The sequence below is a fragment of the Paraburkholderia xenovorans genome, from assembly GCF_046030735.1.
GTDB classification, from domain to species: domain Bacteria; phylum Pseudomonadota; class Gammaproteobacteria; order Burkholderiales; family Burkholderiaceae; genus Paraburkholderia; species Paraburkholderia xenovorans_A.
Window position 1 is genome coordinate 1 of record NZ_JAQQBV010000031.1, and the last position, 57,671, is coordinate 57,671.

The 57,671-nt window shown below is 63.8% G+C and carries 46 protein-coding genes (1 of these 46 running past the window's edge); 33 read left to right on the forward strand and 13 right to left on the reverse strand.

All coding sequences use genetic code 11. From position 1 onward, the window contains the following. The first annotated feature begins 509 nt into the window (after positions 1-509). The 18 genes from PQQ51_RS25810 to PQQ51_RS25895 all read left to right on the forward strand — a co-directional run bounded on the left by PQQ51_RS25810 (position 510) and on the right by PQQ51_RS25895 (position 22,904). On the forward strand, positions 510-4,619 hold the full coding sequence (locus PQQ51_RS25810; protein ID WP_408499747.1) for a DUF3683 domain-containing protein: 4,110 nt from the start codon (positions 510-512) through the stop codon (positions 4,617-4,619). A 34-nt stretch (positions 4,620-4,653) separates the two neighbouring features. Then, the gene (locus PQQ51_RS25815; RefSeq protein ID WP_408499748.1) at positions 4,654-5,082 is read left to right on the forward strand and encodes an HIT family protein; all 429 of its coding nucleotides are present in this window, start codon (positions 4,654-4,656) and stop codon (positions 5,080-5,082) included. Positions 5,083-5,089: 7 nt separating this feature from the next. Continuing rightward, entirely contained in the window at positions 5,090-5,503 is a 414-nt protein-coding gene (locus tag PQQ51_RS25820; RefSeq protein WP_408499749.1) for a gamma-butyrobetaine hydroxylase family protein, read from the forward strand. A gap of 67 nt (positions 5,504-5,570) precedes the next feature. Further along, positions 5,571-6,302, forward strand: a complete 732-nt coding sequence (gene ubiE, locus PQQ51_RS25825; RefSeq protein WP_341313258.1) for a bifunctional demethylmenaquinone methyltransferase/2-methoxy-6-polyprenyl-1,4-benzoquinol methylase UbiE — start codon at positions 5,571-5,573, stop codon at positions 6,300-6,302. Positions 6,303-6,340: 38 nt separating this feature from the next. Further along, positions 6,341-7,333, forward strand: coding sequence for a Tim44 domain-containing protein (locus tag PQQ51_RS25830; protein ID WP_408499750.1), 993 nt, complete (start codon positions 6,341-6,343; stop codon positions 7,331-7,333). A 153-nt stretch (positions 7,334-7,486) separates the two neighbouring features. Continuing rightward, entirely contained in the window at positions 7,487-8,131 is a 645-nt protein-coding gene (locus tag PQQ51_RS25835) for a ubiquinone biosynthesis accessory factor UbiJ (protein ID WP_408499752.1), read from the forward strand. Positions 8,132-8,146: 15 nt separating this feature from the next. After that, complete coding sequence (ubiB, locus tag PQQ51_RS25840; protein ID WP_408499753.1) at positions 8,147-9,724, forward strand: ubiquinone biosynthesis regulatory protein kinase UbiB; 1,578 nt, start codon at positions 8,147-8,149, stop codon at positions 9,722-9,724. Positions 9,725-9,743: 19 nt separating this feature from the next. Beyond that, positions 9,744-10,379 (forward strand): methyltransferase, encoded by a 636-nt coding sequence (locus tag PQQ51_RS25845; protein WP_408499754.1) that lies wholly within the window; start codon positions 9,744-9,746, stop codon positions 10,377-10,379. Positions 10,380-10,557: 178 nt separating this feature from the next. Continuing rightward, the gene (locus tag PQQ51_RS25850) at positions 10,558-10,965 is read left to right on the forward strand and encodes an FmdB family zinc ribbon protein (RefSeq protein WP_408499755.1); all 408 of its coding nucleotides are present in this window, start codon (positions 10,558-10,560) and stop codon (positions 10,963-10,965) included. Between the two features lie 75 nt (positions 10,966-11,040). Continuing rightward, positions 11,041-11,694 (forward strand): DUF502 domain-containing protein, encoded by a 654-nt coding sequence (locus PQQ51_RS25855; protein ID WP_408499756.1) that lies wholly within the window; start codon positions 11,041-11,043, stop codon positions 11,692-11,694. 75 nt (positions 11,695-11,769) lie between these two features. Next, a complete protein-coding gene (aspS, locus tag PQQ51_RS25860) occupies positions 11,770-13,569 on the forward strand; it encodes an aspartate--tRNA ligase (RefSeq protein WP_408499757.1) in 1,800 nt (599 codons plus the stop codon). A 184-nt stretch (positions 13,570-13,753) separates the two neighbouring features. Next, positions 13,754-14,260: a dihydroneopterin triphosphate diphosphatase gene (nudB, locus tag PQQ51_RS25865; RefSeq protein WP_408499758.1), complete on the forward strand. Its 507-nt coding sequence runs from the start codon at positions 13,754-13,756 to the stop codon at positions 14,258-14,260. Continuing rightward, positions 14,257-15,516 carry a cardiolipin synthase ClsB gene (clsB, locus tag PQQ51_RS25870; RefSeq protein WP_408499759.1) on the forward strand — a complete coding sequence of 420 codons (1,260 nt, stop codon included), beginning with the start codon at positions 14,257-14,259 and terminating at the stop codon, positions 15,514-15,516. The genes nudB and clsB overlap by 4 nt, the downstream gene beginning before the upstream one ends. 227 nt (positions 15,517-15,743) lie before the next feature. Continuing rightward, positions 15,744-16,343, forward strand: coding sequence for a TetR/AcrR family transcriptional regulator (locus PQQ51_RS25875; protein WP_408499760.1), 600 nt, complete (start codon positions 15,744-15,746; stop codon positions 16,341-16,343). Positions 16,344-16,443: 100 nt separating this feature from the next. Then, positions 16,444-18,231: an acyl-CoA dehydrogenase C-terminal domain-containing protein gene (locus PQQ51_RS25880; protein ID WP_408499761.1), complete on the forward strand. Its 1,788-nt coding sequence runs from the start codon at positions 16,444-16,446 to the stop codon at positions 18,229-18,231. Positions 18,232-18,347: 116 nt separating this feature from the next. Then, positions 18,348-20,783 (forward strand): 3-hydroxyacyl-CoA dehydrogenase/enoyl-CoA hydratase family protein, encoded by a 2,436-nt coding sequence (locus tag PQQ51_RS25885; protein WP_408499763.1) that lies wholly within the window; start codon positions 18,348-18,350, stop codon positions 20,781-20,783. 20 nt (positions 20,784-20,803) lie between these two features. Next, positions 20,804-22,003, forward strand: a complete 1,200-nt coding sequence (locus PQQ51_RS25890; protein ID WP_408499765.1) for an acetyl-CoA C-acyltransferase — start codon at positions 20,804-20,806, stop codon at positions 22,001-22,003. A 130-nt stretch (positions 22,004-22,133) separates the two neighbouring features. Then, positions 22,134-22,904, forward strand: coding sequence for an enoyl-CoA hydratase (locus PQQ51_RS25895; RefSeq protein WP_408499767.1), 771 nt, complete (start codon positions 22,134-22,136; stop codon positions 22,902-22,904). A gap of 75 nt (positions 22,905-22,979) precedes the next feature. Here the strand turns inward: PQQ51_RS25895 and fdhD are convergent, their stop codons facing one another. Next, positions 22,980-23,822, reverse strand: coding sequence for a formate dehydrogenase accessory sulfurtransferase FdhD (gene fdhD, locus PQQ51_RS25900; protein ID WP_408499769.1), 843 nt, complete (start codon positions 23,820-23,822; stop codon positions 22,980-22,982). Between the two features lie 157 nt (positions 23,823-23,979). Between fdhD and PQQ51_RS25905 the strand changes: the two genes are divergently transcribed. Together PQQ51_RS25905 and PQQ51_RS25910 are read left to right on the forward strand one after the other, a co-directional pair. Beyond that, complete coding sequence (locus PQQ51_RS25905) at positions 23,980-24,456, forward strand: nitrate reductase associated protein (protein WP_408499771.1); 477 nt, start codon at positions 23,980-23,982, stop codon at positions 24,454-24,456. A gap of 168 nt (positions 24,457-24,624) precedes the next feature. Continuing rightward, the gene (locus PQQ51_RS25910) at positions 24,625-27,735 is read left to right on the forward strand and encodes a sensor domain-containing protein (RefSeq protein WP_408499773.1); all 3,111 of its coding nucleotides are present in this window, start codon (positions 24,625-24,627) and stop codon (positions 27,733-27,735) included. Between the two features lie 67 nt (positions 27,736-27,802). Here the strand turns inward: PQQ51_RS25910 and PQQ51_RS25915 are convergent, their stop codons facing one another. After that, complete coding sequence (locus PQQ51_RS25915) at positions 27,803-28,726, reverse strand: LysR family transcriptional regulator (protein WP_408499775.1); 924 nt, start codon at positions 28,724-28,726, stop codon at positions 27,803-27,805. A gap of 117 nt (positions 28,727-28,843) precedes the next feature. On the opposite strand from PQQ51_RS25915, the gene PQQ51_RS25920 reads away from it, so the two are divergent. Both PQQ51_RS25920 and PQQ51_RS25925 read left to right on the forward strand, forming a co-directional pair. Beyond that, the gene (locus PQQ51_RS25920; protein WP_408499777.1) at positions 28,844-30,058 is read left to right on the forward strand and encodes a serine hydrolase domain-containing protein; all 1,215 of its coding nucleotides are present in this window, start codon (positions 28,844-28,846) and stop codon (positions 30,056-30,058) included. Beyond that, on the forward strand, positions 30,055-31,329 hold the full coding sequence (locus tag PQQ51_RS25925; RefSeq protein WP_408499779.1) for an MFS transporter: 1,275 nt from the start codon (positions 30,055-30,057) through the stop codon (positions 31,327-31,329). Before PQQ51_RS25920 ends, PQQ51_RS25925 begins: the two co-directional genes overlap by 4 nt. A 151-nt stretch (positions 31,330-31,480) precedes the next feature. Here PQQ51_RS25925 and PQQ51_RS25930 read toward each other — a convergent pair whose 3' ends face one another. Continuing rightward, complete coding sequence (locus tag PQQ51_RS25930; protein WP_408499781.1) at positions 31,481-31,876, reverse strand: acyl-CoA thioesterase; 396 nt, start codon at positions 31,874-31,876, stop codon at positions 31,481-31,483. Between the two features lie 314 nt (positions 31,877-32,190). Between PQQ51_RS25930 and PQQ51_RS25935 the strand changes: the two genes are divergently transcribed. Then, entirely contained in the window at positions 32,191-34,071 is a 1,881-nt protein-coding gene (locus tag PQQ51_RS25935) for an ABCB family ABC transporter ATP-binding protein/permease (protein ID WP_408499783.1), read from the forward strand. A 43-nt stretch (positions 34,072-34,114) separates the two neighbouring features. Here PQQ51_RS25935 and murU read toward each other — a convergent pair whose 3' ends face one another. Then, on the reverse strand, positions 34,115-34,828 hold the full coding sequence (gene murU, locus PQQ51_RS25940; RefSeq protein WP_408499785.1) for an N-acetylmuramate alpha-1-phosphate uridylyltransferase MurU: 714 nt from the start codon (positions 34,826-34,828) through the stop codon (positions 34,115-34,117). Between the two features lie 3 nt (positions 34,829-34,831). After that, a complete protein-coding gene (locus tag PQQ51_RS25945) occupies positions 34,832-35,899 on the reverse strand; it encodes an aminoglycoside phosphotransferase family protein (protein WP_408499787.1) in 1,068 nt (355 codons plus the stop codon). 222 nt (positions 35,900-36,121) lie between these two features. On the opposite strand from PQQ51_RS25945, the gene lptD reads away from it, so the two are divergent. The 4 genes from lptD (at position 36,122) to rsmA (ending at position 41,974) form a co-directional block, all read left to right on the forward strand. Then, complete coding sequence (gene lptD, locus PQQ51_RS25950; RefSeq protein ID WP_408499789.1) at positions 36,122-38,488, forward strand: LPS-assembly protein LptD; 2,367 nt, start codon at positions 36,122-36,124, stop codon at positions 38,486-38,488. Positions 38,489-38,571: 83 nt separating this feature from the next. Continuing rightward, positions 38,572-39,933, forward strand: coding sequence for a peptidylprolyl isomerase (locus tag PQQ51_RS25955; RefSeq protein ID WP_408499791.1), 1,362 nt, complete (start codon positions 38,572-38,574; stop codon positions 39,931-39,933). 4 nt (positions 39,934-39,937) lie between these two features. Then, positions 39,938-40,948: a 4-hydroxythreonine-4-phosphate dehydrogenase PdxA gene (gene pdxA, locus PQQ51_RS25960; protein ID WP_408499793.1), complete on the forward strand. Its 1,011-nt coding sequence runs from the start codon at positions 39,938-39,940 to the stop codon at positions 40,946-40,948. 150 nt (positions 40,949-41,098) lie between these two features. After that, the gene (gene rsmA / locus PQQ51_RS25965) at positions 41,099-41,974 is read left to right on the forward strand and encodes a 16S rRNA (adenine(1518)-N(6)/adenine(1519)-N(6))-dimethyltransferase RsmA (RefSeq protein ID WP_408499794.1); all 876 of its coding nucleotides are present in this window, start codon (positions 41,099-41,101) and stop codon (positions 41,972-41,974) included. A gap of 78 nt (positions 41,975-42,052) precedes the next feature. Here rsmA and PQQ51_RS25970 read toward each other — a convergent pair whose 3' ends face one another. Then, positions 42,053-42,988, reverse strand: coding sequence for a DMT family transporter (locus tag PQQ51_RS25970; protein WP_408499795.1), 936 nt, complete (start codon positions 42,986-42,988; stop codon positions 42,053-42,055). Positions 42,989-43,184: 196 nt separating this feature from the next. Continuing rightward, the gene (locus PQQ51_RS25975) at positions 43,185-44,534 is read right to left on the reverse strand and encodes an MFS transporter (RefSeq protein WP_408499796.1); all 1,350 of its coding nucleotides are present in this window, start codon (positions 44,532-44,534) and stop codon (positions 43,185-43,187) included. 104 nt (positions 44,535-44,638) lie between these two features. Between PQQ51_RS25975 and PQQ51_RS25980 the strand changes: the two genes are divergently transcribed. The 5 genes from PQQ51_RS25980 (at position 44,639) to gloA (ending at position 50,511) form a co-directional block, all read left to right on the forward strand. Further along, positions 44,639-45,595 (forward strand): LysR family transcriptional regulator, encoded by a 957-nt coding sequence (locus PQQ51_RS25980; RefSeq protein ID WP_408499797.1) that lies wholly within the window; start codon positions 44,639-44,641, stop codon positions 45,593-45,595. 122 nt (positions 45,596-45,717) lie between these two features. Then, positions 45,718-46,407 carry a TetR/AcrR family transcriptional regulator gene (locus PQQ51_RS25985; RefSeq protein ID WP_408499798.1) on the forward strand — a complete coding sequence of 230 codons (690 nt, stop codon included), beginning with the start codon at positions 45,718-45,720 and terminating at the stop codon, positions 46,405-46,407. Positions 46,408-46,544: 137 nt separating this feature from the next. After that, positions 46,545-48,365, forward strand: coding sequence for an alkyl sulfatase dimerization domain-containing protein (locus PQQ51_RS25990; RefSeq protein ID WP_408499799.1), 1,821 nt, complete (start codon positions 46,545-46,547; stop codon positions 48,363-48,365). Between the two features lie 24 nt (positions 48,366-48,389). Further along, complete coding sequence (locus PQQ51_RS25995; protein ID WP_408499800.1) at positions 48,390-50,024, forward strand: long-chain-fatty-acid--CoA ligase; 1,635 nt, start codon at positions 48,390-48,392, stop codon at positions 50,022-50,024. Between the two features lie 100 nt (positions 50,025-50,124). After that, the gene (gloA, locus tag PQQ51_RS26000) at positions 50,125-50,511 is read left to right on the forward strand and encodes a lactoylglutathione lyase (protein ID WP_408499801.1); all 387 of its coding nucleotides are present in this window, start codon (positions 50,125-50,127) and stop codon (positions 50,509-50,511) included. A 273-nt stretch (positions 50,512-50,784) separates the two neighbouring features. Here gloA and PQQ51_RS26005 read toward each other — a convergent pair whose 3' ends face one another. From PQQ51_RS26005 to glyQ, 5 genes are read right to left on the reverse strand one after another with little or no spacing between them, the layout of a single operon-like run. Next, the gene (locus PQQ51_RS26005; protein ID WP_408499802.1) at positions 50,785-51,675 is read right to left on the reverse strand and encodes a M48 family metallopeptidase; all 891 of its coding nucleotides are present in this window, start codon (positions 51,673-51,675) and stop codon (positions 50,785-50,787) included. Between the two features lie 44 nt (positions 51,676-51,719). Next, positions 51,720-52,478, reverse strand: coding sequence for a lysophospholipid acyltransferase family protein (locus PQQ51_RS26010; protein WP_408499803.1), 759 nt, complete (start codon positions 52,476-52,478; stop codon positions 51,720-51,722). Positions 52,479-52,518: 40 nt separating this feature from the next. Next, the gene (gene gmhB, locus PQQ51_RS26015; RefSeq protein ID WP_408499804.1) at positions 52,519-53,073 is read right to left on the reverse strand and encodes a D-glycero-beta-D-manno-heptose 1,7-bisphosphate 7-phosphatase; all 555 of its coding nucleotides are present in this window, start codon (positions 53,071-53,073) and stop codon (positions 52,519-52,521) included. 10 nt (positions 53,074-53,083) lie between these two features. Next, positions 53,084-55,183, reverse strand: coding sequence for a glycine--tRNA ligase subunit beta (glyS, locus tag PQQ51_RS26020; protein ID WP_408499805.1), 2,100 nt, complete (start codon positions 55,181-55,183; stop codon positions 53,084-53,086). 15 nt (positions 55,184-55,198) lie between these two features. Next, entirely contained in the window at positions 55,199-56,206 is a 1,008-nt protein-coding gene (gene glyQ, locus PQQ51_RS26025; RefSeq protein WP_408499841.1) for a glycine--tRNA ligase subunit alpha, read from the reverse strand. Positions 56,207-56,660: 454 nt separating this feature from the next. On the opposite strand from glyQ, the gene PQQ51_RS26030 reads away from it, so the two are divergent. Continuing rightward, positions 56,661-57,131, forward strand: coding sequence for a hypothetical protein (locus PQQ51_RS26030; RefSeq protein ID WP_408499806.1), 471 nt, complete (start codon positions 56,661-56,663; stop codon positions 57,129-57,131). A gap of 103 nt (positions 57,132-57,234) precedes the next feature. On the opposite strand, the gene PQQ51_RS26035 is transcribed toward PQQ51_RS26030, so the two are convergent. After that, positions 57,235-57,671, reverse strand: partial view of an FMN-binding glutamate synthase family protein gene (locus tag PQQ51_RS26035; protein WP_408499807.1) — the final stretch only. 1,174 nt of this gene lie beyond the right edge of the window; only the last 437 of its 1,611 coding nucleotides appear in the window; its start codon lies beyond the right edge, outside the window; its stop codon occupies positions 57,235-57,237.

Genomic DNA, 57,671 nt, shown 5'->3' on the forward strand with positions numbered 1-57,671 from the left:
GGAAGCCATGCGGGTGGCGCGGTGCGCTTTGTAAGACGGGAAAGGGTCAATGATAGCGCCAACGGTGCGCACCCAGACCTTCGGCGTACTTCCGCGACACGTCGAAAAGTCCCGCCCGACCGTCCGGTCGACCCACTTTCCGCCTGCGTCGCCCATCGCATTGGCTCGCGAAAACGCTCAAAGCCCCGCTGGAGAACGCAATACCCCTACGAACGCGCGTCGGGATCATGCGGTAGAATTCCGGTTTGGAATAAGGACCGGAAGATGCACTGGCAGCCCCGGATTGCCCATTTGATGCCCGCCCCGCGTGAGTGTTGCCCCGCGGCGGAGCGTCTCGTCCGTCACGCACGATCGTGTAGCTGTCTCTGAGCGCCGCGAAGCGACTGACGTGAGTCCGGCCGTCGATCATGCTTCGCTCCCAAGAAGGTTTCCAGCATTGCGCCCCCCGCGCACCGTCGCCGACGCCTCACCGATGAGCGCGCCCGGTTGACCCACCGAGTCGTCCAAACATGAACGCACCTCAAGTATTCGATCCTCACGGGGCCGCCGCCGCGGTCGCCGCCGATCCCGAAGCGCGTCTGCGCGAAATTCCCTATAACTACACGTCGTTTTCCGACCGCGAAATCGTTATCCGTCTGCTCGGCGACGAAGCCTGGGCGGCGCTTGCCGAATTGCGCGCGGAACGCCGCACCGGCCGTTCGGCGAGGATGCTGTACGAAGTGCTCGGCGACATCTGGGTCGTCCGCCGCAATCCGTATCTGCAGGACGACCTGCTCGACAACCCGAAACGCCGCGCGCTCCTGATCGAAGCGCTGCATCACCGTTTGAGCGAGATTGAAAAGCGCCGTCGCGCCGATCTGGTCGAACACGGCGACGAAGCCGGCGTGGGCCGCGCGGCGCGCGTCGAAACGCTGGTGGCGGCCGCCCGCCGCGCGGTGGACGACTTCGAAAGCGAATTCCAGAAAACCTACGATCTGCGCCGCCGCGCGACCAAAGTGCTCGGCCGCGTCACGGAAAAGGACAACATCAAGTTCGACGGTTTGTCCCGCGTATCGCACGTGACCGACGCGACCGACTGGCGCGTCGAATACCCGTTCGTCGTGTTGACGCCGGATACCGAAGCCGAGATCGCCGGCATGATCAAGGCGTGTTTCGAACTCGGTCTGACCGTGATTCCGCGTGGCGGCGGCACCGGCTACACGGGCGGCGCAGTGCCGCTCACACCGTTCTCGGCCGTCATCAACACGGAAAAGCTCGAACAGCTCGGCGCGGTCGAGATGACCGAATTGCCGGGCGTCGAGCGCAAGGTCGCGACGATTTTCTCCGGCGCGGGCGTCGTCACCCGGCGCGTCACTGAAGCGGCCGAACAGGCCGGCTTCGTGTTCGCCGTCGATCCGACCTCGCTGGATGCGTCCTGCGTCGGCGGCAATGTTGCGATGAACGCGGGCGGCAAGAAGGCGGTGTTGTGGGGCACGGCGCTCGACAACCTCGCGTGGTGGCGCATGGTCGACCCAGAAGGGAACTGGCTCGAAATCACGCGCCTCGACCACAACTTGGGCAAGATTCACGACATCGAAGTCGCGCGTTTCGAGCTCAAGTGGTTCGACGGCAACTACGCGCCGGGCGAGAAGCTGCTGCGCACGGAAGCGCTCGACATCAAGGGCCGCGTGTTCCGCAAGGAAGGCCTTGGCAAGGACGTCACCGACAAATTCCTCGCCGGCCTGCCGGGCGTGCAGAAGGAAGGCTGCGACGGGCTGATCACGTCGGCGCGCTGGGTGTTGCACAAGATGCCCGCGCATACGCGCACGGTGTGCCTCGAATTCTTCGGCCAGGCGCGCGAAGCGATTCCGAGCATCGTCGAGATCAAGGACTACCTGTTCGAAACGTCGAAGCAGGGCGGCGCGATTCTCGCCGGCCTCGAGCATCTGGACGAACGCTATCTGCGCGCGGTCGGCTATGCGACCAAGAGCAAGCGCAACGCGTTTCCGAAGATGGTGCTGATCGGCGACATCGTCGGCGACGATGCGGATGCGGTGGCGCAAGCCACGTCGGAAGTCGTGCGTATGGCCAACGGCAAGAGCGGCGAAGGCTTCGTCGCGGTCAATGCGGAAGCGCGCAAGCGCTTCTGGCTCGACCGCAGCCGCACCGCCGCGATCGCGAAGCACACCAACGCGTTCAAGATCAACGAAGACGTCGTGATTCCGCTCGACCGCATGGGCGAGTACACCGACGGCATCGAGCGGATCAACATCGAGTTGTCGATCAAGAACAAGCTGCAACTGGTCGACGCGCTCGAAGCGTTCTTCAAGGGCGGCAAGCTGCCGCTCGGCAAGAGCGACGACGCGAACGAAATCCCGAGCGCGGAACTGCTCGAAGATCGCGTGCAACAGGCGCTCGATCTGCTGAAACGGGTGCGCACGCGCTGGGAATTCCTGCGCGACAAGCTCGATCTGTCGTTGCGTGAGGCGCAGCATTATCTGGTCGGCCTCGGCTACGAAGGTCTCGCGGAAAAATTCGCCGACCGTGTGGACGAGCAGCCCGACGCCACCGTGTTCCACATCACACAGGACCGGACGATCCGCGTGTCGTGGAAGCAGGAGATTCGCGCCGAGTTGCGCCAGATCTTCAACGGCGGCGAGTTCAAGCCGATCCTCGACGAAGCCCAGGCGATCCACAAAAAAGTGCTGCGCGGCCGCGTGTTCGTCGCGCTGCACATGCACGCCGGCGACGGCAATGTGCACACGAACCTGCCGGTCAACTCGGATAACTACGAGATGCTGCAGGATGCCCATACGGCGGTCGCGCGCATCATGAAGCTGGCGCGTTCGCTCGACGGCGTGATTTCCGGCGAGCACGGCATCGGCATCACCAAGCTCGAATTCCTGACCGACGACGAGATCGGCGAATTCCGCAAATACAAGCAGCGCGTCGATCCGCATGGCCGCTTCAACGCGGGCAAGCTGCTCGAAGGCGCCGACCTGCGCAACGCCTATACGCCGAGCTTCGGCCTGATGGGCTACGAATCGCTGATCATGCAGCAGTCCGACATCGGCGCGATTTCCGAGTCGATCAAGGATTGTTTGCGTTGCGGCAAGTGCAAGCCGGTGTGCGCGACCCACGTGCCGCGCGCCAATCTGTTGTACAGCCCGCGCAACAAGATTCTCGCCACGTCGCTGCTGGTCGAGGCGTTCCTGTACGAAGAGCAGACGCGCCGCGGCGTGTCGATCAAGCATTGGGACGAGTTCAACGACGTCGCCGATCACTGCACCGTTTGCCACAAATGCGTGACGCCGTGCCCGGTGAAGATCGACTTCGGCGACGTGACGATGAACATGCGCAACCTGCTGCGCAAGATGGGCAAGAAGAAGTTCAATCCGGGCAACGCGGCCGGCATGTTCTTCCTGAACGCCACGAATCCGCAAACCATTAACGTCGCGCGCACCGCGATGATGGGCATCGGCTATAAAGCCCAGCGCCTCGGCAACGACGTACTGAAGAAGTTCGCGAAGAAGCAGACGGCGCACCCGCCGGCAACCGTCGGCAAGCCGAAGGTCACGCAGCAGGTGATCCACTTCATGAACAAGAAGATGCCCGGCAATCTGCCGAAGAAAACCGCGCGCGCGTTGCTGGATATCGAGGACAACAAGATCGTCCCGATCATCCGCAATCCGAAAACAACGACGGCCGACACGGAAGCGGTGTTCTACTTCCCTGGCTGCGGCTCCGAGCGGCTGTTCTCGCAAGTCGGCCTCGCAACACAGGCGATGCTGTGGGAAGCCGGCGTGCAAACCGTGCTGCCGCCGGGCTATCTGTGCTGCGGTTATCCTCAGCGCGGCTCGGGCCAGTTCGACAAGGCCGAGCAGATCGTCACCGATAACCGCGTGCTGTTCCACCGCGTCGCCAATACGCTGAACTACCTCGACATCAAGACGGTGGTGGTGTCGTGCGGCACGTGTTACGACCAGCTCGCCGGCTACGAATTCGAGAAGATCTTCCCGGGCTGCCGGATCATCGACATCCACGAGTTTCTGCTCGAGAAGGGCATCAAGCTCGAAGGCGTGAACGGCGTGCGCTACATGTATCACGACCCGTGCCACTCCCCGATCAAGACGATGGACCCGGTCAAGCTCGTCAATTCGCTGATGGGTTCGGAGAAAGACGGCTACAAGATCGAGAAGAACGATCGCTGCTGCGGCGAATCGGGCACGCTCGCGGTCACGCGCCCTGACATTTCGACCCAGGTCCGCTTCCGCAAGGAAGAGGAAATGCGCAAGGGCGCGGCGAAGCTGCGCGGCATTCCGCCGGGCGGCGTGCCGCTCGTGGCCGAAGCCGGCGCGAACGCGATCAACGGGGCCAACGCATCGGCCGGTGCGGCGGGTGCGCCGGACGGCTCGGTGCTGAAGGCCGGCAACGGTCCGCAGCCGAAGGGCGCCACCGACGTGAAGATCCTGACGAGCTGCCCGTCCTGCCTGCAAGGCCTGTCGCGCTATAACGAAGATGCGGGCACCGAGGCGGACTACATCGTCGTCGAAATGGCGCGTCACGTGCTAGGCGAAGACTGGATGGCGGATTACGTCCAGCGGGCGAACAATGGCGGAATCGAGCGCGTGCTGGTTTAATGGCACGACTGACGATTTTTGCCTGAGGACGACGATGGAATGCGTTTTTTGCCGTGAAGAAGGCGGCGATGTGCTGTGGCAGGACGATACCTTGCGGGTCGTCCTCGCCGACGAACACGATTATCCGGGCTTCTGCCGGGTGATCTGGAACACGCACGTCGCCGAGTTCTCCGATCTGGCCGGAAGCGACCGCGATCGGGTGATGAAAGCCGTGTACGCGGTCGAACGCGCGATGCGGCGCATCATGCAGCCGGTCAAGGTGAACCTCGCGAGCCTCGGCAACCAGGTGCCGCACGTCCATTGGCACGTGATTCCGCGTTATTCGAACGACGCCCATTTCCCGTTGCCCATCTGGGCGCCGCGCCAGCGCACGGTGTCCGAGGCGATGCTGTCGTCGCGCCGCGCGCAAGCTACCTTGTTGCGCGAAGCGGTGCGGCAAGAAATCGAACAAGCTTTAGCCTGAGGCCATCATGAGTGGACTGACTCCCGATACGCCGGTGCCCACCGGCGTGGTCGTGCATTCCAAATCGCGCGTGCTCGAGTTGCAGTACGCAAACGGCGAATCGTATCGGCTGCCGTTCGAATTGCTGCGCGTGTATTCACCGTCGGCGGAAGTGCAGGGGCATGGCCCCGGCCAGGAAACGCTGCAAACCGGCAAGCGCGACGTGACGATCACGATGATCGAAGGTGTCGGCAATTACGCATTGCAACCGACTTTCTCCGACGGACACGCCACCGGCATCTATTCGTGGGACCTGCTGCACGACTTTGCGCTTCGGCAGGATGAACTCTGGCGCGCGTATCTCGCCAAACTGGAAGCGGCCGGCGTCGACCGCGATGCGCCGATGGCCCCGGCCGCTGCTGCGCACGGGCACTGTCACTGATACGATTCGCCCCGGATCGCCGCTTGCGCGGCGCAACATTTTCAGAATACGCGAAAGGACCAGCGCGATGAGCAAAACCCACTTCGGCTTTCAATCGGTCGACGAACAGGAAAAAGCGCAGAAGGTGGCGGGCGTGTTCCACTCGGTCGCCGCGAACTACGACTTGATGAACGACCTGATGTCGGGCGGCTTGCACCGGGCGTGGAAGATGTTCACGATCGCCCAGGCCAATGTGCGGCCGGGCTTCAAGGTGCTCGATATCGCGGGCGGCACGGGCGATCTGTCGAAGGCGTTCGCGAAGCAGGCGGGCGAAACCGGCGAGGTCTGGCATACCGACATCAACGAATCGATGCTGCGCGTGGGCCGCGACCGCTTGCTGGACAAGGGCGTGATCACCCCGGCGCTGCTCTGCGACGCGGAGAAAATCCCGTTTCCGGACAATTACTTCGACGTGGTGACCGTGGCATTCGGCTTGCGCAACATGACCCATAAGGATGTCGCGCTGGCGGAAATGCGCCGCGTGCTGAAGCCGGCCGGGCGGCTTCTGGTGCTGGAGTTCTCGAAGGTGTGGGACCCGCTCAAGAAGGTCTACGACGTCTATTCGTTCAAGGTGCTGCCGTGGCTCGGCGACCGTTTTGCGAAAGACGCCGAGAGCTATCGTTATCTGGCGGAGTCGATCCGGATGCATCCGGACCAGGAAACTTTAAAAACAATGATGGAACAAGCGGGTCTCGACGGCGTCAAATATTACAATTTGTCAGCTGGCGTGGTAGCTTTACATGTGGGGACCAAATACTAGGGTTCCTAACCCATCGATTTTTAAAGGAAATTACGAATATGTCCGATTCGAACGTGTTATCTCTCCGTAAGGTTGGTCGGTCGTTGGTGAGAAGAATCGGACTGATCGCAGTGGTCGGTCTGATCGTGGCCGGTTCTCTCGCCTCGCTCGATGCGGAGGCTCGCCGCATGGGCGGTGGCCGCAGCCTCGGCCGTCAGTCGAATACCGTTCAGCAGCAATCCGCACCGTCGCAACCGTCGCAAGGCAATCAGGCGATGCAACAGCGCGCGCAGCCGTCGCCGGCACCCGCGCCCACGCCGGCCGCGCAGCCGAACCGCTCGCGCTGGCTCGGGCCGATCGCCGGTCTGGCGGCAGGCCTCGGGATTGCCGCGCTGTTGTCGCACTTCGGTCTGGGCGGCGCGTTTGCCGGCGCAATGGCCAATATCATCGTGATTGCCGTGCTCGCGATGATCGGCATCTGGCTGATCCGCCGCTTCATGGGCCGCAAGCGCGACACTGCGCAACCGGCGTACGCGGGCGGTTCGCCGTCGCTGAATACGGGCGGCACCGGCTACACGCAGGAACCGCGTTACAGCGCTCCGCCCACCGGCTCGTATCTCGAACCGCAAGGCAATCCGCTGAACACGCCGTCCATCAACACGCCGGTCGCCGTGCCGGCCGGGTTCGATTCGGACGCGTTCCTGCGCAACGCCAAGGTGTACTTCGTGCGCCTGCAAGCGGCGTGGGACGTCGGCAATACCGAAGACATCCGCGAATTCACCACGCCGGAGATGTTCGCTGAGGTTCGGGTGGACCTGTCGTCGCGCGGGGCCGATTCGAATCAGACCGATGTCGTGCAACTGAACGCCGAGCTGCTCGGCGTCGAAGAACGCGTGAACGAATATTTTGCGAGCGTGCGCTTCTCCGGCCTGATCCGCGAATCGGCGGGCGCAGCAGCCGAGCCGTTCGTCGAAGTGTGGAATCTGTCGAAGTCGAATCGCGCCGGCGAAGGCTGGCTGCTGGCAGGCATTCAGCAGGTAGCGCAGCACTGATGCGCTAGCAACGCGGAGCCGGGGCAGCGCGTTACGCGTCGACTCTGCGCACAGGATTGGCCGTTCGGCATAGCAGGCCGCGAAGCGAACGGACGTTACAATAGAAACCCGCGCGGGCACCTCGCCTGCGCGGGTTTTTTCTTGCCACTCTCAATGACCCTCGCCGCCAAGCCCTTCGCTGCTGCCGTCAATCATTTGCTCGCCCGGGAATCGTGGGCTCGTGAGCGTCTCGCCCCGTATGCGGGCAAAACCGCCAGGCTGTCGTCTCCGCCGGTCGTGCTCACGCTGCTCGTGCAACCCGACGGCTATCTGAGCGCGGTCGGCGAAACCGACGCGCAGCAATTCGACGTGACGATCTCAGTGCCGTCCGACGCGTTGCCGGCCTTCGTGCAAGGCGGCCAGGCCGCGGTCATGAAACACGTGAAGATCGAGGGCGACGCCGAGTTCGCAACCGTGATCGCGAAACTCGCCGAGCATCTGCGCTGGGAGCCGGAAGAGGATCTGGCGAAGCTGATCGGCGACGGGCCGGCCTGGCGAGTGGCGTCGGTCGTGCGCTCGGTCGGCGGGCATGTGCAGCGTGCCGGGCGCAATCTGCTCGACACGGCCGCCGAATATCTGCTCGATGAGAACCCGCAGTTGGTGCGCCGCGTCGCGCTCGACGACTTCAACGTCGAGCTGGCCCGCGCGCGGGATGCGCTTGCGCGAGTGGAAAAGCGCATCGAACGGCTTGAACAGAAGGTCGAAGCCCGCGGCGCCGATGCGCCGGCCGGCGCCGCCACGTCGCGCGGCACGCGCTAGTCACCGGGCACAACTATGCGTTTTCTGCGTTTCCTCAAGATTTTCTTCACGGTCATCCGCTTCGGTCTCGATGAGATGATGCTGAGCCGCGTCAACGACCGGCGCGTGCGTCTGCTGCTGCGTATCACCACGATCGGCCGCAAGTTCGATGCGCCGCCGGGCGTGCGTTTGCGGCTCGCGCTGGAGAGCCTCGGGCCGATCTTCGTGAAGTTCGGCCAGGTGCTGTCCACGCGGCGCGACCTGTTGCCTGTCGATATCGCCAACGAGCTCGCGAAGCTCCAGGATCAGGTGCCGCCGTTCGATTCGGCGGTGGCGATCGGGCTCGTCGAAAAATCGCTCGGCGCACCGGTCGACGTGCTGTTCGACGACTTCGAACGCGTGCCGGTCGCGAGCGCGTCGATCGCGCAGGTTCACTTCGCGAAGGTGAAGGCTGGGCAGCACGCGGGCAAGGCGGTCGCGGTGAAGGTATTGCGACCGAACATGCTGCCGGTGATCGACTCCGATCTCGCGTTGTTGCGCGACATCGCCGTGTGGGCCGAGCGGTTGTGGGCCGACGGCAAGCGGCTGAAGCCGCGCGAGGTGGTTGCCGAGTTCGACAAATATCTGCATGACGAACTCGATCTGATGCGCGAGGCCGCGAACGGCAGCCAGTTGCGCCGCAACTTCGCGGGGCTCGATCTGCTGCTTGTGCCGGAAATGTATTGGGAGTTCTGCACGCCTACGGTCCTGGTGATGGAGCGCATGGTCGGCGTGCCGATCAGCCAGGTGGAGACGCTGCGTGCTGCCGGCGTCGACATTCCGAAGCTGGCGCGCGAAGGCGTCGAGATTTTCTTCACGCAGGTGTTCCGTGACGGCTTTTTCCACGCCGACATGCACCCGGGCAACATTCAGGTGAGCCTCGACCCGGCGCATTTCGGACGTTACATCGCGCTGGATTTCGGGATCATCGGTGCGCTGTCGGACTTCGACAAAAACTACCTCGCGCAGAACTTCCTCGCGTTCTTCAAGCGCGACTACCATCGCGTCGCCACGCTGCATCTGGAGTCGGGCTGGGTGCCGCCCACCACGCGTGTCGAGGAACTGGAGAGCGCGATCCGCGCGGTGTGCGAGCCGTACTTCGATCGCGCGCTGAAGGATATTTCACTTGGCCAGGTGCTGATGCGGCTCTTTTCGACGTCGCGCCGTTTCAACGTCGAGATTCAGCCGCAACTGGTGTTGTTGCAAAAAACCATGCTCAACGTGGAAGGGCTCGGCCGCTCGCTCGATCCTGAACTGGACTTGTGGAAAACCGCCAAGCCGTACCTGGAGCGTTGGATGAACGAGCAGATCGGTCTGCGCGGCTGGTATGAGCGGCTGAAGATCGAGGCGCCGCAATGGAGCAAGACGCTGCCGCAGTTACCGCGCCTGATTCATCACGTGCTGGCGGAGCGCCACGACACCACCCGCGGCGCCAACGACGACATGATCCGCCAGATTTTGCTCGAGCAGAAGCGCACCAACCGGTTGTTGCAAGGATTGCTGCTGTTCGGCGTGGCGGTGGGTGTCGGCGCGGTGCTGGCGCGGGCGTTCCTGGCGTTGGCTTACGGCGGTTGATCTCAACGAAGGCGGCAATATGAACAACTCGACGAACAACTCGAACCCATCGCCGGCGCCAGACTTTTCGACCCGCGATCCCAACTCGCCGACCTTCTGGGACGAGCGCTTCGAGCGCCGTTTCATGCCGTGGGATCAGGCGGGCGTGCCGGCTGCATTTACGGCGTTCGCCGGCCGCCACAGCGGCGCGGCGGTGTTGATTCCGGGTTGCGGCAGCGCGTACGAGGCGCTCTGGCTGGTAGCCCAAGGCAATCCGGTCCGCGCGATCGATTTTTCGCCGGCAGCGGTGGCGGCCGCGCGCGAGCAACTGGGCGCGCAGCACGCGACGCTGGTCGAACAGGCCGATTTTTTCGCGTATGAGCCGCCGTTCGAACCGGCGTGGATTTATGAGCGCGCGTTCCTTTGCGCGTTGCCGCTCGCGCGCCGCGAAGACTACGCGCGTCGGATGGCCGAACTCCTGTCGCCAGGCGCGTTGCTGGCCGGCTTCTTTTTTATCGGCGCGACGCCGAAAGGGCCGCCGTTCGGCATCGAGCGCGCGGAACTCGACGCGTTGCTCACGCCGTACTTCGATCTGATCGAAGACGAAGCGGTCGGCGATTCGCTCCCCGTGTTCGCCGGACGTGAGCGCTGGCTCACATGGCGGCGCCACGCGTGAACGCGACGGTTCGCGCGCCGTGTCGCGCGAGTCGTACTTGATTCATCAGGTGTCGCCCCCATTTACGCGGACGGCGGCTGCGTCGGCGTCCGCTCCCGAAAACCGGGGGAGGGGTGTTGTTTGCGGCTATAATTCAAGGCTTTGCAAGCGTTTACAAGATTTCAGTAGGGAAAAGATCATGCCGATCTACGCTTATCGTTGCGAATCATGCGGCTTCGGGAAGGACGTGCTTCAGAAGATGAGCGACCCGCAGTTGACGCAGTGCCCCGAGTGCGGAAAAGACAGCTTTCGCAAGCAGGTGACCGCAGCCGGCTTCCAGTTGAAGGGCTCCGGCTGGTACGTCACCGATTTCCGCGGCGGCAACGGCGGCGCGAGCGCGCCGGCCAAGCCCGACGCGAATGGCGCGTCGAATGGCAATTCGGGCGAAAACGCGGCCGCCGCGAATAACGGCGCCGCGAATTCCGACAAGGCTTCGGCCAACGGCTCAGCCAATGGTGGGACCAACTCATCGGCCGCCGCCACGCCGGCCGCACCTGCTGCCGCACCGGCCGCTCCGGCGAGTTCGAGCGGTTCCGGCAGCGCCTAGTGGGACTGCCGCCCTCGCGGGCGGCGCACACGCCGCGCAGCGCATTCCGGCTAGCGCGGCTTTCTGGCGGTACACATGACGACGAAAAAAACGACGCTCAAATCGGTGTTCCTGACTGGCCTGCTGGTGCTGGTGCCTCTGGCCATCACGCTGTGGGTGCTCGGTCTGATCATCGGCACGATGGATCAGACGCTGTTGCTGTTGCCGCGCGCGTGGCAGCCGGAGCGCCTGTTCGGCTTCCGCCTGCCGGGTCTCGGCGCGGTGTTGACGCTGGCGTTTATCTTCGTTGTCGGACTGTTGACGCAGAACTTCATCGGGCAAAAGCTCGTGAAGTGGTGGGAAGTCGTGGTCGCGCACATTCCGGTGGTCGGCCCGATCTACACCAGCGTCAAGCAGGTGTCCGACACGCTGCTCTCGAGCAGCGGCAACGCGTTTCGCAAGGCGCTGCTGATCGAATACCCGCGCCGCGGCTCCTATACGATCGCGTTTCTGACCGGCATTCCGGGCGGCGACGTGGTCAATCACCTGAAAGAAGATCACGTCAGCGTGTATGTGCCGACTACGCCGAACCCCACGTCCGGCTTCTTCCTGATGGTGCCGAAGAGCGAAGTGATCGAGCTCGACATGACGGTCGACGCTGCGCTCAAGTACATCGTCTCGATGGGCGTCGTGGCGCCGTCCGCGCCGCCGGCGCCGGTGCGCCGCACGACAGTCGAGCCTCCGCTGTAATACCGGTGCGCAAGGTTTCACGCAGTGCGAAACTGCGGCGCGCCGTTCAACCAATGCAAACGAAAGACAAACATCATGTCGATGAGAACTGAATACTGCGGTCTGGTGACCGAAGAACGGCTGGGCCAAACCGTTTCGCTGTGCGGCTGGGTTAGCCGCCGCCGCGATCACGGCGGCGTCATCTTCATCGACCTGCGCGACCGCGAAGGCCTCGTTCAGGTCGTCTGCGACCCGGATCGCGCGGAGATGTTCAAAGCCGCCGAAGGTGTGCGCAACGAGTTCTGTCTGCAGATCAAGGGTGTGGTTCGCGCCCGCCCGGAAGGCACCACGAACGCCGCGCTGAAGAGCGGCAAGATCGAAGTGCTGTGCCACGAGCTGGTCGTGCTGAACGCGTCGATCACGCCGCCGTTCCAACTCGACGACGACAACCTGTCGGAAACCACGCGTCTCACGCATCGCGTGCTCGACCTGCGCCGTCCGCAGATGCAGCACAACCTGCGTCTGCGCTACCGCGTCGCGATCGAAGTGCGCAAGTATCTGGACTCGCTCGGCTTCATCGACATCGAAACGCCGATGCTCACCAAGAGCACGCCGGAAGGCGCGCGCGATTACCTCGTGCCGTCGCGCACCAACGCCGGCCAGTTCTTCGCGCTGCCGCAGTCGCCGCAACTGTTCAAGCAATTGCTGATGGTGGCGAACTTCGATCGCTACTACCAGATCGTCAAATGCTTCCGCGACGAAGACCTGCGCGCCGACCGTCAGCCGGAATTCACGCAGATCGACTGTGAAACCTCGTTCCTGTCGGAACAGGAAATCCGCGATCTGTTCGAAGCGATGATCCGTCACGTGTTCAAGGAAACGATCGGCGTCACGCTGGACGAAAAATTCCCGGTCATGCTGTATTCGGAAGCGATGCGCCGCTTCGGTTCGGACAAGCCCGACCTGCGCGTGAAGCTCGAATTCACGGACCTGACGGACGCCGTCAAAGACGTCGACTTCAAGGTGTTCAGCACGCCGGCCAACACGAAAGACGGCCGCGTCGCGGCGATTCGCGTGCCGAAGGGCGGCGAACTTTCGCGTGGCGACATCGACAGCTACACGGAATTCGTGCGCATCTACGGCGCGAAGGGTCTCGCGTGGATCAAGGTCAACGAAGTCGCGAAGGGCCGTGACGGTCTGCAAAGCCCGATCGTCAAGAACCTGCACGATGAAGCGGTCAAGGCGATCATCGAGCGCACCGGCGCGCAAGACGGCGACATCATTTTCTTCGCGGCGGATCGCGCGAAGGTGGTGAACGACAGCCTCGGCGCACTGCGTCTGAAGATCGGTCATTCGGAATTCGGCAAGGCCAACGGTCTGGTCGAAACCGGCTGGAAGCCGCTGTGGGTGATCGACTTCCCGATGTTCGAGTACGACGAGGAAGACAACCGCTACGTGGCCGCGCACCATCCGTTCACGAGCCCGAAGGACGAGCACCTCGAGTATCTGGAAACGGATCCGGCGCGCTGCCTCGCAAAGGCCTACGACATGGTGCTGAACGGCTGGGAAATCGGCGGCGGTTCGGTGCGTATTCACCGTGAAGAAGTGCAGAGCAAGGTGTTCCGTGCGCTGAAGATCAACGCGGAAGAAGCGCAGGCCAAGTTCGGCTTCCTGCTCGACGCGCTGCAATACGGCGCGCCGCCGCACGGCGGTATCGCGTTCGGCCTGGACCGCATCGTCACGATGATGGCCTGCGCCGATTCGATCCGCGACGTGATCGCGTTCCCGAAGACGCAACGCGCGCAGTGTCTGCTCACGCAGGCGCCGAGCGAAGTGGACGAGCGCCAGTTGCGCGAGTTGCACATCCGTCTGCGGACGCCGGAAGCGAAGGCATAACGTACCGGTGTGATGAGCTGCCCGGTCAAAGCTCCCTGAGCCCCGGCAGCTTCAGTCGAACGAAAAAGGCGCGCAATGCGCCTTTTTCGTTTTTTGCGTTACAGTCGAAGCAGCCCGGTTTCGAGCGCCGATCCGGACCATTCTCGACAGGTAGCGCGCAAGCGTTGCGCCCAGTTTTCAAGCCATGCCGAAACCGCCGAAGATCCCACAATCCGTACTCGTCGTCATTCATACGCCCGCGCTCGAGGTGCTGCTGATCGAGCGCGCCGATCATGCGGGTTTCTGGCAATCCGTCACCGGTTCCAAGGACCAGCTCGACGAGCCGCTCGCCGAAACGGCGGCGCGCGAAGTCGCCGAGGAGACGGGCATCCGGGTCGGCGGCCGGCTGGTGCCGTCCGGCGCGCTATTCGATTGGCAATACGAGATCGAGTATGAAATCTACCCGGAGTTTCGCCATCGCTATGCCGAAGGCGTGATCCACAACACCGAACACTGGTTCAGCCTCGAGGTGCCCGAGCAACTCGACGTGTTGCTCGCGCCGCGCGAACATACGGCGTTCATCTGGCTGCCGTATGAAGAGGCGGCCGAGCGCTGCTTTTCGTCGTCGAATGCGGATGCGATCCTGCAATTGCCGAAGCGGCTTCACGGGCGTGCACAGAAGGACGAGCACGCCGGGGAGCGTGCCCGGTGAGCGTCGGCGGCGCGCGTCGTTTCGCGCGACTCCGGCAATCGCTGCTCGGCCGCCGCTATTGGCAACGCTACCGCTTCACCAGTGGCAACGACGTCAAACTGCTGCGCTCCGGCGACGAATTCTTCGCCGCGCTGGTCGAGCGGATCGATGCCGCGCAGCACGACGTCGTGCTCGAAACTTATATCTTCTGCTATGACCAGGCCGGCCAGACGGTTAGCGCCGCGCTGCTGCGCGCCGCACAGCGCGGCGTGAAGGTGCGCGTGATCACCGACGGCATCGGCACCGCGCGCCTCGACCTGTTCAAGGAATGGCCGCTCGCCGGAATCGATCACCGCATCTACAACCCACATGTGTTCGGCCGCTTCGGGTTCTCGCGCACGCATCGCAAGCTCGCGGTGGTGGACGACCAGTTCGCCTGGTGCGGCGGCATCAATATCGTCGACGATTACGAGAACAACGGCCATCCGTTGCCTTTCCGGCGCTGGGATTTTGCGGTCGAATTGCACGGTCCGGTGGTCGCCGACGTGCGCCAGGCGTTCGAGTTGCAATGGCGACGGATTCGCCTTGGACATCGTCCGCTGGAATCCCTCGAGCCCGATCTCGGACCGAAGACGATGGCGTCGCTCGGCACGTTGCGGCGCCGTCGGCGCAACCGCAACGAGGCGCTGTGGGCCGGCGGCCAGCCGTGCGTGGCGTTCGTCGCGCGCGACAACCTGATCAACCGGCGCGCGATCGAAAAGGCGTATCTCGCCGCGATCGGCCAGGCGCGCGACGAAGTGCTGCTCGCCAATCCGTATTTCATGCCAGGCCGCAAGCTGCGCCGCGCGCTGGTGTTCGCGGCGCGCCGTGGCGTCGACGTGAAACTGATCATCGGGCGCAAGGAGTTTGCCGCGCTCGACTACGCGGTGCCGTTTCTTTACCGCTCGCTGCTGAAGGCCGGCGTGCAGATCGCCGAGTACGAGAAAACCCTATTGCACGGCAAGGTGGCCGTGGTGGACTCGAACTGGGGCACGGTCGGCTCGTCGAATCTCGACGCGCTCAGCCTGATGCTCAACAACGAAGCCAACGTGGTGCTGGTCAACGACCCGGCAATCGACGCGCTGCGCGACGCGATCCTCGCGGCCTTCAAGGATTCGCGCCGGATCGACGAGGCGCGCTACGACGCCCGTCCGGCCGGCGAGCGGGCGCTGAACTGGCTCGCCTACAACACCTACCGGATGGTGATGAAACTGCTGACGGTGGGCGGTTATGACTAGCCCACCGGTTGCTCTCTCATGAGCACCAGCGCGCGGCGTCAAAAGACGGAGAAAAAAAGAAGGCAAACGCCTCTAAAAAATCTCCTTCGTCTGATTGACGGATGCCCCAAAATTGGAACTCGGTTAGAAACCGGTTTCTAATAAAGTCCTTGTTTCGCGGACGGCAGCACTCAATAATAGTACGGCCGTTCGATTTTCTTTCGGTCACATTAGAACGGTAAAAAGCTATGCGAAAAGGCGAACAAACGCGAGCCGCGATTCTCGATGCAGCACTCGATCTGGCAAGCCGCGACGGACTGGAAGGTCTGACGATCGGGCTCCTGGCCGAGCGCATGCAGATGAGCAAAAGCGGAGTGTTCGCGCATTTCGGGTCGCGCGAGGATTTGCAGGTCGAGGTCGTGCGCGAATACCACCGTCGTTTCGAAGACGAGGTGTTTTTCCCGAGCCTGCGCGAGCCCCGCGGCTTGCCGCGCTTGCGCGCGATGATCTCCCGCTGGATCGAGAAACGCATTCAGGAAGTCACCACTGGGTGCATCTATATCAGCGGTGCGGTCGAGTACGACGATCGCGGCGACAACCCGGTGCGCGAGCAACTGGTGTCGAGCGTGACGATCTGGCGTGCGGCGCTCACTCGCGCAATTTCGCAGGCGATGGAAGAAGGGCATCTGCGAGCCGATACCGATCCGCAGCTGATGCTGTTCGAACTGTACAGCTTCACGCTCGGTCTGCATCACGACGCGCGCTTCCTGCACTTGCCGGATGCGGTGCGTCTCACGTGGGCCGCGCTGGAAAAATTGATTGTTTCGTATCAGAGCGAAAGCCGTTAGCAGAGCCGCCGAACTTCAGCCGGTTTCAGCGGCGCTGAAAGATCCGATCCACGGACTCAGCTAACAGCCGGGCTCCTTGTCAAACTTGGGAGATAGAGTCATGGGACAGTACGCCGCGCCGCTGCGCGACATGCAATTCGTGTTGCACGAACTGCTCAACGTCGAAGCCGAAATCAAGCAGATGCCGAAGCACGCGGATCTGGACGCGGACACGATCAACGCCGTGCTCGAAGAAGCCGGCAAGTTCTGCTCCGAAGTGCTGTTCCCGCTCAATCACAGCGGCGACCAGGAAGGTTGCACGTACGTCGGCGACGGCGTCGTGACCACGCCGAAGGGCTTCAAGGAAGCCTACAGGCAATACGTCGAAGCCGGCTGGCCGGCGCTCGGCTGCGATCCGGAATACGGCGGCCAGGGCTTGCCCGCGTTCGTCAACAACGCGCTGTATGAAATGCTGAACTCGGCGAACCAGGCGTGGACGATGTACCCCGGCCTGTCGCACGGCGCGTACGAGTGTCTGCATGCGCACGGTACGCCGGAACTGCAACAGCGTTATCTGCCGAAGCTGGTGGCGGGCGTCTGGACCGGCACGATGTGTCTGACCGAACCGCATTGCGGCACCGACCTCGGCATCCTGCGCACCAAGGCCGAACCGAATAGCGACGGCTCGTACGCGATCAGCGGCACGAAGATTTTCATCTCCAGCGGCGAACACGATCTCGCCGAGAACATCGTTCACCTGGTGCTCGCGCGTCTACCGGATGCGCCGAAGGGCACCAAGGGCATTTCGCTGTTCATCGTGCCGAAGTTCGTGCCGAACGAAGCGGGCGAGCCGGGCGAACGCAACGGCGTGAAGTGCGGGTCCATCGAACACAAGATGGGCATTCACGGCAACGCAACCTGCGTGATCAACCTCGACAACGCGAAGGGCTGGCTGGTCGGCGAGCCGAACAAAGGCCTGAACGCGATGTTCGTGATGATGAACGCCGCGCGTCTGGGCGTCGGCATGCAGAGCCTGGGTCTAACCGAAATCGGTTATCAGAACTCGCTCACGTATGCGAAAGAGCGTCTGCAAATGCGCTCGCTGACGGGCCCGAAGGCGCCGGAAAAAGCCGCCGATCCGATCATCGTCCATCCGGACGTGCGTCGCATGCTGCTCACGCAAAAAGCCTATGCGGAAGGCGCGCGCGCGTTCTCGTACTGGTCCGCGCTGCATATCGACAAGGAACTGTCGCACGCTGAAGAATCGGTACGCAAGGAAGCCGCCGATCTGGTCGCACTGCTCACGCCGATCCTGAAAGCGTTCCTGTCGGACAACGCGTTCGAAAGCACCAACCACGCGATGCAGATTTACGGCGGCCACGGCTTTATCGCCGAGTGGGGCATGGAGCAATACGTGCGCGACGCGCGCATCAACATGATCTACGAAGGCACCAACGCGATTCAGGCGCTCGACCTGCTGGGCCGCAAGATTCTCGGCGACATGGGCGCCAGGATGAAGAAATTCGGCAAGCTGGTCGCGGAATTCGTCGAAGCCGAAGGCGTGAAGCCGGAGATGCAGGAGTTCATCAACCCGCTCGCCGACATCGGTGAAAAGGTGCAGAAGCTGACGATGGAAATCGGCATGAAGGCAATGCAGAACCCGGACGAAGTCGGCGCCGCCGCCGTGCCGTATCTGCGCACCGTCGGCCACCTGGTGTTCTCGTACTTCTGGGCGCGCATGGCGCGTATCGCGCTGGACAACGAGGCATCGGGCGATCCGTTCTACAAGGCGAAGCTCGCCACCGCACGCTTCTACTTCGCCAAGCTGCTGCCGGAAACGGCCATGACGATCCGTCAGGCGCGCGCGGGTTCGAAGTCGTTGATGGAAGTCGACGAAGCGCTGTTCTAACCCACCCACTTCACGGCAAGCGCCACGCGTTATCGACGCGTGGCGCGCCGCCAGGCCACACATCGCGAAGCTACGACACGTAGTCGCGACACCGCATAACTCTCCGGAGGAACGACGTGAGCAATCTGATCATTCGCAAGGTAGCCGTGCTCGGCGCCGGCGTGATGGGCGCGCAGATCGCCGCGCACCTGATCAACGCCAAGGTGCCTGTGCTTCTTTTTGATCTGCCGGCCAGGGAAGGCCCGAAGAATGCGATCGCGCTGAAGGCGATCGAGAATCTGAAAAAGCTGTCGCCCGCGCCGTTCGGCGTGAAGGACGACGCGCAATACATCCAGCCCGCCAATTACGACGACGACATCGCGAAGCTCGCCGAATGCGACCTCGTGATCGAAGCGATCGCCGAACGGATGGACTGGAAGCACGACCTGTACAAGAAAGTGGCGCCGCACATTGCACCCAATGCGATTTTCGCGACCAACACGTCGGGTCTGTCGATCACCGAATTGTCGAACGGTTTCGCGGATGAACTGAAGGCGCGCTTCTGCGGCGTGCACTTCTTCAATCCGCCGCGCTACATGCATCTGGTCGAATTGATTCCGACCGCGACCACGCGCCCGGAAATCCTCGATCAACTCGAATCGTTCCTGACGAGCGTGGTCGGCAAGGGCGTCGTGCGCGCGAAAGACACGCCGAACTTCATCGCGAACCGCGTCGGCATTTTCTCGATCCTCGCGGTGATTACCGAGGCGGCGAAGTTCGGTCTGCGTTTCGACGAAGTGGACGATCTGACCGGCTCGCGTCTGGGCCGCGCGAAGTCGGCGACGTTCCGCACGGCTGACGTGGTCGGTCTCGACACGATGGCGCACGTGATCAAGACGATGCAGGACACGCTGAAGGACGACCCGTTCTTCCCGGTCTACGAAACGCCGCCCGTGCTCGCCGAACTGGTGAAGAAAGGCGCGCTGGGTCAGAAAACCGGCGGCGGCTTCTATAAGAAAGAAGGCAAGGCGATCAAGGTGCTCGACCCGAAAACGGGCGAGTACGTCGACGGCGGCGCGAAGGCGGACGAACTGGTCGGTCGCATTCTGAAGCGTCCGCCGGCGGAGCGTTTGAAGCTGCTGCGCGAATCGGAACATCCGCAGGCGCAATTCCTGTGGTCGATTTTCCGCGATGTTTATCACTACATCGGCGTGCATCTGGAATCGATCGCCGATAACGCGCGCGACGTCGATCTCGCGATCCGTTGGGGCTTCGGCTGGAACGAAGGTCCGTTCGAAGGCTGGCAAACGGCCGGCTGGAAGCAGGTCGCCGAGTGGGTGCAGGAAGATATCGCGGCGGGCAAAGCGCTGTCGAACGTGCCGCTGCCGACGTGGGTGCTCGAAGGTGCGGTTGCCGAGAAGGGCGGTGTGCATACGAACGAAGGTTCGTGGTCGCCGGCTTCGAAGACCTTCGTGCCGCGTTCGTCCCTTGGCGTGTACGACAAGCAGGTGTTTCGCGCGCCGCTGGTCGGCGAAACGTCGGCCGATCCGAAGACCTACGGCAAGACGCTGTTCGAAACCGACGCCGTGCGTGCGTGGGTCGACGACCGTGCCGGCGAGAACGACGTGCTGATCGTGTCGTTCAAAAGCAAGATGAATACGATCGGGCCGTCGGTGATCGACGGTCTGACGCAAGCAATCGAACTTGCCGAAAAGGACTACAAGGGCCTCGTGGTGTGGCAGCCCACTTCGCTGAAACTCGGCACGCCGGGCGGCCCGTTCTCCGCGGGCGCGAACCTCGAAGAAGCGATGCCGGCGTTCATGATGGGCGGCGCGAAGGGCATCGAGCCGTTCGTGCAGAAGTTCCAGCAAGGGATGCTGCGCGTGAAGTACGCGAGCGTGCCGGTGATCTCGGCGGTGTCGGGCATCGCGCTCGGCGGCGGCTGCGAACTGGCGCTGCATAGCGCGAAGCGTGTCGCGCACATCGAAAGCTATATCGGTCTGGTCGAAGTCGGCGTGGGTCTGGTGCCGGCCGGCGGTGGGCTGAAGGAAGCGGCTTTGCGCGCAGCGGAAGCGGCGACGCAGGTCGGCGCGACCAACGACCTGCTGAAGTTCGTGCAGAAGTCGTTCGAAAACGCGGCGATGGCGAAGGTCTCGGCCTCCGCGCTCGACGCCCGCGCAATGGGTTACCTGAAGCCGTCGGACACGATCGTGTTCAACGTGTTCGAACTGCTCGATGTCGCGAAGAAGGAAGCGCGCGCGTTGTCCGCGGCGGGTTATCGTCCGCCGCTGCGCGTCACGCAAGTGCCGGTGGCCGGGCGCTCGGCGATCGCGACGATCAAGGCATCGCTCGTCAACATGCGCGACGGCCGTTTCATCAGCGAGCACGATTTCCTGATCGCGAGCCGCATTGCTGAAGCGGTGTGCGGTGGCGATGTCGAAGCCGGCAGTCTCGTCGACGAAGAATGGCTGCTGAAACTCGAGCGTCGTGCGTTCGTCGATCTGCTCGGCACGCAAAAGACGCAGGAACGGATCATGGGCATGCTGCAGACCGGCAAGCCGGTGCGTAACTAAGCGACGAGGGATATATCCAAATGGCAAAGCAACTGCAAGACGCATACATCGTCGCCGCGAGCCGCACGCCGATCGGCAAAGCACCGCGCGGGATGTTCAGGAACACGCGCCCGGACGAACTTCTGGTGCACGCGATCCGATCGGCCGTGGCGCAAGTGCCCGGCCTCGACACCAAGGTGATCGAAGACGCGATCATCGGCTGCGCGATTCCGGAAGCGGAACAAGGCCTGAACGTCGCGCGGATGGGCGCGCTGCTCGCCGGCCTGCCGAACACGGTCGGCGGCGTGACGGTGAACCGCTTCTGCGCGTCGGGCTTGACGGCGCTGGCGATGGCGGCGGATCGCATCCGCGTCGGCGAATCGGACGCGATGATCGCCGGCGGCTGCGAATCGATGAGCATGGTGCCGATGATGGGCAACAAGCCGTCGATGTCGCCGCATATCTTCGATCGCAATGAAGACATCGGCATCGCATACGGGATGGGCCTGACCGCCGAGAAGGTCGCCGAGCGCTGGAAGATCAGCCGCGAAGCACAGGACGCGTTCTCGGTCGAATCGCACCGTCGCGCGATCGCCGCGCAGCAAGCCGGCGAGTTCAACGACGAAATCGCCGCGTACACGATCACCGAGCGCTTCCCCGATCTCGCCACCGGCGAAGTGAAGGTGAAAACGCGTGAAGTATCGCTCGACGAAGGTCCGCGTGGCGACACGTCGCTGGAAGGGCTGGCCAAGCTGCGCACCGTGTTCGCCAACAAGGGCTCGGTGACCGCCGGCAACAGCTCGCAGACCTCGGACGGCGCGGGCGCGCTGATCGTCGTGTCGGAGAAGATGCTGAAGGAATTCAACCTGACGCCGCTCGCGCGTTTCGTCAGCTTCGCCGTGCGCGGCGTGCCGCCGGAAATCATGGGCATCGGTCCGAAGGAAGCGATTCCGGCCGCACTGAAAGCCGCTGGTCTGAAGATCGACGACCTCGACTGGATCGAACTGAACGAAGCGTTCGCCGCGCAATCGCTCGCGGTGATTCAGGACCTGGGCCTGGATCCGTCGAAGATCAATCCGCTCGGCGGCGCGATCGCGCTCGGCCATCCGCTCGGCGCGACGGGCGCGATTCGTGCATCGACGGTAGTGCACGGCCTGCGTCGCCGTAACTTTAAGTACGGGATGGTGACGATGTGCGTCGGCACCGGCATGGGCGCGGCGGGCATCATCGAGCGTCTGTAAGCATGTGCACGACGGTTCTGTCGGTGATCCACGCGGTGATGTACGCGGTGATCGCCCCGGAACCGCGGAAACGGTTCGCCGGCCGCGTGGCTCGCGAACCGTTTTTTACATTCAGCAGGAGTACGAGGAGATGACGATGGATATTCTGGTCGAGCGCGCGGACGGCGTGCTGACGATTGCCTTCAACCGGCCCGACAAGAAAAACGCGATCACGGCCGCGATGTATCAGACGATGGCCGACGCGCTGGTCGAAGCGCACGGCGACGCGGCGATCCGGGCGATTCTGATTCGCGGCAGCGCAGGCATTTTCAGCGCCGGCAACGATCTCGAAGACTTCATGAAGACGCCGCCGATGGGCGAGAACGCGCCGGTGTTCCAGTTCCTGCGCGCAATCAGCTCGGCGGAAAAACCGGTGGTGGCGTCGGTGGCGGGGCCGGCGGTCGGCATCGGCACGACGCTGCTGCTGCATTGCGATCTGGTTTATGTGGCGGACACGGCGAGCTTCTCGCTGCCGTTCGCGCAACTGGGGCTGTGTCCGGAAGCGGCGTCGAGCCTGCTGTTGCAGCGCGTGGCCGGTTATCAGGCGGCGGCGGAAAAACTGCTGCTCGGCGAAGCATTCGACGCGGCGGAAGCACAGCGCATGGGCTTTGTGAATCGCGTGCTGCCGGCGGCGGAAGTGGAAGCATTCGCTGCGGCGCAGGCGGCGAAACTGGCGGCGTTGCCGGCTTCGTCGTTGCGTGTGACTAAGAACCTGATGAAGCGCGCGAGCCACCAGGAACTGCACACGCAGATGACGGAAGAGGCGCTGCATTTCGGCAAGATGCTGCTCGCGCCCGAAGCGCGCGAGGCGTTCAAGGCGTTCTTCGAGAAGCGCAAGCCGGATTTCCGGCAATTCGATTGATGAAGATTGAAACCGGGGCCGGGGCCGGAGCCGGAGTTCCGCCCCGCCCCGCTTCGGTTCGCGGTTCGCACGCCCTCACAGAGGTTGCGCGGGCTGCAACGTGTCGTAATCGACGTAACCGGCTTCCCGGCAGAAACTGACGAGCCGCACGCCGGCCTTGCGCGCAATCGCGATCGCCAGCGACGACGGCGCCGAGATCGTCGCGAGCATCGGCACGTCGACGCGCGCGGCCTTGCGCACCAGCTCGTAGCTCGCGCGGCTCGACAGAAACACGAAACCCTCTTTGGTATCCACGCGGTCGAGCACCAGCTGGCCGATCAGTTTGTCGAGTGCGTTGTGGCGGCCGACGTCTTCGAACGCATATCCGATCGCGCCTGTCGCGTCGCACCATGCGGCCGCGTGCAGACCGCCGGTGAGCCGCGTCAACGCCTGATGGTCCGGCAACTCGCGGGCGGCGCGCGCAATCGCGTCCGTCGCGAGCCGTTGCAGAAAACCGGTGTCCGGCACGCGCTCCGGTTTCAGATCGAGCAGATCGATGCTTTCGATCCCGCACACGCCGCAGCCGGTGCGCCCGGCCAACGCGCGGCGCTTTTCCTTCAAGCCGACGAATGCCTGCTGCACGACCTGCAATTGCACTTCGGCGTGCGGCAATTCGTCGTCGTCATGCAGTTCGACCTCGATGTCCTGAATATCGCTGCCGCGTTCGACGATTCCTTCCGAAATCGCGAAACCCACCGCGAACGCTTCCAGATCGCGCGGCGTGCACATCATCACCGCGTGCGAAATGCCGTTGAAGACGAGCGCGACCGGCCATTCCTGGCCGACGTGATCGGTGACGGTTTCGACCGCCGCGCCGCGATGCCGGTGCACCCGGCGCTCCACCGCGCCCGGCTGATCCGCTGTTTCGAGTTCGTTCAATGCTTCACTCCTTTACGATGGCGCGCCCGCGTGAACCGTTTCTGGCCGTGTTCTGCGCCCGGAACGACGGCAGGGCGGCCCGCTATCGCATAAATAAGGTTCTAAAATACCTCAAGCCGGGCCTGAGCGTCGCCCATCATCCACGAGGAACACTGTCATGGGACTCAACGAAGCACCGCTTCTGTTCGACTTCGAAGTCGCGTCTTCGGAGAATTTCACTTTCATCCCGATGTCGGTGCGGTTCAATCTCGACCGTTTCGGGCTGCGCATTTCGCTCGAGCAGTGGCAGTTGCTGCCGCTCGAAGACCGCAAGCTGCTGGCGCGGTTTCCGGTTGAAGAAGACGCGGAAATCGAGCCGAATTTCGATCACGCGTTGTTCGAAATGCTGCGCACCCATGCCAATGTCGAGCCGGAGTGGTTCACGCCTGAGGAAGCGCCCGCGTGGCGCCGCACGGATAGCGTGCCGGAAGGCGTCGCGCGGCAGGCCGGGCTCGCCAGTCTGCCTGTGCCGGGTGTCGCGCAGTGGGCCGAACTGGCGCCGTTCAAGCGCTACGTGCTCGCCAAACTGTCGCGCAAACCGGAGGCGAATCACGACTTCGTCCCCGCAATGAAGGAATTTGGCGCGGCCGGCTAGGTGCGACCGGCTAATTATTTCTGCCCCACCCTCAATCTGTTCCGAACGCTGCCGTTATCCATAGGTTGGCGCGTAAAAAGACCCGACCCGGCGCGGCCCGACGCGCCGACCCGCGGTTGAGAAGCGACCACGCGCCCCCGCCCGCAGAACGATTGACGTTCGGAACCCATGACTCTTTTCTTCTCGAAGCGGCTGCTGATCAATCTGGCGGTCGTCGCTGTCGCGGTCGGCACGAACGCGTTCGTCGCCTACACGCAGATTGGCGGCGAACGCGACGCCGACGCGCGGATGCTGCGTTCGACGAGCGTGCGCCAGAACCTCGACGCCTACCATACGGCGCTCGACGGCGGCCTCGCCGCGCTCGGCCGTTTCGAAGCCACGGGTCAGGCGGCGCCGGTCAACGCGGCCGCCGCGATGGCGAGTTCGATCGCGGGTCTGGAGCGCGAACTGCGCGGCGAGCTGGCAGGTGAGCCGGCGATGCTCGGCACGCTCGCGCGGCTCTCCGCCGACAGCGAGGCGCTGCGGCATGACATCGACGACGCGCTGTTGAAAAGCGCCGCCGCCACGCCGCAGGATTCCCGTGCGTGGGCGGCCGCGACCTACACCCGGCTCGGGCTCGGACTGGACCGCGTCGAAGCCGCGCTGGCGACGCTGCGCGAGCAGGAAAACCACGCGTTGCAAAGCTCGGTCGAGACGTCCGCGCGCGAGATCCGGCGCGCGACGTTGATCCTGATCATGACGATGCTGGCCGGCAGCGCGCTGCTGTTTTTCACCTTCGGCGCGCGCGAAAACAGTGCGCGAGAAAAGCTGCGCACGGTCCGCGCGCTCGGTCGCAACGACGAGCGCTTTCGCAGTCTGTTCGACGATCATCCGGTGCCGATGTATATCTTCGATCGCGAGACGCTGCGCTTTCTCGCCGTCAACGCGGCCGCCGTCAAGCAATACGGCTACACGGAAAGCGAGTTTCTCGGCATGACGATCCGCGCGATCCGCCCGCATGCCGAAATCGCGCGTCTCGAATCGCATCTGCAGCGTAGCGACGCGACGGCGCACGGCCGCACGATGGCCGGCATCTGGCACCACCGGCGCAAGGACGGCTCGATGATCAGCGCCGACATTTCGTACCACGCGCTGAACTTCATGGGCCGCGGCGCGTTCTTCGTGCTCGCCGACGACGTCACCGAACAGATCAACGCCGAAGCCGAAGCGCAGCGCTCGAACCAGATGCTCGAAACGGTGATCGACAACATTCCGCAGCGCATTTTCTGGAAAGGGCTCGACTCGCGTTATCTCGGCTGCAACATGGCGTTCGCGCGCGACGCGGGACTGTCGTATCCGGAACAGGTGGAAGGCAAGGCCGATGCCGAGATGCCGTGGCGCGCGTTCGCCGATCTGCTGCAGGAGCACGATCAGGAAGTGATGAGCACCGGCGTGCCGAAGATGAACTTCGAGGTCGATTTCGTGATCGACGGCGTGCACCGCACCACGGTCACGAGCAAGCTGCCGTTTACCGACAGCGACGGCCGCGTGATCGGCGTGCTCGGCTCGTACACCGACATCACCGAGCGCAAGCGCGCGGACCTCGCGTTGCGTCTGCAAAGCCGCGCGCTCGACGCGAGCGTCAACGCGATTCTGATCACCGCGCCGTCGCCGTCGGGCAATCTGATCGAATACGTGAACCCTGCATTCAAGCGGATTACCGGCTACGACCCGGCCGAACTGGCCGGCCAGGACTGCCGCGTGCTGCAACGCGACGACCGTGACCAGGAAGGCGTCGCGCTGATCCGCCAGGCGCTCGCGGCGAATCGCGAAGTGAGCGCGGTGGTGCGCAACTATCGCAAGGACGGCGCGCTGTTCTGGAATCAGCTGTTCATTGCGCCGGTGCCGAACGCCGAGGGTGTGATCACGCATCACATCGGCGTGATCAACGACGTGACCGACCTGATGCGCTATCAGGAACAGCTCGAATATCAGGCCAATTACGACAGCCTCACGCGTCTGCCGAACCGCAATCTGCTGCGCGACCGGCTGCAACACGCGCTGATCGTCGCGCAACGGCAGCACAAGGGTGTCGCCGTGGTGTTCATGGATCTCGACGGCTTCAAGAACGTCAACGACAGTCTCGGCCATAGCGTCGGCGACCGGCTGCTCGCCGTAGTCGCGGAGCGGCTCGCGCGCTGCACGCGCACGAGCGACACCGTCGCGCGGCACGGCGGCGACGAGTTCGTGATCGTGATGACCGACACCGTCGACGAACAGTCGCTGATCGCGTGGATGGAGCGCGTGCGCGCGGCGGTCTCCGAGGCGGTGTGGCTCGACGGCACCGAGTTGTACGTCGGTTGCAGCATGGGCGCGAGCCTGTTCCCGCAAGACGGCGAAGACGCCGAAACGCTGATGAAAAAAGCCGACCTCGCGATGTACCGCGCGAAGGACATGGGCCGCAATACGTTCCAGTTCTATCAGCCGGAGATGAACGCGAGCGCCGGCGCACGGCTGAATCTCGAGCGGCGTTTGCGCCGCGCGTTGCGCGACAACGAGTTCCTGCTGCATTACCAGCCGCAGGTGGATATCGTCAGTGGGCAGATCGTCGGCACCGAGGCGCTGGTGCGCTGGAGCGATCCGGAGGTTGGGCTGGTGCCGCCGTCGTCGTTCATTCCGGTGGCCGAGGAAAGCGGCCTGATCGGGCCGCTGTCGGAGTGGGTGTTGCGAGAGGCGTGCCGGCAGAACAAGGCGTGGCAGGACGAAGGATTGCCGCCCGCGCGGGTGTCGGTGAATCTGTCCGCGCGGGTTTTCCAGCAGCGCGATATTGCGCGTCTCGTGATGCAGGTGCTGGCCGAAACCGGGCTCGAACCGCAATACCTCGAACTGGAGTTGACCGAGAGCACGATCATGCGCAACGCCGAAGAGGCGGTGTCGATGTTGAACGAGCTGCACGCGCTCGGCATCGGTCTCGCGATCGACGATTTCGGCACCGGCTATTCGAGCCTCAGCTATCTGAAGCGCTTCCCGGTGGACCGGCTGAAGATCGACCGTTCGTTCGTGTCGGACATCGGCATCTCGGGTGACGACGAGACGATCACGTCGGCGATCATCGCGCTCGCGCATTCGCTGAAATTGCAGGTGATCGCGGAAGGCGTGGAGACGCTCGCGCAACTCGATTTTCTGAAAGAGCGCGCATGCGACGAGATGCAAGGTTTCTACTTCGCCAAGCCGCTGTCGACCGATGCGATTTCCGCGCTGTTCAAAGGCGGCGTGGGGCGGCAAGCGGCGCTCGCGTAAAGCATCTACAGAAGCATCCGCAACCGCCCGCATCCGCAAGCGCAACGCGTAGTTGCGTCGCGACGCTTTACGACGACGCGCGCCCGCTCGCTTTCTGCGAATCGTCGTCCGCCAGAATTCGTGCGGCCATGAAGTCGATGAACACACGCAGCCTCGGCGGCACGCTGCGTCCGGCCGGCCAGACGACGTTGATGTCGATGCGCCGCTCGATATGGTCGTCGAGCACCGTGCAGAGCAGTCCATCCCGCAACGCCTCGCGGACGGAAAAATCCGGCACGCAGGCAATCCCCAAGCCGCGCATCGCGAAGCAGGTGCGCGTTTCCACGTTATTGCAGACCATCGAAACAGGCGGCGTCACCTCGCGTTCGCCGGCTTCGCGCCGCAACGGCCAGATCTCGAGTTTGCCGCTCGTCGGATAGCGGTAGTGCAGGCACACGTGATCCGTGAGATCGGCGGGTTTTTGCGGCGTGCCGCGGCGGGCGAAGTAGGCCGGCGCGCCCACCAGTATGTTGCCGAACGAACCGAGTTGGCGCGCGGCGAGCCGCGAATCGCGCAGTACGCCGGTACGCACGACCGCGTCGAAGCCTTCTTCGATCACGTCGACGACGCGGTCGCTGAAATCCAGATCCAGTTCGATCTCCGGATACGCGAGCATGAAATCGGCGAGCGTGGGCAGCACCAGCGAGCCGACCAGCGGCAGACTCACGCGCAGGCGGCCGCGCGGCGAGCCGGCGCTCTGCGACATCTCCAGCTCCGCTGCTTCGATCTCGGCGAGGATCCGCCGGCTGCGTTCGAGGAATTGCACGCCGTCGCTGGTCAGCGTGATGCTGCGCGTGCTGCGATGAAAAAGCCGCACGCCGAGCCGTTCTTCGAGGCGCGCGATGCGCTTGCCGACCGCCGACGCCGACACGCCGAGCAAGCGTCCGGCCGTGACGAAGCTGCGTGTTTCGGCCACCTGCACGAACACCAGAAATCCGCTCAGACTTTCCACCGTCGCCTCCGATTGCGGACATTCATGTCCGTAGAGCGAGGAACTCTATCCCAGTTTTTCTTCAATTGCCGGCTTCGTATGATGGCCGCATCCCTTTTCTCCTGATCTGGAGCTGCCATGTCCGACTTGTCCGAGCCGTCCCGCGTTGCTGTGCAAGATGGGCCGCTTGCGGCGCGCGTCGATGCGGTGATCGATGCCGCGCTGGCCGCGCGGCGCCTCGTCGGCGGCGTCGTGCTGATTGCGCGCAACGGTGAGATTGTCTATCGCCGTGCGCTGGGTTTCGCCGACCGCGAGCGCGGGCAGCCGATGCGTGAAGACACGCTGTTCCGGCTCGCGTCGATTTCGAAGCCGATCGTGTCGACGGCCGCGATGGTGCTGGTCAGCCGGCAGCGGCTCGGACTCGACGACGCGCTCGTGCGCCACCTGCCCGAATTCACGCCGCGGGCTCCGGACGGGCTCGCCGCGCATATCACCGTGCGTCATTTGCTGACTCACACGTCGGGGCTCGGCTACCGCTTTCTCGAAGCCGACGCAGACGGCCCGTACGCCCGTGCCGGCGTCTCGGACGGCATGGATCGCGCGAATCTCACGTTGACGGAGAACCTGCGCCGGATCGCCAGCGTGCCCTTGTTGTTCGCACCGGGCACGGCGTGGCACTACTCGCTGTCGATCGACGTGCTGGGCGCGCTGATCGAGCGCGTGACCGGTCTGCCGCTGGAGGAGGCCGTGCGGGAACTCGTCACCGGGCCGCTGGGTATGCAGGACACCGGTTTTCATACGACCGACGCATCGCGGCTCGCCACACCGTACGTCAACGACGTGCCGCAACCGCATCGGCTGCGCGACAGGGAGCGTGTGTCGCCGTTCGAAGGCACGGTCGGCATCGATTTCGAACCGGCACGCGCGCTGGAGCGCCGCGCGTTTGCATCCGGCGGCGCGGGCATGGTGGGCAGCGCGGGCGACGTGCTGCGTCTGCTCGACACGTTGCGCGACGGCGGCGGTGCGTTGCTGCCGCGTGAGGCAGTCGATGAAATGGGTCGTAACCAGACGGGCGAACTGGGTCCGCCGGATAAGCCGGGCTATGGGTTCGGTCTGGGCTTCGCGGTGCTGCGCGACCCGCTTGCGGCAGGATCGCCGGAGTCGCCCGGCACCTGGCGCTGGGGCGGCGCGTATGGCCATTCGTGGTTCGTCGATCGAAGCTGCGGCTTGAGCGTCGTTGCGTTGACCAACACGTTGTACGAGGGCATGTCCGGCGCGTTCGTCGACGCGTTGCGCGATGCGGTGTACGGCGGGGCTGCTGCGCGTACGGTGCTTGAGGCGAGCGCACTATGAGCGAAGCCACCCACGTCACTGAGTCTGCCCCGACGGCACAACCCCCACAGCCAACGCGCCCCGCCGATCGTCTGCCGCTTTCGGGCCTGCTCGCGCTCGCCACCGCCGGTCTGATCACCATCCTCACAGAAGCGCTGCCCGCCGGCCTGCTGCGCGAAATGAGCGGCGATCTCGGGGTGTCGGCGGCGCTGATCGGACAGCTCGTCACCGTGTACGCGATCGGGTCCCTGCTCGCGGCGATTCCGCTTGCGATCGCGACGCGCGGCTGGCGTCGTCGTCCGCTGTTGCTGATTGCGATTGCGGGGTTCGTCGTCGTCAATACGGTGACCACGCTGTCGACTCACTACGCGCTCACGCTGGTCGCGCGTTTCTTTGCCGGCGTGTCGGCCGGGCTGGTGTGGGCGCTGCTCGCCGGCTACGCGGCGCGCATGGCGCCCGCGCATTTGCAGGGCAGGGCGATCGCCATCGCGATGACGGGCATCCCGGTCGCGCTATCGCTCGGCATTCCGCTCGGGACGTGGGTGGGCGCGGCGCTCGGCTGGCGCTACACATTCGGCGCGATGAGCGTGATGACGCTCGTGCTGCTCGGCTGGGTGCGCTGGCAGGTGCCCGATTTCGCGGGCCAGCCGGCGGGTCGGCGCACGACGTTGAGCGGCGTGCTCGCGTCGCCCGGTCTCAAGCCGACGCTCGCAGTGATGTTCGCGTACGTGCTCGCCCATAACATTCTGTACACCTATATCTCGCCGTTTCTCGTGCTCGCGCATTTGCAGCAGCGTGTGGATGCGGTGCTGTTCGTGTTCGGCGCGACCTCGATTGCAAGCATCGCGATCGTCGGCGTGCTGGTGGACCGGCATCTGTGCCGGCTGACGCAGGTGAGCGTCGCGTTGTTCGGTGTGGCGGCTGTGGTGCTCGGTCTGGCGAGCAATCTGGCGGGCGCCGTTTATGTCGGCGTGGGGGTGTGGGGTTTCGCATTCGGCGGCGCCGCCACGTTGTTTCAGACCGCGTCGGCGCGCGCCGCGGGAGAGGGCGCCGATGTCGCGCAGTCGATGATCGTCACGATCTGGAATCTCGCGATCGCAGCCGGCGGCGCGCTGGGCGGTATGGCGATCGACCGCTACGGCGCGTTCACGCTGCCGTGGATGGCCGCCGCGCTACTGATCGGGACACTGCTATGCATCGTTGCGCGCGCGGTCAGCAACGCCCGTGCGGCAACGGCAGCCGGCAGCAATGCCGCGGCGGCGCAGCGGCTCGGCATCTGCAATGGGCAGTGAAGCCGGCCGCCTCCATGCGGCGCTTAAACCGCAGGCGTATCGACGAACACCGGCAACTGCTCTGCCGCGTCGGAAAAGGCCTGCAAGCGCGGATGCGCTGCCTTCGCGACGATCTCCGGCATCATCATGTGCGTGAAATGCCACGCGACGTTTACTCCAGCACCGGCAACGCGCGCGGGCGACGGTCGCTATCGGTTGCGACGTAAGTGAGCGTGGCCTCGGTAACCTTGACGAGATCTTCGGTGAGGCTCATACGCTGCGCGTAAACCTCGACCGCCACCGTCACCGACGTATTGCCCGTCTTGACGATGTCCGCGTAAAAGCTCAGCAGATCGCCGACGAACACCGGCTGCTTGAACACGAACGAATTGACCGCGATGGTCGCCACCCGGCCGTTGGCGCGCCGGCTCGCCGGAATCGAGCCGGCGATATCCACTTGCGCCATGATCCAGCCGCCGAACACGTCGCCGTGGACATTCGCGTCAGACGGCTGCGGCATGACACGCAGTGCACAGGGTTTTTGCGGGAGTTGAAGCGGTTCGGTCATCGGGACACCCTTGAAAAACGTTTGGCTCGGTCGACTCGACCAGCAGGCGGGGAATTTCACGACAACTGCACGGCGCGGCCGCACAGCGCTGCGCTCAGCGAGCGCGGCACGGCCCACTGCACCACGGCCGGACATCCGATGAAAAGCGGCGCCAGCCGGCTTCTGCGACAATAGAAAGATCAGGAATTGTACGGGAAAGCGCCCAGCCGGGTCGCACGACACCATGCAGAGCGCCGGGTTGGCCCGGTTCGTCCACTGCCGGTCGGCGCGCCGCTGCGAACTCCGTCCTTCCGCACTCTCCCCCAGTCGATCCCATGCGCCGTACGCCCTCGTCCGAACCTTCGCCCATTTCCACCCAGCCGCGCAACGACTGGCAGACGATCCTGTCGCTGCTGCCATATCTGGCCACCTACAAATGGCGCGTCGGTTTCGCGCTGAGTTGTCTGATCGGTGCGAAGGTCGCCAATCTGGGCGTGCCGATCGTGATGAAAAAAATCGTCGACGGCCTCGCGTCGGTGCAGCATCTGACCGCGCTCGGCCGCGCGCACGACGCGCCGGGCATCGTGCTGCTGGGCGGCGTCGGCTTGCTGGTCGTCGCGTATGCGGTGGTGCGGCTGTCCACGTCGCTATTCACCGAACTGCGCGAAATCCTTTTTTCGAAAGTGACCGAAAGCGCGGTGCGCCAACTGGCGCTGAAAGTGTTTCGCCATCTGCATGCGCTGTCGCTGCGCTTTCACCTCGAGCGGCAGACGGGCGGCATGTCGCGCGATATCGAACGCGGCACGCGCGGCATCACGCAACTGATCTCGTACTCGCTGTACAGCATTCTGCCGACGCTCGTGGAAGTCGGGCTCGTGCTCGGCTTTTTCGTCGTCAAATACGAGGCGTATTACGCGATCGTCACGTTCATCGCGCTCGCGGCGTACATCACGTTCACCGTGAAAGTGACCGAGTGGCGCACGCATTTTCGCCGCACGATGAACGATCTCGATTCGAAGGCGAACTCGCGCGCAATCGATTCGTTGCTCAACTACGAGACCGTCAAGTACTTCGGCAATGAAGAATGGGAAGCGTCGCGTTACGACGAAAACCTCAAGCGCTACCGCACGGCGGCGATCAAATCGCAGCGTTCGTTATCGGCGCTGAACTTCGGGCAGCAGGCGATCATCGGTACGGGGCTCGTGTTCATTCTGTGGCGCGCAACCGAAGGTGTGATGGCCGGGCGGCTCACGCTCGGCGATCTGGTGCTGATCAATACATTCATGCTTCAGTTGTACATTCCGCTGAATTTTCTCGGCGTGGTGTATCGCGAACTCAAGCAAAGTCTGACCGACATGGACCGCATGTTCACGCTGCTCGGCGCCGCGCAGGAAGTACCCGATCTCGCCGACGCGCGCGACTTGCGGGTGAGCGGCGCGCAGGTGCGTTTCGAGCACGTGAACTTCGCGTATGAACCGGCGCGGCAGATCCTGCACGACGTGAGTTTCACGATTCCCGCGGGCACCACGACGGCGGTGGTCGGTCACAGCGGCTCGGGCAAATCCACGCTCGCGCGGCTGATGTTCCGCTTCTACGATCTCGAACGCGCGACGGGTGGCGCGATCACCATCGACGGTCAGGATATTCGCGACGTCACGCAGGATTCGTTGCGCGCGTCGATCGGGATCGTGCCGCAGGACACGGTGCTGTTCAACGATTCGATCTACTACAACATTGCCTACGGACGTCCTTCGGCCACGCGCGAAGAAGTGCTCGCGGCGGCGCGCGCGGCGCATATCCACGAGTTCATCGAAGGACTGCCGAAGGGCTACGACACGCCGGTCGGCGAGCGTGGACTCAAGCTCTCGGGCGGCGAAAAGCAGCGTGTGGCGATCGCGCGCACGATTCTGAAAAACCCGCCGATCCTGCTGTTCGACGAGGCCACGTCCGCGCTTGATTCGCGTTCGGAACGCGCGATCCAGCACGAGCTCGATCAGATCGCCCGCGAGCGCACCACGCTGATCATCGCGCACCGGCTGTCGACCGTAGTGCACGCGCAGCAGATCATCGTGATGGACAAGGGGCGCATCGTCGAGCGTGGCACGCACGCCGAGTTGCTGCACGCGAACGGCCTGTTCGCGCAGATGTGGGCATTGCAACAGCAACGCGCGGAACAGACGCCGGAATCCGCGGAAGCGGTGGATGGCGGGCATTGAGCGCCGCCGGGCGAGCCGGGCCGATTCAGGCGATTCGGGCGATTCAGCCCGCGCGCAGCCGTTGATCCAGTTCCTGTAATTGCGCGGGCGTGCCGACGTTTTCCCACAGGCCTTCGTACAGTTCGCCGCTCGCGAGACCGCGCGCGATCGTCTCGCGGTAGTAGGGCGAGAGCGCACGCCGCGTGCCGCGCGGCAGCGCGCGAAACATGCGCGTGTCGTAGAGGCCGATACTGCCGAACGTGAAGCGCGGTTGCGTGTCGAGCGACAGCATGCCGTCGACCAGACCAAAATCGCCGTTCGGATGAAACGCCGGGTTCGGCACCATCACCAGATGCATGCCCGGCTCGGGCGATGCCGCAAGCCGTTCGGCGTGTGCATTCAGCGCCGCGTAATCGAAATCCGCGTAGACGTCGCCGGCCACCGCGAGAAACACCTCGCTCGCGCCGCCGTCTTCGAGCAGCGGCAGCGCCTGCGCGATGCCGCCCGCGGTTTCGAGCGCGTCATGTTCCGCCGAGTAACGCAACTGCACGCCCCAGCGCGAACCGTCGCCGAGCGCGGTTTCGATCGTCTCGCCGAGCCACGCGTGATTGATCACGATCGTCTTGAAGCCCGCGCGCGCGAGCCGTTCGATCTGCCACACGATCAGCGGTTTGCCGCCCGCTTCGAGCAGGGGCTTCGGGCGCGTATCGGTCAACGGACGCATACGCTCGCCGCGACCCGCGGCGAAAATCATCGCTGTGTTCAGGGACATCGTCATCGGTCAGAAGGTGTAGCCGACTTCATTCGCGCGGCCTTCGAGATCGTCGAGCAGCTTCGCGAACGGGCGCAGTGGCGCATAGCGTTCGGCCACCTTGCGCGCATAGCCGATGAAGCGCGGCAGATCCTTCATGTAGTGCGGTTTGCTGTCGCGATAGTTGATCCGGCAGAACAGTCCCAGCACCTTGATATGCCGTTGCAGACCCATCCATTCGAGCTGACGGTAGAACTCGCCGAAATCCGGATCGACCGGCAGGCCGGCTTTTTTCGCGCGCTCCCAGTAGTACACGAAGCAATCCAGTTCGAACTCTTCGTCCCAGCTCAGGAACGCGTCGCGCAGGAGCGACGCGACGTCGTACGTGATCGGTCCGTACACCGCGTCCTGGAAGTCGAGCACGCCGGGGTTCGGCGTTGCGATCATCAGGTTGCGCGGCATGAAATCGCGCAGCATGAACACTTGCGGCTGCGAGCGCGCGCTCGCGATCAGCAGCGCGAAGGTCCGGTCGAGCAGCCCGCGGGTTTTTTCGTCGACCTCACGGCCCAGATGGCGGCCGATGAACCACTCCGGCATCAGTTCCATCTCGCGGCGCAGGAAGGCTTCGTCGAATGGCGGCAAGACGTCTTCGCGGGACGTGAGCTGGAAGCGGATCAGCGCGTCGAGCGCGTCGCGCATCAGCGTGCGGGACGGGCGCGGGTCGTCGCCGCTTTGCGCTTCGGTCAGCGCGCCGAGGTAGGACGCGCTGCCCAGATCGGCGACGAGCATGAAGCCCGCGTCGAAATCGACTTCCAGCACGCGGGGCACATGCACGCCCGCAGCGTCGAGCAATTGCGCGACTTGCACGAATTCGCGGCACTTTTCGGGCGGCGGCGCATCGACGGCGATGACCGTGCCGACGCTTTCGCCTTCCGCCGCCTTACCGGCAAGCCGGAAATAGCGGCGAAAACTGGCGTCGGACGAGGCCGGCGCGAGGGTGGCGAGATCGAGCCCGTAACGCCCGGCATGGCCTTGCAGCCAGACATTGAGCAGTTCGAGGCGGGTATCGGTGGAGTCTTGGGAAGGGGGCAGCGTCATGAAAACCGGCGGCAAATTCAGAGGGGCAACGTCTTGCCATATAATACCCCACGACTTTTTTGACGCGACTCACGCCAGCTTTCGCGCATTCCGCTTTACCGCCCGCCTCACCGTTCGACTGATTGTCAATATTGATGTGCAGCCGACTGTCACGGTCGCGGTGTGCAGGCGGTGGATCGTGACTGCAAAAGCTGACGGACGGGCCGATTCGCCAAACGATACATGCCGCCTAGACAGCTTTCCCAAACGACTCCCTCTTGTGCCGTTGTGCCGCGCAAAAGGCGGCTCGTCGCGGCGTTGATCGCCGTTCCGGGCCTGATGCCCGCGCTTGCTCACGCCCAGTTGGTCGGGGAAGCCGCGCAGCCGCAACCTATCGACGCGCCCTGGGGCATGCAGCTCGCCCCGCAACTCGAAGAGCATCCGTTGCAGACCGGGCAGAAGCCGGCCACCTTCGTGCTCGGCGACAGCACCAGCGGCACCACCGATCAGGACATGGCCGCCAAAGGCTCGGCGGAGGTGCGTCGCAATACGATGGTGATCAAGGCGGACGCGCTGCACTACGATCAGGACACGGACATGGCCGACGCCTATGGCCAGGTCCATGTGAACAACAACGGCGCGACGTTCTCCGGGCCCGAGGCGCACATGCGGGTGGACTCGAGCGAGGGCTTCATGTCCACGCCGAAGTACCGCTTCAACGTGACCGGCGGCTCGGGCAGCGCGGAGCGCGTCGATCTGCTCGACAACGAGCGTTCGGTATTTACCAAAGGCACGTACACGGCCTGCGCCTGCGCGGACAATCCGGCCTGGTACATCAAGGGCAGCGAGTTCGATTTCGACACCGGCGCGGACGAAGGTGTCGCGTATAACGGCGTGCTGTTCTTCCAGGGCGTGCCGGTGTTCGCGTCGCCGTGGCTGTCGTTCCCGCTGTCGGGTGAGCGGCGCAGCGGTATTCTGCCGCCCACGTTCTCGATCAGCTCGTCCAACGGTTACGAGCTGTCGGTTCCGTATTACTTCAACATCGCGCCGAATCGCGATCTGACCGTCACGCCGCGTCTGATCTCGAAGCGCGGCGTGCAGTTGCAGACGAACTTCCGCTACCTGTCGCCCACGTATTCCGGCTCGATCACCGGCGAATTCCTGCCCGACGATCACCTGACGAAGACCAACCGCTACGCGCTGTACATCCAGCACAACCAGAGCTTCGGCAACGGGTTCGGCGGCTACATCTATTACAACAAGGTTTCGGACAACACCTATCCGGAAGACCTTGCGTCGTCGGCCAGCCAGTTCATGAACGGCACCCAGCTCCTGTATCAACAGGAAGCCGGATTGACCTATAACAACGGCCCGTGGTCGGTGCTCGCGCGCGAACAGCACTGGCAGACGCTGACGCCGTCCATCGCGCCGTATGGCCGCGAGCCGCAGTTGAACGTGAAGTACGCGAAGTACAACGTCGGCGGTTTCGATTACGGCGCGGAAGCCGATTACACGAATTTCCGGATCACAACCGCCGATCTGACCGAAGGTCAGCGTGTGATGTTCAACCCGTACCTGTCGTATTCGGTGGTCGGGCCGGGCTACTTCATCACGCCGAAGGTGCAGTGGCACTTCGCGTCGTACAACCTGCACAACATCAGCAGCGACGTGCCGGTCGGCACGCCGAAGAACTTCACCGAATCGATTCCGACGCTCAGCTTCGACACCGGGCTGATCTTCGACCGTTCGGTGCGCATCTTCGGCGAGGATTACATCCAGACGCTGGAGCCGCGCCTGTACTACGTGTACACGCCGTATCGGAACCAGGAATCCGCGCCGCTGTTCGATACCGCCGATTCCGACTTCGGTCTCGCGGAAATCTTCCAGCCGAACACGTTCGTCGGCAACGACCGGATCGCCGACGCGAACCGTCTGACCGCGGCCATCACCACGCGCTTCATCAACCCGGCAACCGGCGACGAACGCGCGCGCTTCGTGATCGCGCAGCAGTATTACTTCCAGGATCAGCGCGTCACGCTGCTGCCGAATCAGACCAGCACGCAGGCCACGCATTCGGACCTGATCGTGGGCGGCTCGGTGAAGCTCGGCGCCGGTTTCGCTTCGGAAACTGCGTTCCAATATAATGCCGACAACAATCAGCTGGTAAAAACGAGCGTGGGTTTCGGCTTCAGTCCGAGCAGCGGTCGGGTGATCAACGTCGCGTATCGTTACACCCGCGCGAATACCACGCTGGACAACCAGCCGATCAATCAGGTGCTGATTTCCGGGCAATGGCCGTTGATGCATCGCGTGTACGGTGTCGGTCGCTTCAACTACGACCTGGGCGGGCATCGGATCGTCGACGGTCTGGTGGGCCTGCAATACGACGCGGATTGCTGGACGCTCGGCGCCGGGATCCAGCGCTATGCAAACGGTCTGAACACTTCGTCGCAGCAGCAGTCGAGCACGCGGTTTCTTGCGCAGTTGACGTTCAAGGGCTTGTCGAGCGTCGATAACGGGCTGATTTCGGCGTTCCGCGCGGGTGTCGCCGGCTATACGCCGTTGCCCCCGCCGCCGCCGCCGGAAGCACGTTTCACCAACTACGAATGACGCTCGTCCACGCTCGTTCGGTTTCGACCATTTATAGAACGCGAAAAGACGGGCCAGGCGCGCCCGACATCATTGGAGTATCTGTGGCAATCATGAAAAAGCTTCGCTTGGCAACGCTTGCGGCCGGACTGGCCGCCGCGGCGTCTTTCCTGTCGGTGGCGCCCGCTCAGGCGCAGGCCCTTCCGGGCAGCAGCGGCCAGACGGTCGATACGATCGCGGCCGTGGTCAACAACGGCGTCATCACGCGACGCGAACTCGACGAGCGCATGGGCCTGATCACGCGCCGGCTGAACCAGCAGAACGCGCCGGTTCCGCCAGCCGATCAGTTGCGTCAGCAGGTGCTCAACCAGATGGTGCTGGAACGCATCCAGTTGCAGAAGGCGAAGGAAGACGGCATCAATATCGACGACGCCACCGTGCAGAAAACGCTCGAACGTCTCGCACAGGCGAACAACCTGACGCTCGAGATGTACCGCGCGCGCATCGAGGCGCAAGGCGTGCCCTGGACCACCTTCACGAACGACGCGCGCACCGAACTGACGCTGTCGCGCCTGCGTGAGAAGGAAGTGGACAGCAAGGTCACGGTGTCGGACGCCGAGGTCGCGAACTACATCGCCAGTCAGCGTGGTCCGAACGCCGGCCTGAGCAGCGATCTGCACTTCCAGCACATTTTCCTGAAGGCGCCGCTGAATGCGTCGGAAACCGATATCGAAGCCGCGCAGAAAAAGGCCCAGGCCCTGCTGACCGAAGCGAAGGGCGGCGCCAATTTCGAAAAGCTCGCAAAGTCGAATTCGCAGGCGCCGGATGCGAGCAAAGGCGGCGATCTCGGTTTCGTGACGCCGTCCAAACTGCCGCCTGAGTTCGTCAAGGCCGCTTCGTCGCTGCGTCCGGGCGAGGTCGGCCCTGACGTGATCCGCACGAACGACGGTTTCGAAGTCGTGCGCCTCGTCGATCGCCGCGCCGGCCAGGGCAGCAGCTCGGATGCGCCGAAACTCGTGCAAACGCACGTGCGCCACATTCTGCTGCGCGTCGGCGACGGTATGTCGGAGCCGCAAGCGCGTCAGAAACTGCTCGAGATCAAGAGCCAGATCGCCGCGGGCGGTGACTTCGCGAAGTTCGCTCACACGTACTCGCAGGACGGTTCGTCGTCGCAAGGCGGCGATCTGGGCTGGATCAGCCCGGGCGAAACGGTGCCGGAGTTCGAGCGCGCGATGAACAGCTTGCAGGACGGTCAGATCAGCGATCCGGTGCGCAGCGAGTACGGTTATCACCTGATTCAGGTGCTCGGCCGCCGCGAATCGGAAGGCTCGGTTTCGCAGCAGATGGATCTGGCGCGTCAGGCGATCGGCCAGCGCAAGGCTGAGCAGGCTTACGCCGACTGGCTGCGCGAATTGCGCGACACCGCCTATGTGGAAGTGAAGCCCGTCCTGACCGGTTTGAACTGATCTCATGACAAACGCCGCGCCGTCCGCCAGCCTTCCGTTGCAGATCGCGATCACGACCGGCGAGCCTGCCGGCGTCGGTCCCGAACTCACCGTGCAGGCGCTGGCCGGCGCGGCGGCGCATTGGCCCGGCGCGCAGTTCACCGTGTTGGGCGACGCCGCACTGCTTGCCGAACGCGCGCGCGCGGTGGGGGTCGATTGGGTTGCATTGACGGCCGACGGCCAACGCGTGCGGGTCGAACATCGGCCGCTCGGCGCGCCGTCGCAGGCGGGCAAGCTCGACGCGGCGAACGGCCGCTACGTGCTCGATCTGCTCGATAGCGCAATCGACGGCGCGGTGGCCGGCACATTCGACGCGATCGTCACCGCGCCGCTGCAAAAGAGCACGATCAACGACGCCGGCGTGCCGTTCACCGGCCACACCGAATATCTGGCCGAACGCACGCATACGCCGCGCGTGGTGATGATGCTGGCGGGCACCGGCAAGCGTCCGCTGCGGGTTGCGCTCGCTACCACGCATCTGCCGCTGAAGGACGTGTCGGCCGCGCTGTCGATCGACGGTATCGTCGAGACGCTGCGCATCGTCGATCATGATTTGCGGCACCATTTCGGCTTGCCTGCGCCGCGCATCCTCGTGACGGGGTTGAATCCGCATGCGGGCGAAAACGGCTATCTCGGCCGCGAGGAAATCGACGTGATCGCGCCGGCGCTGAAGCTCGCGAACGAGCAAGGCATCGACGCGCCCGGTCCTTATCCGGCCGACACATTGTTCCAGCCGCGCTATCTGGAGCAGGCCGATTGCGTGCTGGCGATGTTCCACGATCAGGGCTTGCCGGTTCTGAAGTACGCGACCTTTGGCGAAGGCATCAACATCACGCTCGGCTTGCCGATCATCCGCACTTCGGTCGACCACGGCACCGCGCTCGACCTGGCCGGCACCGGCCGCGCCGACTCAGGCAGCCTGATTGCCGCGATCGATACGGCTGTGTCGATGGCACAGCACCGCCGCGCGGGCTGACAAGGCCGCTGTACGACCGTAGCAAAGCCGCATGGCCGCGGCGCTTGAATTCCTGCTGGGGCGCGTGCGTATCGCGACCCGGCCGCGTCGATGGCGTAGCACGGCCGGCGCGTTTCTTTTTAAGCAGTTCTCTTTCTTAGCGTTTCTTCGATGTCCACCAGCAGACAGCAGCAGGGCCGCCACCAGGGCCACATCGCGCGCAAGCGTTTCGGTCAGAACTTTCTGGTCGACATGGGCGTGATCGATTCGATCGTCGACGTGATCCGGCCGCAGCGCGGCGAGCGCATGGTCGAGATCGGGCCGGGCCTCGGCGCGCTTACCGCACCGCTGATCGAGCGTCTGGCAACGCCTGAAGCGCCGTTGCACGCGGTGGAGTTGGACCGCGATCTGATCGGCCGGCTGAAGACGCGCTTCGGCGCGCTGCTCGAACTGCACGCGGGCGACGCGCTCGCGTTCGACTTCGGCTCACTGGCGGCCGACGGCGAGAAAGCGTCGCTGCGTATCGTCGGCAATCTGCCGTACAACATTTCCAGCCCATTGCTGTTTCATCTGACGGCGTTCGCGCATCGGGTGATCGATCAGCATTTCATGCTGCAGAACGAAGTGGTCGAGCGGATGGTGGCGGAGCCTGGCACCAAGGCGTTCAGCCGTCTTTCGGTGATGCTGCAATACCGTTACGTGATCGACAAGCAACTCGACGTACCGCCCGAGGCGTTCAACCCGCCGCCGAAAGTCGATTCGGCGATCGTGCGGATGATTCCGTACGAAGTGCACGAGCTGCCGGATGTGGATGAGCGCGTGCTCGGTGAAGTGGTGACGGCGGCCTTCTCGCAGCGGCGCAAAATGCTGCGCAATACGCTGGGCGCTTATCGAGACTCAGTGGATTTCGACGCGCTCGGCTTCGATCTGCAACGTCGTGCCGAAGACGTGCCGGTGGCCGAATACGTACGCGTCGCGCAGGTGCTGGCGGCGTCGCCGTCGCGCGGCGCGGCTGCGGCCGGGACCGCGCCTGACGACGAGGCCTGAGCGGGGCGCTTTTCATCGCATCAAGCAAGACGCGTTGCGCTCACAACGCGTCTTCATTCTTCGCACGATGGGCCGCTATCAGGCGGCCGCGCGCTTCACTGGCGCATTCACCAGTGCAATCCCTGTCAGCACCAGCAGCGCGGCCATCAGAAAGCGCAGGCTGAACGACTCGCCGAGCAGCAACACGCCGAACGTCACGCCGAACAGTGGCGTCAGGAACGCGAACACCGACAGGCGCGAAGCAATGTAGCGCGTGAGCAGCCAGAACCACACCAGATAGCTGACGAACGCGACCACCACCGCTTGATACGCGAGACTCATCACCGCGAGCGGCGTGACGTTCTCCACCCGCGCCTCGCCGAGTCCGAGCGCCAGCGCGAGCAGGACCACCGCCGAGACCGTCAGTTGATAGAACAGCGTTTTGCTGGCGCTCGAGTGCGCGAGCCGGGTTGCGCGCACCACCACGGTCGTCGCGGCCCATGCGATGCCGGCCAGCACGCCGAGCGCGTCGCCGGCCACACCGTTGAGCGTCGAGCCTGGCGCTCCGTTGCCGTGCAGGAAGCCGTCCGCGAACGCCAGCGCGATCCCCGCAAACGCGACCACGATGCCGGCCCACTGGATGCGCCGCATCCGTTCGCCTTCGACGAACCAGTGCAGGCCGAGCGCGGTGAAACACGGCGCGGTGTAGAGGAACACGGCCATGCGCGACGCACTGGTCAGCGTCAGGCCGAGAAAAATGCACACGAATTCGCCGGCGAACAGCACGCCAGCGAGCAGGCCCGCGCCTAGCGTGCCGTCGTCGCGAAACAGCGGCGTGCCGCGCGAGCGCGCCCAGCCCCATACCAGTACGGCCGCGATCGCCGAGCGCAAACCCGCCTGAAACACCGGCGGCAGCGCGGAATTAGTGCTTTTGATCGCCACTTGCTGGAGTCCCCAGATCGCGCACAACGCGACCATCAGCAGGATGGCGAAGCTGTCTGGGGCGCGGCGCGCGGGTAGAGCGGCAGTGCTCATAAGTGGTGTAGGAAGAGGAGAGCGGGGACATACGATAGCAAACGCCGAGGATGCTGCAGCGCGATGACCCCACCGCCTATGCGTGCTTCTTACAGTTTGCAAACTATTCGCAGATGCCGCGCCGATACCGCGCCGATACCGCGCCGATGCCGCGCAGGTACCGCGCAGGTACCGATATGGCATCCGCGCGGCAGTGTCAGGCCGCTTCCATCCGCTGCTTCGAGCGTTGCGGATCGATCAACACCCACCCGGCCGCACCGACCACCAGCAGCAGCACGCCAGTCACCGCGAACCCCATTTCATATCCGCTCGCGTCTCCCGCCGTGCCGAGCAGCTTGCCCATGGCGATCGGGCCGATCAATCCGGCCGTGGTGACGATGGAATTGGTGACCGCCAGCAACGCGCCGCGCCGCGCGACCGGTGCGACCTCGGCCACCAGCATCGGACCGAAGGTAAACGTCTGGATCGCCAACGCGCTGGCGAGTGCCATCAACGCGACCTTGACGAACGGCGGCGCGCTCAACAACAACGCGCAATAAGCGACGCCGCTCACCACGCAGGCCGCGCTGATCAGCCGGCCGCGCGCCGCCTTCGACGACACGCCGCGCTTGAGCAGCCGATGCGAAAACATTGCGAGCGCGATGCCGAGCGGAATCTGTGCCGCCACTTGCAGCGCGAACAGCCAGCCGGCCTGGGTGGCCGCAAAGCCGAGCCCGAGCCGGAAGTACGCCGGCACCCACGTAAAGCCGACCGCGATCACCGCATAGCCGACGAAGCATTGCAGCATCACGCCGATCACCGTGCGGTCGCCCAGCATGCGGCGAAACCCCGGTAACGTGGTTCGCTCCGAGGTCCCATGTGCTTGCGCCGCTGCGAACGTGGGCGACGCGTCGTGATGCCGATTGCCGGTTCTGCCCACGCACAGCCACAACACGGTCCAGCCGATGCCGACCGCGCCGAGCGTGAGGAAGGTCGCGTGCCAGTGCCAGCGTTGCGAGATATAGGTGAGCAACGGCCCGGCGATGATCACGCCCGCGGTCGCGCCCTGTTGAACGATCGCGGTGGGCAGGTTGCGTTCGCGGTCGTCGAACCAGGTGTAGACCACATGGAGCGCGAGCGGCGACGCCGGTCCCTCGCCCGCGCCGAGCAGCACGCGGCACAGCACCAGCACGGCAAAGCTGGTCGGCCATGCGAGCGGCAGTTGCGCGACCGCCCAGATCAGCGCGAGCGCGGCGAGCAGCCACTTCATGTTGACGCGGTCGGCCATCAGTCCGACCGCAATGCCGGAAATCGAGAACAGCAGAAAAAACGCGCTGCCGACGAGGCCGAACTGTCCGTGCGTCAACTGCATGTCGTGCATCAACGGAACGGCCACGAGACCGAGCACCGCTTTGTCGGCAAAGTTGATCAGCATGAACAGGAACAGCGACGCGACGACCACCCAGCGGCGCCCCCGCGCCGCGTCGCGCGCCTGAGTGGACTGCGCGGATGGAGCGCCGCCAGCGAGTGCGGCGCCGCGCTGCGTGTGGCTGATTGAATTCGGCAAAAGCATGTCTCCTTGATGGGCGCGAGGGCGCTGGGTTTTCGCCCATTTGAGGTGGTATAACTGAATAGTTCAAGTGCATTCTCATCATCGGGAGCTTGCAAAATATGCATGAGGTCAATTCCCGCCGCCTGACTCATCTGATCGCGCTCGCGGAGGAAGGTAGCTTCGCGCGCGCGGCCGAGCGGGTGCATCTGAGCCAGCCCGCGCTGAGCCGCAGCATCCAGGCGCTGGAAGAGGAAATCGGCATGAAGCTGTTCGATCGCGCCGCGCGAGGCGTCGCGATGACGGCTGCGGGCCGGCTGCTGGTCGAGCGTGCGCGGCGTGTGCTGTTCGAAACGCGTTGCCTGTTCCGCGACGTCGAACTGCTGAAGGCCCACGAACTCGGCGAGGTGCGAATCGGCCTCGGGCCCTACGCGGCCGTGATCCTGCTGCCTGATCTGCTGGTGGAGTTCGCCCGCCGCTTTCCGAAGATCAAGGTGTCGATCGAGCTCGGCGAAGGCGAAGCGCTGCTCGCCAAGCTGCGTTCGGAACAGATCGACTTTCTCGTCACCGACCGGCGCGTGCCGCCTGTCACGCCGGACGTCACCCTGCGGCGTTTGCCGCGCCATGAGGGCGGTTGGTTCGCGCGCCCCGGACATCCGCTGCTCGCGCGCGGCACCGTGCCGCTCGCGGCGTTGCGAGAGTTTCCGCTGGTCTCGGTGAGCCTGCCGGCCTTCATGAAGGACGCGCTGCATCGGTTGCTCAAATATCGCGCGCACGAGCAGATTCCGTTTCAGGTCGAATGCAACGATGTCGCGGTTCTGAAGGACGTCGTCGCGAGAACCGATGCGGTGCTGTTCGCCACCGCGTCGGCGGTGCGCAGCGATATCGAGACACGGCGGCTTGCACGTATTCCGTTGAGCAATCCGCCGCGTCTTGCGCTCGAGTTCGCGCTGGTTTATCTGGCCGAGCGCACGCCGTCGCCGGCCGCGCACTCGGCGCTCGGCCTCGCCGAGCAGGTGCTGGAAGACGCCAATCGCGACGCGCACGCGCTGCTGCATCCGGACGTACCGGCCCGGTGATTACCCTGGGTGCGATTGACAACGTCATCCCGATCACGGACGATCCGGAATCCAGATTCCGGTTTTTCCGGCGTCTTCCGATGCATCGAACAGCGAAGCAGCAAAGCGAATTTGAACCCCGTATGACCACGACCACCGCCCCTTCACGCGACACCGCCGCGAGCGCGCTTGCCGTACCGCGCCAGACGCGCAGCCAGCAAGGGCTCGCGCGCATGCTGCAGGCCGGCCGCGAAATGATCGAAGCGAGCGGCAATCTCGACGAGTTATCGATCAACGATATCGTCGAGCGTGCGGGCACGTCGATCGGCGCGTTTTATCGGCGCTTCGACAACAAGGACAGCTTTTTCGAAGTCGTGCAGGCCGCGGCGATGGAGCAGGGTCTCGCGTATTTGCGCGACACCATCGAGCGCGATCCGGCCTGGCGTTCGGATGACGCGGCCACGCTGGCGGACGCCGTCGTCGCGTTTTACGTGTTGTCGTTCCGGCGCAATCGCGGGCTGTATCACGCGTCCTTGCTGCGCACTTCGCAGCGCAACGCGAACTGGGACGCGATGAAGGCAACCAATCACGAAGCGCTGGCGCTGATCGTGCCGCGCGTTGTCAGTGCGTTGGCCCGTGAGCGCAAGCTGCCTGCCGGCGAAACCACCACCCGCGCGCTCGACTTCGAAGTCCGCGCGACGCTGCAGATGATTCTCGGCATGCTGGTCAATAGCGTGCTGAACGACCCGGGGCCTTTGACCTTGAGCAGCCGCCGGCTGCGGCCCTGGTTGCAGGCGCAGCTTCGGCGCTGCCTTGCGCTGCCGGTCGATTGATTTTTTTTGCTCAAAAATCGGAATCAGAATTCCGATTCCTGAAATTGGCATTTGTCGAAAGACGATGATCGAAAGGCTGGGTGGCGCTGAGCTCCAGGCTCACGCCGCGCGCAGCCGGATATTCAAGGAGACACCGCATGACCCCCTGTTGCCCCGAGTTGGTCCGCAAGCCCGAATTCGACGCGCCGCATATCGGCGACCCACTCGACGTCGCGTTCGACGCGGGCGTGAATCTCGCGTTCGCCATTTCCGCGCCGACCGTGCCGCCACGCCTCACCGAACATTCGCGGCGGATGGCGCAGCGCATTTATCGCGTCGCCGAGCGCGTGTATTGCGCGGTGGGTTACGCGATCGCGAACATCATCTTCGTGGTCGGCGACGACGGCATCGTGGTGATCGACGCGACCGAAGCGGTGTCGGCGGCGAAGCGCATTTACGAGGACTTCTGCGCGATCGATCCGCGCCACGCCGGCTTGCCGGTGAAGGCAGTGGTCTACACGCACAATCACACCGACCACACCGGCGGCGTGCGCGCATTTGTGGATGAAGCCGCGCTCGCGGCGGGCAGCGTGGAGATCATCGCGCACCGCTCGCTAATGGAGACGGTCATCAACAACGCGAATCTCGTCGCGCCGATTCTCGCCACGCGTTCGGCGTACAGCTTCGGCACGCTGCTGCCGGCCGGCGCGACCGGCAAGGTCAACGCGGGCATCGGCCCGGTGCTGGTCGCCGAGCCGGCGAGTTTCTTCGCGCCGACCCGTGTATTCGACGAGCGGCTCGACATCGTGCTGGCCGGCGTGCGTTTCGAGTTCCGTTACGCGCCTTCCGAAGCCGACGATGAAATCGTGATGTGGCTGCCCGACCTCGGCGTGCTGCTGTCGGCAGAGGTGATCCAGGGCGAGTGCCTCGCGAATGTGCACACGCTGCGCGGCACGCGCTACCGCGATCCGGTGCGCTGGTATCAGACCATCGACATGATGCGCGGCTTCGGCGCGGCGCATATGGTGCCGGCGCATGGCCGCCCGGTATCGGGCGCGCAGCATGTGGCCGACGTGCTGTGCGTGTATCGCGACGCGATCCAGTTCATCCACGATCAGACGATTCGCCACATGAACTTCGGCCTGAGCCCGGACGAACTCGCCGAAGCGATTCCCGCGCTGCCGCCGCATCTGGCGGAGCATGCGTGGCTCGGCGAGTACTACGGCACGGTCAAGCATTCGGTGCGGCAGGTGTACAGCGGCCAGCTCGGCTGGTTCGACGGCGATCCGGCTTCGCTCGATCCGCTGCCGCGTGTCGAACGCTCGCAACGCATGGTCGACATGATGGGCGGTGTGGAAGCGGTGCGTGCGGCGGCGCGCATCGCGCTCGGCGACGGCGACTGGCGTTGGGCCGCGGAACTGGCCACGTTGCTGGTCCATATCGACACGCAGGATACCGACGCGCGTAACGTGAAGGCCAACGCGTTGCGTGAGCTCGGCTATCGCACGGTGAACACGAACTGGCGCAACTGGTATCTGAGCGCGGCGCTCGAACTGGAACACGCTTACGACGACTTGCCGTTTGCGGGCAGCGCGAGTTTTGCATCGACGGATGTGTTGCGCGCGCAGCCTTTGCGCAACGTGTTCCAGCGCTTTAGCGTCAATGTCGATCCGCTGCGCGGGGCCGGTGTGCATATGACGCTCGCGTTTCGCATCGCCGATCGCAACGAAACGTATGCGCTCGAATTGCGGCACGGCGTGCTGCAAGTCCACGAGCGTGTGCCTGCCTCGGTCGACGTTCAACTCGCGGTGGGAAGCAGCGCGCTGTACGGGATGCTGCGCGATATGGCGACGCAATTGCAGAAAGGGCTCGAGAGCGGCACGGTCGCGCTGGAGCGCGGCACGCCCGAACAGTTGCGTGCATTCTTCGCGTGCTTCGATCCGCCTTCGCGCCGGATGCCGGTGTTGGCGGCGCGCTAGGCACGTAATGCAAATGGAGGAGACATGGAAAAAATCTGGTTGAAGTCGTATCCGCCGGGCGTGCCGGCGGAAATCGACGTGACGGGCTTTGACTCCATCGGCGCGCTGTTCGAACAGAGTTTCGTCGAGCACAGCGAACGGCAGGCGTTTGTCTGCATGGGGCGCGTGTTGACCTACGGCGAGCTCGATTCGAAATCGCGCGATCTCGCGGCGTGGTTTCAATCGCTGGGTCTTGCGCGCGGCACGCGGATCGCCGCAATGCTGCCGAACGTGTTGGAGTATCCGGTGGTGATGGCGGCCGTGCTGCGTGCGGGATACGTGCTCGTGAACGTCAATCCTTTGTACACGCCGCGCGAGCTCGAGCATCAGTTGAACGACAGCGGCGCCGAAGCAATCGTGTTGCTCGACAACTTCATTGGAACGCTGGACGTGGTCCGGGCGCGCACGTCGATTCAACATGTCGTGGTGACGTCGCTCTCGGAAATCGCCGGCGATGCACGATCGTCGCCGAGCGCAAGCATTGCGTTGAGCGAAGCGATCGCTCGCGGTGCGGCCACGGGCTTCACGCCTGTCCGGCTGACGCGCGACGACGTCGCGGTGCTGCAATACACCGGCGGCACTACCGGCGTATCCAAAGGCGCGACGCTCACGCACGGCAACCTGATCGCCAACGTGCTGCAATCGGAAGTGTGGCGCGAGCCCGTGTATCGCGCTCGTACCGACATCGAGCAAACCATCACCGTTGCGGCGCTGCCGCTGTATCACATCTTCGGCCTGACGATCTGCGCTTTGCTGACGATGCGGTGCGGCGGCCTCGGCATTCTGATTCCGAATCCGCGCGATCTGCCGGGCTTGATCGGCGCACTGCGCGGTTATGCGATCAACTCGTTCCCCGGCGTGAACACGATGTTCAACGCGCTGCTGAACGAACCGGAATTCGCCACACTGGATTTCTCGAAGCTGCTGCAATCGAACGGTGGCGGCATGGCGGTGCAGCAGGCGGTCGCGCAACGCTGGCACGCGGTGACTGGCGTGCCGATCGTCGAAGGCTACGGGCTATCGGAAACCTCGCCGTGCGCGACCACCAACCGTCCCGATTCGAGCACGTTCAACGGTACGGTCGGCTTGCCGTTGCCGTCCACGGAAATTTCCATTCGCGACGATGCCGGCCACGAAGTGCCGCCCGGCGAGCGCGGCGAAATCTGCATCAGCGGGCCGCAGGTGATGGCCGGCTACTGGAACCGGCCCGACGAAACGGCAAAAGTGATGACGCCGGACGGCTTCTTCAAATCCGGCGACATCGGTGTGATGACGGAGCAGGGCTTCGTGAAGATCGTCGACCGTAAGAAGGACATGATTTTGGTATCGGGCTTCAATGTCTATCCGAACGAAGTCGAAGATGTCGTGGCGCGGCATCCGGGCGTGTTCGAAGTAGTGGCGGTCGGCGTGCCGGACGCGGAAGCGGGCGAGGCCGTGAAGCTGTACGTCGTGAAGAAAGATCCGGCGCTCAGCGAAGCGGACATTCTCGCGTTCTGCAAGGCGCAATTGACCGGCTACAAGCGCCCGAAGCTGATCGAATTCCGCAGCGAATTGCCGAAGACCAACGTCGGCAAAATTCTGCGCCGGGCGTTACGCGACGAAGCCAAAAAACCCGCATGAAACGGTGTGGAGCGCGTCTCGCGACTCGCTCCACACTCTGCAGCGCCGCGTGATTCCGGGTACATTGTCGGTCTTTCACACCAAGCACAGGGAGTGCATCATGCGCCTGCTTCACACCATGCTCCGCGTCGGCGACCTGGATCGTTCGATCGCGTTTTACACCGAGTTGCTCGGCATGAAATTGCTGCGTCGCAACGACTATCCCGAAGGCAAATTCACGCTCGCTTTCGTCGGCTATGAAGACGAGCGCAGCGGCACCGTCCTCGAACTGACTCACAACTGGGACACGCCGTCGTACGAACTCGGCAGCGGGTTCGGCCACCTGGCCGTCGAAGTCGACGACGCGTACGCATCGTGCGACAAGATCAAGGCGCAAGGCGGCAAGGTCGTGCGCGAAGCCGGCCCGATGAAACACGGCACGACGGTGATCGCATTCGTCGAAGATCCGGACGGCTACAAGATCGAGTTCATCCAGAAGAAAAAGTGACGTAAGCGGCGGGACGAAGATCAGCAACGAATAACAGCAATCCCTACTTCAAAGAACTTGCCGACATCCACGTCGAAATCCAGGCGCTGTTCGATGGTTCCGCGGATCGCGCGCAGTGGAGCGCATCATGGCGCGCTTCGCTCAGTCGTTCGCGCGGGTGATGACGTCGGGCGCCGCGCTGGATCACGCCGGCCTGCGCGAGCATTAATGAAAGTAGCGCTTCGAGTCGAAGCGCTACTTTTTGTCCAGACGCTGCGAAGAAGCAGCAATGCTTCAAAGCGTGGGCAGCAATTCCGGCGGATGCGACTTCAATGTTTGTCGCGCCTCGCGGAACTCCGGAAAAATCGATTCGACCGTTTGCCAGAAACGCGGACTGTGGTTCATCTCGCGCAGATGAGCGAGTTCGTGCGCGACCACGTAGTCGATGATCGACAGCGGAAAGTGGATCAACCGCCAGTTCAGACGGATCTTGCCGTCGCTCGAACAACTGCCCCAGCGTGTCGCCGCTGATGAAAGCGCATACGCGCGATAGTTGACGCCGAGCTTCTCCGCGTAGATCGCGAGACGTTCGCCGAACAGGCGCTTCGCTTCACCTTGCAACCAGCCCTGCACGCGGTCTTTGATCTGCTGCGGATCTGCTTGCAGCGGCAGCGGCAATTGCAACGCCGCTTCTTCCGCGTTGAACGCCAGCATGCCTTGCGGCGAGCCGAGCGTCACGCGCACCGGATGACCGAGATACGGGACTTCGGCGCCGTCTTTCCAATCGACTTTCGGCAGCGCGCGTTGTTCGACGCGTGTCTGCCATTCAATCAGCTTGGTAAAAATCCAGCGCTGCTTTTCGGTGATCGCCGTTTCGATATCGGCAAGCGTGACCCAGCGTGGTGCGGTGATCATCAAGCCGGTGCTGTCGATTGCAAAACCGATCGAGCGGCGCGCCGAACGCTTGAGCACATAGTGCAGCGTGCGCGAACCGATGGTCAGGCTGCGCAGCTTGCTGCCGTCGGGCGCGAGCGGCACGGCCGGAGGCTGGCCGCTTTGCGAGCCGGCCAACGGCGCGGACGGTGACGGGGACGACGACGTCGACCCCGGCTCGGCGAAGAGCGGGAGATCGAGTTGCCGGTTTTCGAGCGCCGCAGCGGGCTGCGACGTAGGAGACTTCTGCATCGGATTCGGCTTCGCGCAATTACGCCTTCGAGGGCGTGGGCGCGTCAGATTGGTGCGGCGGCGGAGGAACTATCCGCCGCGCGGTACGCGGTAGGATCGATACGGCGCATTTCAGCTTCGATCCACTGTTCGACGCGCGTGTTCACTTCATCGGGCGTGAGCCCCGTCGTGTCGATTGGCTTGCCGATCGACACTGTGACTATACCCGCATATTTGAGAAACGAGTTGCGCGGCCACACGCGTCCAGCGTTGTGCGCGATCGGTACGACCGGTGCGCCGCTGGCGATCGCAAAGCGCGGGCCGCCGGTTTTGTACTTGCCCTGCTTGCCGGTCGGCGTGCGCGTGCCTTCGGGAAACATGATGACCCACGCGCCTTCCGCCATACGCGCCTTGCCTTGCTTGATGACGGAATCGAACGCGTACTTGCCTTCTTTACGATCGATGTGAACCATCTTCAGCATGCCGAGCGCCCAGCCGAAAAACGGCACGTACAGCAATTCGCGCTTGAACACGTAGCACAGCGGCCGCGGCATCAACGCGGGAAACGCGAGCGTTTCCCACGCCGATTGATGCTTCGACAACAGCACGGCGGGACCGTCGGGCAGGTTCTCGAAGCCTTCGATGTTGTAGCGGATGCCGTTCAGCCAGCGCACCGTGTGAAGCGTTGCGCGGCACCAGCCGGCGGCCATCCAGTAGCGGTTGTCGGCGCGCATGAACGGGAACGCGATGAAGCACGCGGTTGCGTACGGCACCGTGAAGAGCACGAAGTAGATCAGCAGCAGCAGGGAACGAATGAAGCGCATCGGCGTGGTCGGTGAGGGTTGGGGACGCGCGCGGCGCGCGTCACTCTTGGGCGGCGGAGAGGAAGTCGAGCGCGAACGCGCGCAGATCGTCGTGCACGCGCGTGCCTTCGGGCAGGCCGCCCGCTTCGAGCGTTTTGCGGCCTTTGCCGGTCAACACCAGATGAGTCGGATGGCCGAGCACCGCGCCTGCTTGCAGGTCGCGCATTGCGTCGCCGACGACCGGCGTATCTTCCGGATCGACTTCGAAACGCTCGGCGATCATCTTCAGCATGCCGGGCTTCGGCTTGCGGCATTCGCAGTGATCTTCGGCCGTGTGCGGGCAGAAGAATACCGCGTCGATCCGGCCGCCGACCGCCGCCGCCATCCGATGCATTTTCAGATGCATCGCATTGAGCGCGTTCATGTCGAACAGACCGCGGCCGATGCCCGACTGGTTCGTCGCGATCGCCACACGATAGCCGGCCTGGTTCAGGCGCGCGATCGCTTCGAGCGCGCCCGGCAGCGCGACCCATTCGTCCGGCGACTTGATGAACGCGTCGGAATCGACGTTGATCACGCCGTCGCGGTCGAGGATCACCACTTTTTTGGTCGGCATGGCGGCGGGCTCAGGCGGCGAGTCGGGAAATGTCGGCGACGCAATTCATCTGCTGATGCAGTGCGCCGAGCAAGGCCAGACGGTTGGCTTTCAACGCGGGATCGTCGGCGTTGACCATCACATCGTTGAAGAACGTATCGACCGGTTCACGCAACGCGGCGAGCGCGGTCAGCGCGCCGGTGTAGTCGCGTGCGGCGAGTTGCGTTTGCACGCGCGGCGCAACCTGCTCCAGTTGCGCGTGCAACGCTTTTTCCGCCGCTTCGATCAGCAGCGTGACCTGCACGCCGCCGGTCGTCGGGCTGTCCGACTTCTTCAGGATGTTCGAAATCCGCTTGTTCGCCGCCGCGAGCGAAGCCGCTTCCGGCAGCGCCGCGAACTCGCGTACGGCATCCAGACGCGCGACGATGTCGTCGAGACGTGTCGGGTTCAGCGCCAGCACCGCGTCGATTTCACCCGGTGCGTAGCCGCGTTCGCGCAGCAAGCCGCGCAGACGGTCCATGCTGAATTCGTAAATGGCTTGCGTCGAATCGGCGACGTTCGGCACCGCGGCGAACGTCGCGTAGGCGGTGCGCAGCAGTTCGACGAAGTCCACCGGCAATTGCTTCTCGACCAGAATCCGCAGCACGCCGAGCGCGTGACGACGCAGCGCGAACGGGTCTTTCTCGCCAGTGGGTTGCAGGCCGATGCCCCAGATGCCGACCAGCGTTTCGAGCTTGTCGGCCAGCGCGACGACCGTGCCGGTTGCGGTGGTGGGCAGCGCATCGCCCGAGAAACGCGGCTGATAGTGTTCCGAGCAGGCGAGCGCGACTTCTTCCGGCTCGCCGTCGTGGCGCGCGTAGTACGTGCCCATCGTGCCTTGCAGTTCGGGGAATTCGCCGACCATGTCGGTGATCAGATCGGCCTTGGCGAGACGCGCCGCGCGCTTCGCGAGCGTGGCATCCGCGCCGGTCAGTCCGGCGATCGCGCCGGACAGCGCCTCGACGCGTTCGACGCGTTGCAGCGCCGACCCCAGCTTGTTGTGATACACGACGTTCGCGAGCAACGGCACGCGCTCGGCGAGCGGCTTCTTCTTGTCCTGCTCGAAGAAGAACTTCGCGTCGGCCAGACGCGGACGCACCACGCGTTCATTACCTTCGACGATATCGCCCGGCGTAGCCGTTTCGATATTCGACACGATCAGAAAGCGCGAGCGCAGCTTGCCGTTCGCATCGGTCAGCGCGAAGTACTTCTGGTTCGTTTGCATCGTGAGGATCAGGCATTCCTGCGGCACTTGCAGGAATTCGTCCTCGAAACGGCACGCGTACACCACCGGCCATTCGACCAGCGACGTCACTTCGTCCAGCAGCGCTTCCGGCATCACGACCTGATCGCCGTCGGCTTGCGCGAGCAGGTGCGTGCGGATCGTTGCCTTGCGGTCGGCGAAATTCGGCACGACGCGGCCTTTATGCATCAGCGTGTCCGCGTAGGTATCCGCGTGCTGGATCTGCACGAAGCCTTCGGACAGGAAGCGGTGGCCGAGCGTGGTGTCGTCTGCGTCGATGCCGAGCGCCGTGACCGGCACGACCTGGTCGCCGTGCAGCGTGGTGAGGCGCTGCACCGGACGTACGAACTGCACGTTGGTGCCGTCCGGACGCTGATACGTCATCACCTTCGGGATCGGCAGTTTCGTCAGCGTTTCGTCGAGCGCGGCCTGCAAGCCGTCGGCGAGCGTGGCGCCCGGTGCCGCGTAGCGCAGGAAGAAGGCTTCGGCCTTGCCGTCCTGCGCGCGCTCCAGGTCGCTCACCGAGAAATCGGGAAAGCCGAGCGCGGCCAGTTTCTTCGCGAGCGGCGCGGTGGGTTGACCGTCTTTATCGAGCGCGACCGACACCGGCAGCACTTTTTCGCGCACCTGTTTTTCCGGCGCGACCGAACGCACGTTCTTGATGGTGACCACGAGGCGACGCGGCGTGGCATACCGTTCGAACGACAGCTCGCCTTCGATCAGGTCGCGCGCCGCGAGGCGCTGCGCAATGCCTTCGGCGAATGCGTCGCCGAGACGGGCCAGCGCTTTCGGCGGCAGTTCTTCGGTCAGCAGTTCGACGAGCAGGGTAGCTTGGTGGGATTGAGTCATTTCTTCGTGTTCTCGTCAGTCCGGATCGATCTTGCGTTCGACTTTCAGCGGCGGCGCCCATGCGGGCATTGCGGCATCTTGCGCGTCGGTGGTGAGGCCGGGCACGCCGTGCACCGGATTGCCGAGCATCGGGAAACCGAGCTTCTCGCGCGAGTCGTAGTAAGCCTGCGCGACCAGACGCGACAGCGCGCGAATCCGGCCGATGTACGCCGCGCGCTCCGTGACCGAAATGGCGCCGCGTGCGTCGAGCAGGTTGAACGTATGGCCGGCCTTCAACACCAGCTCATACGCGGGCAGCGCGATTTGCGCTTCGATCATGCGTTTGGCTTCAGCTTCGTAGCTGTTGAAGAACGTGAACAGCAGATCGACGTTCGCGTGCTCGAAGTTGTAAGTGGACTGTTCGACTTCGTTCTGGTGATACACGTCGCCATAAGTCAGGCGACGGATTTCCGGCCCGTTCGGACCTTGCTCTTCCCACTCGGTCCAGACGAGGTCGTACACGTTCTCGACCTTCTGCAGATACATCGCGAGACGTTCGAGACCGTAGGTGATTTCGCCGAGCACCGGCTTGCAATCCAGACCGCCCACTTGCTGGAAGTACGTGAACTGGGTCACTTCCATCCCGTTCAGCCACACTTCCCAGCCGAGACCCCACGCGCCGAGCGTGGGATTTTCCCAGTCGTCTTCGACGAAGCGCACGTCGTTCTGCTTCAGATCGAAGCCGAGCGCTTCGAGCGAGCCGAGGTACAGATCGAGGATGTTTTCCGGCGCCGGCTTCAGCACGACCTGGTACTGGTAGTAATGCTGCAGGCGGTTCGGGTTCTCGCCGTAACGGCCGTCTTTCGGACGGCGCGACGGTTGCACGTACGCCGCGCGCCACGGTTCCGGACCGATTGCACGCAGGAAGGTGTGGACGTGGGACGTGCCCGCGCCGACTTCCATGTCGATCGGCTGGAGCAACGCGCAACCCTGTTTGTCCCAGTAGGACTGCAAGGTCAGGATGATTTGCTGAAACGTGAGCATGAAGTGCCTTTCGGGCATGGGGCCGCGCCCGGAAGCGCCGAAGCGCGCGGGCTGGCCGTGGAGCGAAGTGCTAAACCGTAGATTTTAACGGAAAGGGAGGGGGGTGTCCGTTTTGGCGGGGGACTGGGCATGGCAGCGGGGCGAATGTAAAGATTGGTTATAATTCGCGCGCTTAGCCTGTCCGGTTGATCCTCTCAAAAAACAGGTGATTTACATTGTTTCCGCCGTTAGACAAACGGCGCGGGTTTGACGGCCCGCCGAGTTCGACCGCACTGCCCGCGAAAGTGGGTGGTGCTCACCAACGCGCGTCTTTTCTATGGGCGGGCCATGGTGAGGGAGCCGCGAGGCTCGCCGGTTTTGGTCTAGCTCCCGGTCCGTCAACCTTGCTATGTGCCCGCTCACCCTTTCTTCAAGCGAGTGTCGGGCGATTCAGGAACCAACCGGAAATCGCGCCATGAGCAAAATCACGAAAAAGCAGCAGCCTGCAACACGCCCCCCCGTTGACGCGCTTCAGTACGAAAAGCTCGCCTTATCGGCGCACAATCTGTGCGACCGTCAGTTGGACCAACTCAGAAGACTGGCCACGCTTGCGGCTTCAATCCGCAGGAGTCCCTCCCTGACAAGGGCGGAACGACAAAGTCAGAAAGCGCTGTTGGAACTGCTGGTTGAAACTGCCGAGGGCTATGAGCAAGAGGTTGAGTGCGACCGCGAGCTTTACCAGGTGATCGCCCTCAATGCGAAGGGCGTGCCTCATAGCCGTATCACGGCCCGATGTGCTGCGAAGCTTCTGTCCGAAGCAGCAGAGGTGGAAGTGGGCAACGAACGGAGCGCGAAGCTGGCCGGCGCTGGTCGACACACTTCAATGCACGTGAAGGTTCCGCTGTGCGATAAAGCAGACGCACGACCCGAGACCGTTGCGCATTAATCGGCGTTAATGCCGCCACGTGATGGTAATGAAAAAGGCGCGAGGACTTCGCGCCTTTTTCGTTCAACCGATCGGCACAGCAACTGGCCGTCGTCATAATCAGTTAAGTCGCCGCCAACTCCACCTTCGGCGCGAACGAATCGCTTTGCGCGAGCGGCCAGTATTTCTCGAACAGCGTGTAGCGATAATTGCCCTTCAGCAAATCGTTCGGCTCCAGATACTTCAGCAATTCCGACATCAACTGCACCTCATGCGACGACACGCGCCGCACGATGTGATGCGCGCGCAACTCGGCCGGATGCTTGAGCCCCGCGGCCTGAATGATTTCCTTCAGCGCATGCAGCGTGTTGTGATGGAAGTTGAACACGCGATCGGCCTTGTCCGGCACCACCAGCGCGCGCTGACGCACCGGGTCCTGCGTTGCGACGCCGGTCGGACAGCGCCCCGTGTGGCACGTCTGCGCCTGAATGCAACCCACCGCGAACATGAAGCCGCGCGCCGCGTTGACCCAATCCGCGCCGATCGCGAGGGTTCGGGTGA

Bases quoted from the DNA above. Each gene is read 5' to 3' on its own strand.
- PQQ51_RS25810 (WP_408499747.1), top strand. From the start codon at position 510: ATGAACGCACCTCAAGTATTCGATCCTCACGGGGCCGCCGCCGCGGTC.
- PQQ51_RS25815 (WP_408499748.1), top strand. From the start codon at position 4,654: ATGGAATGCGTTTTTTGCCGTGAAGAAGGCGGCGATGTGCTGTGGCAG.
- PQQ51_RS25820 (WP_408499749.1), top strand. From the start codon at position 5,090: ATGAGTGGACTGACTCCCGATACGCCGGTGCCCACCGGCGTGGTCGTG.
- ubiE (WP_341313258.1), top strand. From the start codon at position 5,571: ATGAGCAAAACCCACTTCGGCTTTCAATCGGTCGACGAACAGGAAAAA.
- PQQ51_RS25830 (WP_408499750.1), top strand. From the start codon at position 6,341: ATGTCCGATTCGAACGTGTTATCTCTCCGTAAGGTTGGTCGGTCGTTG.
- PQQ51_RS25835 (WP_408499752.1), top strand. From the start codon at position 7,487: ATGACCCTCGCCGCCAAGCCCTTCGCTGCTGCCGTCAATCATTTGCTC.
- ubiB (WP_408499753.1), top strand. From the start codon at position 8,147: ATGCGTTTTCTGCGTTTCCTCAAGATTTTCTTCACGGTCATCCGCTTC.
- PQQ51_RS25845 (WP_408499754.1), top strand. From the start codon at position 9,744: ATGAACAACTCGACGAACAACTCGAACCCATCGCCGGCGCCAGACTTT.
- PQQ51_RS25850 (WP_408499755.1), top strand. From the start codon at position 10,558: ATGCCGATCTACGCTTATCGTTGCGAATCATGCGGCTTCGGGAAGGAC.
- PQQ51_RS25855 (WP_408499756.1), top strand. From the start codon at position 11,041: ATGACGACGAAAAAAACGACGCTCAAATCGGTGTTCCTGACTGGCCTG.
- aspS (WP_408499757.1), top strand. From the start codon at position 11,770: ATGTCGATGAGAACTGAATACTGCGGTCTGGTGACCGAAGAACGGCTG.
- nudB (WP_408499758.1), top strand. From the start codon at position 13,754: ATGCCGAAACCGCCGAAGATCCCACAATCCGTACTCGTCGTCATTCAT.
- PQQ51_RS25875 (WP_408499760.1), top strand. From the start codon at position 15,744: ATGCGAAAAGGCGAACAAACGCGAGCCGCGATTCTCGATGCAGCACTC.
- PQQ51_RS25880 (WP_408499761.1), top strand. From the start codon at position 16,444: ATGGGACAGTACGCCGCGCCGCTGCGCGACATGCAATTCGTGTTGCAC.
- PQQ51_RS25890 (WP_408499765.1), top strand. From the start codon at position 20,804: ATGGCAAAGCAACTGCAAGACGCATACATCGTCGCCGCGAGCCGCACG.
- PQQ51_RS25895 (WP_408499767.1), top strand. From the start codon at position 22,134: ATGACGATGGATATTCTGGTCGAGCGCGCGGACGGCGTGCTGACGATT.
- PQQ51_RS25905 (WP_408499771.1), top strand. From the start codon at position 23,980: ATGGGACTCAACGAAGCACCGCTTCTGTTCGACTTCGAAGTCGCGTCT.
- PQQ51_RS25910 (WP_408499773.1), top strand. From the start codon at position 24,625: ATGACTCTTTTCTTCTCGAAGCGGCTGCTGATCAATCTGGCGGTCGTC.
- PQQ51_RS25920 (WP_408499777.1), top strand. From the start codon at position 28,844: ATGTCCGACTTGTCCGAGCCGTCCCGCGTTGCTGTGCAAGATGGGCCG.
- PQQ51_RS25925 (WP_408499779.1), top strand. From the start codon at position 30,055: ATGAGCGAAGCCACCCACGTCACTGAGTCTGCCCCGACGGCACAACCC.
- PQQ51_RS25930 (WP_408499781.1), bottom strand. From the start codon at position 31,876: ATGACCGAACCGCTTCAACTCCCGCAAAAACCCTGTGCACTGCGTGTC.
- PQQ51_RS25935 (WP_408499783.1), top strand. From the start codon at position 32,191: ATGCGCCGTACGCCCTCGTCCGAACCTTCGCCCATTTCCACCCAGCCG.
- murU (WP_408499785.1), bottom strand. From the start codon at position 34,828: ATGACGATGTCCCTGAACACAGCGATGATTTTCGCCGCGGGTCGCGGC.
- PQQ51_RS25945 (WP_408499787.1), bottom strand. From the start codon at position 35,899: ATGACGCTGCCCCCTTCCCAAGACTCCACCGATACCCGCCTCGAACTG.
- lptD (WP_408499789.1), top strand. From the start codon at position 36,122: ATGCCGCCTAGACAGCTTTCCCAAACGACTCCCTCTTGTGCCGTTGTG.
- pdxA (WP_408499793.1), top strand. From the start codon at position 39,938: ATGACAAACGCCGCGCCGTCCGCCAGCCTTCCGTTGCAGATCGCGATC.
- rsmA (WP_408499794.1), top strand. From the start codon at position 41,099: ATGTCCACCAGCAGACAGCAGCAGGGCCGCCACCAGGGCCACATCGCG.
- PQQ51_RS25970 (WP_408499795.1), bottom strand. From the start codon at position 42,988: ATGAGCACTGCCGCTCTACCCGCGCGCCGCGCCCCAGACAGCTTCGCC.
- PQQ51_RS25980 (WP_408499797.1), top strand. From the start codon at position 44,639: ATGCATGAGGTCAATTCCCGCCGCCTGACTCATCTGATCGCGCTCGCG.
- PQQ51_RS25985 (WP_408499798.1), top strand. From the start codon at position 45,718: ATGACCACGACCACCGCCCCTTCACGCGACACCGCCGCGAGCGCGCTT.
- PQQ51_RS25990 (WP_408499799.1), top strand. From the start codon at position 46,545: ATGACCCCCTGTTGCCCCGAGTTGGTCCGCAAGCCCGAATTCGACGCG.
- PQQ51_RS25995 (WP_408499800.1), top strand. From the start codon at position 48,390: ATGGAAAAAATCTGGTTGAAGTCGTATCCGCCGGGCGTGCCGGCGGAA.
- gloA (WP_408499801.1), top strand. From the start codon at position 50,125: ATGCGCCTGCTTCACACCATGCTCCGCGTCGGCGACCTGGATCGTTCG.
- PQQ51_RS26005 (WP_408499802.1), bottom strand. From the start codon at position 51,675: ATGCAGAAGTCTCCTACGTCGCAGCCCGCTGCGGCGCTCGAAAACCGG.
- PQQ51_RS26010 (WP_408499803.1), bottom strand. From the start codon at position 52,478: ATGCGCTTCATTCGTTCCCTGCTGCTGCTGATCTACTTCGTGCTCTTC.
- gmhB (WP_408499804.1), bottom strand. From the start codon at position 53,073: ATGCCGACCAAAAAAGTGGTGATCCTCGACCGCGACGGCGTGATCAAC.
- glyS (WP_408499805.1), bottom strand. From the start codon at position 55,183: ATGACTCAATCCCACCAAGCTACCCTGCTCGTCGAACTGCTGACCGAA.
- glyQ (WP_408499841.1), bottom strand. From the start codon at position 56,206: ATGCTCACGTTTCAGCAAATCATCCTGACCTTGCAGTCCTACTGGGAC.
- PQQ51_RS26030 (WP_408499806.1), top strand. From the start codon at position 56,661: ATGAGCAAAATCACGAAAAAGCAGCAGCCTGCAACACGCCCCCCCGTT.